This window comes from Streptomyces sp. NPDC056373, assembly GCF_042262425.1.
Taxonomy (GTDB): Bacteria; Actinomycetota; Actinomycetes; order Streptomycetales; family Streptomycetaceae; genus Streptomyces.
Map to the genome: position 1 here is coordinate 224,299 of NZ_JBHJPX010000005.1, position 55,198 is coordinate 279,496.

Annotated in this window: 53 protein-coding genes (2 of these 53 running past the window's edge); 27 read left to right on the forward strand and 26 right to left on the reverse strand. The window is 71.6% G+C overall.

Translation table 11 applies throughout. The annotated features are described in order from the left end of the window. Positions 1–1,366, reverse strand: partial view of an excinuclease ABC subunit UvrC gene (gene uvrC, locus ACFCXS_RS12490; RefSeq protein WP_376643217.1) — the 5' portion only. Its footprint begins 800 nt before the window's first position; the window shows 1,366 of its 2,166 coding nt (coding positions 1–1,366); its start codon is at positions 1,364–1,366; its stop codon lies beyond the left edge, outside the window. A 263-nt stretch (positions 1,367–1,629) separates the two neighbouring features. On the opposite strand from uvrC, the gene ACFCXS_RS12495 reads away from it, so the two are divergent. From ACFCXS_RS12495 to ACFCXS_RS12510, 4 genes are all read left to right on the forward strand, one after another. After that, positions 1,630–1,782, forward strand: a complete 153-nt coding sequence (locus tag ACFCXS_RS12495; protein ID WP_376643218.1) for a hypothetical protein — start codon at positions 1,630–1,632, stop codon at positions 1,780–1,782. A gap of 251 nt (positions 1,783–2,033) precedes the next feature. Further along, positions 2,034–2,981 carry a hypothetical protein gene (locus ACFCXS_RS12500; protein WP_376643219.1) on the forward strand — a complete coding sequence of 316 codons (948 nt, stop codon included), beginning with the start codon at positions 2,034–2,036 and terminating at the stop codon, positions 2,979–2,981. A 151-nt stretch (positions 2,982–3,132) separates the two neighbouring features. Next, positions 3,133–4,176, forward strand: coding sequence for a LacI family DNA-binding transcriptional regulator (locus ACFCXS_RS12505; RefSeq protein ID WP_376643220.1), 1,044 nt, complete (start codon positions 3,133–3,135; stop codon positions 4,174–4,176). Continuing rightward, positions 4,173–5,078, forward strand: a complete 906-nt coding sequence (locus ACFCXS_RS12510) for a carbohydrate kinase (protein ID WP_376643221.1) — start codon at positions 4,173–4,175, stop codon at positions 5,076–5,078. The genes ACFCXS_RS12505 and ACFCXS_RS12510 overlap by 4 nt, the downstream gene beginning before the upstream one ends. A gap of 489 nt (positions 5,079–5,567) precedes the next feature. Here the strand turns inward: ACFCXS_RS12510 and ACFCXS_RS12515 are convergent, their stop codons facing one another. Both ACFCXS_RS12515 and uvrA read right to left on the reverse strand, forming a co-directional pair. After that, the gene (locus ACFCXS_RS12515) at positions 5,568–5,939 is read right to left on the reverse strand and encodes a hypothetical protein (RefSeq protein ID WP_376643222.1); all 372 of its coding nucleotides are present in this window, start codon (positions 5,937–5,939) and stop codon (positions 5,568–5,570) included. A 392-nt stretch (positions 5,940–6,331) separates the two neighbouring features. Further along, entirely contained in the window at positions 6,332–9,376 is a 3,045-nt protein-coding gene (gene uvrA, locus ACFCXS_RS12520; protein WP_376643223.1) for an excinuclease ABC subunit UvrA, read from the reverse strand. A 222-nt stretch (positions 9,377–9,598) separates the two neighbouring features. Between uvrA and ACFCXS_RS12525 the strand changes: the two genes are divergently transcribed. The 5 genes from ACFCXS_RS12525 (at position 9,599) to ACFCXS_RS12545 (ending at position 13,880) form a co-directional block, all read left to right on the forward strand. After that, complete coding sequence (locus ACFCXS_RS12525; RefSeq protein ID WP_376643224.1) at positions 9,599–10,291, forward strand: maleylpyruvate isomerase family mycothiol-dependent enzyme; 693 nt, start codon at positions 9,599–9,601, stop codon at positions 10,289–10,291. A 10-nt stretch (positions 10,292–10,301) separates the two neighbouring features. Beyond that, positions 10,302–10,958, forward strand: a complete 657-nt coding sequence (locus tag ACFCXS_RS12530; RefSeq protein ID WP_376643225.1) for an MBL fold metallo-hydrolase — start codon at positions 10,302–10,304, stop codon at positions 10,956–10,958. Between the two features lie 404 nt (positions 10,959–11,362). Then, on the forward strand, positions 11,363–12,238 hold the full coding sequence (locus ACFCXS_RS12535; protein ID WP_376643226.1) for an ABC transporter substrate-binding protein: 876 nt from the start codon (positions 11,363–11,365) through the stop codon (positions 12,236–12,238). Further along, the gene (locus ACFCXS_RS12540) at positions 12,235–13,131 is read left to right on the forward strand and encodes an amino acid ABC transporter permease (protein ID WP_376643227.1); all 897 of its coding nucleotides are present in this window, start codon (positions 12,235–12,237) and stop codon (positions 13,129–13,131) included. The genes ACFCXS_RS12535 and ACFCXS_RS12540 overlap by 4 nt, the downstream gene beginning before the upstream one ends. Next, positions 13,128–13,880 (forward strand): amino acid ABC transporter ATP-binding protein, encoded by a 753-nt coding sequence (locus ACFCXS_RS12545; protein ID WP_376643228.1) that lies wholly within the window; start codon positions 13,128–13,130, stop codon positions 13,878–13,880. Before ACFCXS_RS12540 ends, ACFCXS_RS12545 begins: the two co-directional genes overlap by 4 nt. Before the next feature lie 93 nt (positions 13,881–13,973). Here ACFCXS_RS12545 and aroQ read toward each other — a convergent pair whose 3' ends face one another. Next, positions 13,974–14,447: a type II 3-dehydroquinate dehydratase gene (gene aroQ, locus ACFCXS_RS12550; RefSeq protein ID WP_376643229.1), complete on the reverse strand. Its 474-nt coding sequence runs from the start codon at positions 14,445–14,447 to the stop codon at positions 13,974–13,976. A 172-nt stretch (positions 14,448–14,619) separates the two neighbouring features. Between aroQ and ACFCXS_RS12555 the strand changes: the two genes are divergently transcribed. Continuing rightward, on the forward strand, positions 14,620–15,927 hold the full coding sequence (locus tag ACFCXS_RS12555) for an MFS transporter (protein ID WP_376643230.1): 1,308 nt from the start codon (positions 14,620–14,622) through the stop codon (positions 15,925–15,927). A gap of 118 nt (positions 15,928–16,045) precedes the next feature. On the opposite strand, the gene ACFCXS_RS12560 is transcribed toward ACFCXS_RS12555, so the two are convergent. From ACFCXS_RS12560 to ACFCXS_RS12590, 7 genes are all read right to left on the reverse strand, one after another. Further along, positions 16,046–17,146 carry a calcium:proton antiporter gene (locus ACFCXS_RS12560; protein WP_376643231.1) on the reverse strand — a complete coding sequence of 367 codons (1,101 nt, stop codon included), beginning with the start codon at positions 17,144–17,146 and terminating at the stop codon, positions 16,046–16,048. Positions 17,147–17,361: 215 nt separating this feature from the next. Next, entirely contained in the window at positions 17,362–17,520 is a 159-nt protein-coding gene (locus tag ACFCXS_RS12565) for a hypothetical protein (RefSeq protein ID WP_376643232.1), read from the reverse strand. Positions 17,521–17,649: 129 nt separating this feature from the next. Next, positions 17,650–18,651 carry a TerC/Alx family metal homeostasis membrane protein gene (locus ACFCXS_RS12570; RefSeq protein WP_376643233.1) on the reverse strand — a complete coding sequence of 334 codons (1,002 nt, stop codon included), beginning with the start codon at positions 18,649–18,651 and terminating at the stop codon, positions 17,650–17,652. Positions 18,652–18,873: 222 nt separating this feature from the next. Beyond that, entirely contained in the window at positions 18,874–20,892 is a 2,019-nt protein-coding gene (locus tag ACFCXS_RS12575) for a TerD family protein (protein WP_376643234.1), read from the reverse strand. Positions 20,893–20,969: 77 nt separating this feature from the next. After that, the gene (locus ACFCXS_RS12580) at positions 20,970–21,548 is read right to left on the reverse strand and encodes a TerD family protein (RefSeq protein WP_376643235.1); all 579 of its coding nucleotides are present in this window, start codon (positions 21,546–21,548) and stop codon (positions 20,970–20,972) included. A gap of 139 nt (positions 21,549–21,687) precedes the next feature. Beyond that, positions 21,688–23,832, reverse strand: a complete 2,145-nt coding sequence (gene uvrB, locus ACFCXS_RS12585; protein ID WP_376643236.1) for an excinuclease ABC subunit UvrB — start codon at positions 23,830–23,832, stop codon at positions 21,688–21,690. 40 nt (positions 23,833–23,872) lie between these two features. Next, a complete protein-coding gene (locus tag ACFCXS_RS12590; protein WP_376643237.1) occupies positions 23,873–24,739 on the reverse strand; it encodes an MHYT domain-containing protein in 867 nt (288 codons plus the stop codon). A 289-nt stretch (positions 24,740–25,028) separates the two neighbouring features. Here ACFCXS_RS12590 and ACFCXS_RS12595 point away from each other — a divergent pair, with 289 nt between their 5' ends. Together ACFCXS_RS12595 and ACFCXS_RS12600 are read left to right on the forward strand one after the other, a co-directional pair. After that, entirely contained in the window at positions 25,029–25,901 is an 873-nt protein-coding gene (locus tag ACFCXS_RS12595) for a glycerophosphodiester phosphodiesterase (protein ID WP_376643238.1), read from the forward strand. A 52-nt stretch (positions 25,902–25,953) separates the two neighbouring features. Further along, entirely contained in the window at positions 25,954–26,508 is a 555-nt protein-coding gene (locus tag ACFCXS_RS12600) for a methylated-DNA--[protein]-cysteine S-methyltransferase (RefSeq protein WP_376643239.1), read from the forward strand. A gap of 32 nt (positions 26,509–26,540) precedes the next feature. Here the strand turns inward: ACFCXS_RS12600 and ACFCXS_RS12605 are convergent, their stop codons facing one another. Continuing rightward, complete coding sequence (locus ACFCXS_RS12605) at positions 26,541–26,969, reverse strand: VOC family protein (RefSeq protein WP_376643240.1); 429 nt, start codon at positions 26,967–26,969, stop codon at positions 26,541–26,543. Between the two features lie 106 nt (positions 26,970–27,075). Between ACFCXS_RS12605 and ACFCXS_RS12610 the strand changes: the two genes are divergently transcribed. Together ACFCXS_RS12610 and ACFCXS_RS12615 are read left to right on the forward strand one after the other, a co-directional pair. Further along, a complete protein-coding gene (locus tag ACFCXS_RS12610) occupies positions 27,076–27,984 on the forward strand; it encodes a pseudouridine-5'-phosphate glycosidase (RefSeq protein ID WP_376643241.1) in 909 nt (302 codons plus the stop codon). Next, positions 27,981–28,946 carry a carbohydrate kinase family protein gene (locus ACFCXS_RS12615; RefSeq protein ID WP_376643242.1) on the forward strand — a complete coding sequence of 322 codons (966 nt, stop codon included), beginning with the start codon at positions 27,981–27,983 and terminating at the stop codon, positions 28,944–28,946. The genes ACFCXS_RS12610 and ACFCXS_RS12615 overlap by 4 nt, the downstream gene beginning before the upstream one ends. Before the next feature lie 12 nt (positions 28,947–28,958). On the opposite strand, the gene ACFCXS_RS12620 is transcribed toward ACFCXS_RS12615, so the two are convergent. Then, positions 28,959–29,756, reverse strand: coding sequence for a methyltransferase domain-containing protein (locus ACFCXS_RS12620; protein ID WP_376643243.1), 798 nt, complete (start codon positions 29,754–29,756; stop codon positions 28,959–28,961). A 356-nt stretch (positions 29,757–30,112) separates the two neighbouring features. On the opposite strand from ACFCXS_RS12620, the gene ACFCXS_RS12625 reads away from it, so the two are divergent. Beyond that, positions 30,113–31,240 (forward strand): magnesium and cobalt transport protein CorA, encoded by a 1,128-nt coding sequence (locus ACFCXS_RS12625; RefSeq protein ID WP_376643244.1) that lies wholly within the window; start codon positions 30,113–30,115, stop codon positions 31,238–31,240. 118 nt (positions 31,241–31,358) lie between these two features. On the opposite strand, the gene ACFCXS_RS12630 is transcribed toward ACFCXS_RS12625, so the two are convergent. Both ACFCXS_RS12630 and ACFCXS_RS12635 read right to left on the reverse strand, forming a co-directional pair. After that, on the reverse strand, positions 31,359–31,787 hold the full coding sequence (locus tag ACFCXS_RS12630) for a CBS domain-containing protein (protein ID WP_376643245.1): 429 nt from the start codon (positions 31,785–31,787) through the stop codon (positions 31,359–31,361). Between the two features lie 207 nt (positions 31,788–31,994). Beyond that, positions 31,995–32,636 (reverse strand): uridine kinase, encoded by a 642-nt coding sequence (locus ACFCXS_RS12635; protein ID WP_376643246.1) that lies wholly within the window; start codon positions 32,634–32,636, stop codon positions 31,995–31,997. Positions 32,637–32,759: 123 nt separating this feature from the next. Between ACFCXS_RS12635 and ACFCXS_RS12640 the strand changes: the two genes are divergently transcribed. The 3 genes from ACFCXS_RS12640 (at position 32,760) to ACFCXS_RS12650 (ending at position 35,873) form a co-directional block, all read left to right on the forward strand. Further along, positions 32,760–33,458 carry a DUF2293 domain-containing protein gene (locus ACFCXS_RS12640; protein WP_376643247.1) on the forward strand — a complete coding sequence of 233 codons (699 nt, stop codon included), beginning with the start codon at positions 32,760–32,762 and terminating at the stop codon, positions 33,456–33,458. Positions 33,459–33,676: 218 nt separating this feature from the next. Further along, positions 33,677–34,156: a DUF1772 domain-containing protein gene (locus tag ACFCXS_RS12645; RefSeq protein ID WP_376643248.1), complete on the forward strand. Its 480-nt coding sequence runs from the start codon at positions 33,677–33,679 to the stop codon at positions 34,154–34,156. Between the two features lie 226 nt (positions 34,157–34,382). Next, positions 34,383–35,873 (forward strand): glutamate synthase subunit beta, encoded by a 1,491-nt coding sequence (locus ACFCXS_RS12650; protein WP_376643249.1) that lies wholly within the window; start codon positions 34,383–34,385, stop codon positions 35,871–35,873. A gap of 34 nt (positions 35,874–35,907) precedes the next feature. On the opposite strand, the gene ACFCXS_RS12655 is transcribed toward ACFCXS_RS12650, so the two are convergent. Further along, complete coding sequence (locus ACFCXS_RS12655; RefSeq protein ID WP_376643250.1) at positions 35,908–36,393, reverse strand: carboxymuconolactone decarboxylase family protein; 486 nt, start codon at positions 36,391–36,393, stop codon at positions 35,908–35,910. Between the two features lie 47 nt (positions 36,394–36,440). On the opposite strand from ACFCXS_RS12655, the gene ACFCXS_RS12660 reads away from it, so the two are divergent. Then, positions 36,441–37,853, forward strand: a complete 1,413-nt coding sequence (locus ACFCXS_RS12660) for a PLP-dependent aminotransferase family protein (protein ID WP_376643251.1) — start codon at positions 36,441–36,443, stop codon at positions 37,851–37,853. A 140-nt stretch (positions 37,854–37,993) separates the two neighbouring features. On the opposite strand, the gene ACFCXS_RS12665 is transcribed toward ACFCXS_RS12660, so the two are convergent. The 3 genes from ACFCXS_RS12665 to ACFCXS_RS12675 all read right to left on the reverse strand — a co-directional run bounded on the left by ACFCXS_RS12665 (position 37,994) and on the right by ACFCXS_RS12675 (position 40,002). Beyond that, a complete protein-coding gene (locus ACFCXS_RS12665) occupies positions 37,994–38,806 on the reverse strand; it encodes an SAM-dependent methyltransferase (RefSeq protein WP_376643252.1) in 813 nt (270 codons plus the stop codon). 80 nt (positions 38,807–38,886) lie between these two features. Further along, positions 38,887–39,141: a DUF397 domain-containing protein gene (locus tag ACFCXS_RS12670; RefSeq protein WP_033310663.1), complete on the reverse strand. Its 255-nt coding sequence runs from the start codon at positions 39,139–39,141 to the stop codon at positions 38,887–38,889. Then, positions 39,142–40,002 (reverse strand): helix-turn-helix transcriptional regulator, encoded by an 861-nt coding sequence (locus ACFCXS_RS12675; RefSeq protein ID WP_376643253.1) that lies wholly within the window; start codon positions 40,000–40,002, stop codon positions 39,142–39,144. It abuts the gene before it with no gap. Positions 40,003–40,246: 244 nt separating this feature from the next. Here ACFCXS_RS12675 and ACFCXS_RS12680 point away from each other — a divergent pair, with 244 nt between their 5' ends. The 3 genes from ACFCXS_RS12680 (at position 40,247) to ACFCXS_RS12690 (ending at position 43,703) form a co-directional block, all read left to right on the forward strand. Continuing rightward, positions 40,247–40,909 (forward strand): ATP-binding protein, encoded by a 663-nt coding sequence (locus ACFCXS_RS12680; RefSeq protein WP_376643254.1) that lies wholly within the window; start codon positions 40,247–40,249, stop codon positions 40,907–40,909. Continuing rightward, a complete protein-coding gene (locus ACFCXS_RS12685; protein ID WP_376643255.1) occupies positions 40,906–41,340 on the forward strand; it encodes a hypothetical protein in 435 nt (144 codons plus the stop codon). The genes ACFCXS_RS12680 and ACFCXS_RS12685 overlap by 4 nt, the downstream gene beginning before the upstream one ends. A gap of 407 nt (positions 41,341–41,747) precedes the next feature. Then, a complete protein-coding gene (locus tag ACFCXS_RS12690; protein WP_376643256.1) occupies positions 41,748–43,703 on the forward strand; it encodes an ABC transporter ATP-binding protein in 1,956 nt (651 codons plus the stop codon). A 9-nt stretch (positions 43,704–43,712) separates the two neighbouring features. Here the strand turns inward: ACFCXS_RS12690 and ACFCXS_RS12695 are convergent, their stop codons facing one another. After that, positions 43,713–43,895, reverse strand: coding sequence for a hypothetical protein (locus ACFCXS_RS12695; protein ID WP_104779458.1), 183 nt, complete (start codon positions 43,893–43,895; stop codon positions 43,713–43,715). Positions 43,896–44,426: 531 nt separating this feature from the next. Here ACFCXS_RS12695 and ACFCXS_RS12700 point away from each other — a divergent pair. Beyond that, entirely contained in the window at positions 44,427–45,380 is a 954-nt protein-coding gene (locus tag ACFCXS_RS12700) for an endonuclease/exonuclease/phosphatase family protein (protein WP_376643257.1), read from the forward strand. 23 nt (positions 45,381–45,403) lie between these two features. Here the strand turns inward: ACFCXS_RS12700 and ACFCXS_RS12705 are convergent, their stop codons facing one another. Beyond that, on the reverse strand, positions 45,404–47,296 hold the full coding sequence (locus ACFCXS_RS12705) for an FUSC family protein (protein WP_376643258.1): 1,893 nt from the start codon (positions 47,294–47,296) through the stop codon (positions 45,404–45,406). A gap of 296 nt (positions 47,297–47,592) precedes the next feature. Between ACFCXS_RS12705 and ACFCXS_RS12710 the strand changes: the two genes are divergently transcribed. After that, positions 47,593–48,552 carry an expansin EXLX1 family cellulose-binding protein gene (locus tag ACFCXS_RS12710; protein ID WP_376643259.1) on the forward strand — a complete coding sequence of 320 codons (960 nt, stop codon included), beginning with the start codon at positions 47,593–47,595 and terminating at the stop codon, positions 48,550–48,552. Here ACFCXS_RS12710 and ACFCXS_RS12715 read toward each other — a convergent pair. After that, positions 48,539–49,318 carry a nucleotidyltransferase family protein gene (locus ACFCXS_RS12715; RefSeq protein ID WP_376643260.1) on the reverse strand — a complete coding sequence of 260 codons (780 nt, stop codon included), beginning with the start codon at positions 49,316–49,318 and terminating at the stop codon, positions 48,539–48,541. The two genes, ACFCXS_RS12710 and ACFCXS_RS12715, sit on opposite strands and share 14 nt — an antisense overlap. Before the next feature lie 233 nt (positions 49,319–49,551). On the opposite strand from ACFCXS_RS12715, the gene ACFCXS_RS12720 reads away from it, so the two are divergent. Next, complete coding sequence (locus tag ACFCXS_RS12720; RefSeq protein WP_376643261.1) at positions 49,552–49,977, forward strand: RidA family protein; 426 nt, start codon at positions 49,552–49,554, stop codon at positions 49,975–49,977. On the opposite strand, the gene ACFCXS_RS12725 is transcribed toward ACFCXS_RS12720, so the two are convergent. After that, positions 49,971–50,693 (reverse strand): aspartate/glutamate racemase family protein, encoded by a 723-nt coding sequence (locus ACFCXS_RS12725; protein WP_376643262.1) that lies wholly within the window; start codon positions 50,691–50,693, stop codon positions 49,971–49,973. The genes ACFCXS_RS12720 and ACFCXS_RS12725 overlap by 7 nt on opposite strands. Positions 50,694–50,698: 5 nt before the next feature. Further along, complete coding sequence (locus tag ACFCXS_RS12730) at positions 50,699–52,150, reverse strand: NCS1 family nucleobase:cation symporter-1 (RefSeq protein ID WP_376643263.1); 1,452 nt, start codon at positions 52,148–52,150, stop codon at positions 50,699–50,701. Positions 52,151–52,320: 170 nt separating this feature from the next. Here ACFCXS_RS12730 and ACFCXS_RS12735 point away from each other — a divergent pair, with 170 nt between their 5' ends. After that, on the forward strand, positions 52,321–53,004 hold the full coding sequence (locus ACFCXS_RS12735) for a GntR family transcriptional regulator (RefSeq protein ID WP_376643264.1): 684 nt from the start codon (positions 52,321–52,323) through the stop codon (positions 53,002–53,004). On the opposite strand, the gene ACFCXS_RS12740 is transcribed toward ACFCXS_RS12735, so the two are convergent. Then, on the reverse strand, positions 52,974–53,705 hold the full coding sequence (locus ACFCXS_RS12740) for a uracil-DNA glycosylase (protein WP_376643265.1): 732 nt from the start codon (positions 53,703–53,705) through the stop codon (positions 52,974–52,976). The two genes, ACFCXS_RS12735 and ACFCXS_RS12740, sit on opposite strands and share 31 nt — an antisense overlap. A gap of 300 nt (positions 53,706–54,005) precedes the next feature. Here ACFCXS_RS12740 and ACFCXS_RS12745 point away from each other — a divergent pair, with 300 nt between their 5' ends. Next, positions 54,006–54,611, forward strand: a complete 606-nt coding sequence (locus ACFCXS_RS12745) for an RNA-binding S4 domain-containing protein (protein WP_376643266.1) — start codon at positions 54,006–54,008, stop codon at positions 54,609–54,611. A gap of 147 nt (positions 54,612–54,758) precedes the next feature. Here the strand turns inward: ACFCXS_RS12745 and ACFCXS_RS12750 are convergent, their stop codons facing one another. After that, a protein-coding gene (locus ACFCXS_RS12750) for a DoxX family protein (RefSeq protein ID WP_376643267.1) crosses the window boundary here: on the reverse strand, positions 54,759–55,198 show its 3' portion. The gene runs 34 nt beyond the window's last position; 440 of the gene's 474 nt are visible here — the last part of the coding sequence; its start codon lies off the right edge, out of view; the stop codon is at positions 54,759–54,761.

Below are 55,198 nucleotides of genomic sequence, written 5' to 3' on the forward strand. Positions count from 1 at the left end.
TGATCACCTCGTGCATGGAGCGGACGTCGTCCTGCCCGGCGAAGCCCTTGATCTGGAAGCGGCGGTACTCGCTCTTGCGGGCCAGCCCGTCCTCGAAGACGACCATGGACGCCACGACGTCGTCTCCCTGGAGGTGGGAGATGTCGTAGCACTCGATCCTGAGCGGGGCGCTGTCCAGGTCGAGGGCGTCGGCGATCTCCTCCAGGGCACGCGAGCGCGTGGTCAGGTCGGACGCGCGCTTGGTCTTGTGCAGCACGAGCGCCTGCTGCGCGTTGCGCTGCACGGTCTCCATGAGGGCCTTCTTGTCGCCGCGCTGCGGGATGCGCAGGGACACGCCGGAGCCGCGCCGGCCGGTGAGCCACTCCTGGACCGGCTCGACGGGGTCGGGCAGGGCCGGGACCAGGACCTCCTTGGGGACGGCGTCGCCCGTCTCCTCGCCGTACAGCTGCTGCAGGGCGTGCTCGACGAGGGCGCCGGTGGTGATCTCCTCCACCTTGTCGGTGACCCAGCCGCGCTGGCCGCGCACGCGTCCGCCGCGCACGTGGAAGATCTGGACGGCCGCCTCCAGCTCGTCCTCGGCGACCGCGATCAGGTCGGCGTCGGTGGCGTCGGCGAGCACGACCGCACTCTTCTCCATGGCCTTGCGCAGGGCCCCGATGTCGTCGCGCAGCCGGGCGGCCCGCTCGTACTCCATCTCGTCGGCCGCTTCCGCCATCTGCTTCTCCAGCCGGCGGATGTACGTGTTCGTACGGCCGGTCATGAAGTCGCAGAACTCGTCGGCCAGTTCCCGGTGCTCCTCGGCGGAGACCCGGTCCACGCACGGAGCCGAGCACTTGCCGATGTAGCCGAGGAGACAGGGGCGGCCGGTGCGGGCGGCGTTCTTGAACACGCCCGCGGAGCAGGTGCGCACGGGGAAGACGCGCAGCAGCAGGTCGACGGTGTCGCGGATCGCCCACGCGTGCGCGTAGGGCCCGAAATAGCGGACGCCCTTCTTCTTGTGACCGCGCATCACCTGTACGCGCGGGTACTCCTCGTTCATCGTCACCGCGAGGTAGGGGTAGCTCTTGTCGTCGCGGTACTTGACGTTGAACCGGGGGTCGTACTCCTTGATCCACGAGTACTCCAGCTGGAGCGCCTCGACCTCCGTGGACACCACCGTCCACTCCACGGACGCGGCCGTGGTGACCATGGAGCGGGTGCGCGGGTGCAGGCCCGCCAGGTCCTGGAAGTAGTTCGCCAGGCGCTGGCGCAGGCTCTTCGCCTTTCCGACGTAGATCACCCGGCGGTGCTCGTCACGGAACCTGTAGACCCCCGGCGAGTCGGGGATCTCACCCGGTTTGGGGCGGTAGCTGGAGGGGTCGGCCATGTCTCACACCCTACTGGCGAGCACCGACAGTCAGACGCGGCGGAGGGGCAGGATCAGGGGCCCGGCGGCGGGCAGTTTCCAACGGCATGGGCCGCCCGGGGGTTACGGGCCACCGGTAGCGGGAATGTGGCTCACCCACGGCACACTGCGACGCCCGGTGGGCGGAGTCCGTGCCGGTGCAGGCACAGGTTGTCGGTGCGGACCGGCCGTTTCCGGTGGGGAGCGGGCGGGCCACGGGTCGGAGGGCTGCGCAGATGAAGCGGATGCGGATCGAGAAAACCCGGCGGACGGTCCGTGCCCGCCGGTACGCGGACGAGCCGTTCGCGCTGCCCGACGCCCTGGACCCGCGCGATCCCGACATCGTGCGGGCCAAGCGCCTGGCTCTGCGGGAGCAGGGTGGAAACGACCACTCCTAACAGCACACGTCCACCACGAACGCCCGGGGCGCACGCCCCGGGCGTTCGCGCGTCCGGAACCGGGCCGGCCGGCAGGACCTGAGTCACTGTCCGGCATCAGGTGTTGTCGGGACCGGGTCAACACGCTTCAATGCGGGGGAACTCGGGCCCTGAACGACGGCGTACGGATGTGAAGACCTGCCCGCGCCTACGGGAGGGCCTCGCGCGAGCGGTCTGACCAGCCGTTGCCGACTCAGAGAAGAGGCCCCTGCATGCCGCACGCCCCACAGCACGCGGACGTCGCCACCGCGGAACTGGACTCGGCCCTGCGGGGCGGCCCCTTCCATGTCGCCCTGCGGGCCGCGATCGCCGCCCGCGGTCTGCCCCTGCAGCGCGTGCAGCACCATCTGTCCCGCCACGGTGTGAAGGTCGGCGTCACAAGCCTGAGTTACTGGCAGCAGGGGGCCCGGCGTCCGCAGCGCCCCGAGTCGCTGCGGGCCGTGCGCGCGCTGGAGGAGATCCTGGAGCTTCCCGAGGAGTCGCTGATCCGGCTGCTCGCCGAGTCCGGGGAGAGCCCGTCGGGGCTGAGGTCCGCCGCCCGCTCCTACCGCTCCCTCGTCGAGGCGTCCGGCGTCCTGGACCAGTTGCTGGCGGAACTGGACTGCCCGCCGGACGGGGGACTGCACTCCCTCGGCCACCACGACCGGCTCCGGATCGGGGCGCGACGCGAGCTGGCCGAGCGCGAGTCGCACCACATCGTGCGCGCCCACCGGGACGGCATCGACCGTTTCGTGGCCGTCCACCACGGCGACCGGGGGGCCGCACCGGAGCGCATGCGGGTGCACGCCCTGGAGAACTGCCGCATCGGACGGGTTCGTTGGCACCGTGACACGGGAGTCCTCGCGGCCGAGCTGCTCTTCGACACCCGGCTGCGGGCCGGCGACACCTTCCTGTTCCGCTACGGCGTCGAGGACGGCACGGCGGGTCCGTCACGCGAGTACGTGCGCGGTTTCGACTGCCCCGGTGGGCAGTACGCCCTCCAGGTGCGCTTCGACGCGGCGGCCCTGCCGGTGCGGTGCCACCGCTTCGCCCAGCACTCGGCTGCGGCGCCCCGCAGCGCGTGCCAGGACCTGGCGCTGAGCGGTCGGCACCGGTCGGTGCACCTGGTCGAGCCCCGGGTACGGGCGGGGTTCCTGGGGATCGGCTGGGACTGGGAGTAGCCACGCGGGCCACGGGATCCGCTGGGGCGGCCGGGGTCCGGCCGCTGCCACGGGACGGATGGGGCGGCTGTGACGTAAACGCTTGCGCAAACGTTTACGCCGGCCGCCGAATGCGATACGTTCCCCGCCGGAAGCGGAGGAGGGAACGTTCATGGCGACCATGGCGGACGTCGCGCGGTGCGCCGGTGTCTCTGTGGCCACGGTCTCGCACGTCCTGAACGGCACCCGGCCGGTACTGCCGCAGACCCGCCAGGCGGTGCTGGACGCCGTGGAGGAGCTCGGCTACACCACGAACACGCTGGCCCGTTCCCTGGTGACGGCCCGCACCCGGTCCATCGGGCTGGCGGTGTCGGCGATCAGCAACCCGTACTTCACGGAGATCCTCCAAGGCGTCGAGGCCGCCGCGCTGGAGGCCGGGTACAGCCTGCTGATCGCCGATCCGCACGACGACCCGGAGCACGAGCGCAAGGTCGTCCGGCTGCTGCACGAGCGCCGGGTCGACGGCATGATCGTCGCGCCCTCCGCCGATCCGCGCGGGCTGCTCGACTACCTCGGGCGGCACGACGTACCGGCGGTGCTCCTGGACCGGCTGGTGGCCGCGCCCGGCAAGGAAACGGGTCCCCTGCTCGACCAGGTGTGCGCCGACAACGCCGAACCGATGTCCCGGCTGGTCACCCATCTCGCCGGGCTCGGTCACCGGCGGATCGCACTGGTGGCGGGACGGCCGGGGCTCAGCACGACGAGCGAGCGGATCACCGGCTACCGCAGCGGCCTGGCGTTCGCCGGGCTTGCGTACGACGAGCGGCTGCTGGTGCACGGGGACTCGGAGTCCACGGGTGCCACGCAGGCGACCGAGGCCCTGCTGTCGCTGGGGGCGCCGCCCACCGCGCTGGTCACCGGCAACAACGCCATGACCATCGGGGTGCTGCGTGCCCTGAGCGCGCACGGCCTGTCGGTCCCGGACGACATCGCCCTGTGCTGCTTCGACGACTTCCCCTGGGCGGATCTGTTCTCGCCCCGGCTCACCGCGATCGCCCAGCCCGGCAGGGACATCGGCGCCCGGGCCGTCCGCGTGCTCCTGGAGCGTCTCGCCGAGCCGGACCGGCCCGTCCGGACCGTTCGTCTGCCCTGCACCTTCGTCCACCGCACATCCTGCGGCTGCCCCAGCCCGTCCGAGGAAGGAACCCCGTCGTGATCGTCGTCGCCGGTGAGGCACTGATCGACCTGGTACCGCAGGGCACGGGTGCCCTGGCGGCGCTGCGGCCCGCGCTCGGCGGCGGCCCGTACAACACCGCCGTGGCGCTGGGCCGCCTCGGCTCCCCCACCGCCTTCTGTTCCCGGGTGTCCTCCGACGCCTTCGGACAGGCGCTGGTGGAGCGGCTGAGCGCGACCGGGGTCGACGTGTCCGCGGTGCAGCGGGGCACCGAACCGACGGCGCTCGCCGTCGCCACGGTCGGCGCGGACGGCTCCGCGGCGTACTCCTTCTACGTCGACGGGACGGCCGACCGGCTCTTCGAGGCACCCTCCACGCTGCCGTCCGGTACCCGGGCGGTGTCCTTCGGCACCTGCTCGCTGGTGCTGGAGCCGGGCGCGAGCGCGTACGAGGAGATGATGCGCCGGGCGGCGGGGCAGGGCGTGTTCACCGCGCTGGACCCCAACATAAGGGCCGGGCTGATCCCGGACGCGGACGCCTACCGGGCGCGGTTCAAGAGCTGGCTGCCCTCGGTGTCGCTGCTCAAGCTGTCCGTCGAGGACGCGGAGTGGCTCGGGGGCACGCCCCGCGAATGGCTGGCGTCCGGCCCGGCGGCGGTGGTGATCACCCGGGGTGGTGACGGGCTGACCGCCTTCACCGCCGACGGGGAGTACACGGTGCCGGGCGAACGCATCGAGGTCGTGGACACGATCGGCGCCGGCGACACGGTCAACGCGGCCCTCCTGCACGGGCTCGCGGTGCGCGACGCCCTCAGCACACGGGGCCTGGCCGGGCTGGGCCCCGACGGCTGGAGGGAACTGCTGGGCTTCGCGGCCCGCGCGGCGGCGATCACCTGCTCAAGGGCGGGGGCGGAACCGCCGTACGCGCACGAGCTGGAGGGCTGACACGGGCGGGACGCCCATGGTGCCCGGGTCCGACGGGCGCTTCAGCCGGTCTCCCCCACCGCCCGCGGCGCTCCGGGACGGCGGCCGTTGAGGCGGTCCAGGACAGTGGCCGTGGCGACGTCCGTGGGCAGGTGGAGGACGAGGTGCTGTCCCTCGTCGGGAAGCGCGAGCGCCTCGTGCGGCAGGCGCAGGAACCGGCCTCAGGGTGCACGATGTGCTGGGATCCCGGCCCTCGCGGTGTCGCGGCCAGGCCGCCGAACCGGTCGGTGAAGTCCGCACCGGCCGTCACCGCCGGCTCGTCGGCCAGGTCGCCGAGGCAGGGGTCCCGCAGGGGGACGCCGTGCCGGAGCCGGGCGACGAGGTCGTCGGCTTACACGGTCCACGTCACGGTAGGCGCCGCGTGCCCGCTGGGGTTTCCCGGTCGAGCGGTGTTGCGTGGGCGGCCGAGGCAGGCACCGTGGGCGGCGCCTGCCTCCTACGCGACCTTGCTCAGAACTTGAGCTCCGGTGTGCGGTAGACCTTGCCGTTGCTCATCTGCCACCCGGTGGCGTGGTCACGGAAGCCCTTCGGGCACGTGTACGACTTCGAGAAGGTGTCGTAGCCGGCGATCGTGCCGTCCTTGAGGACCTTCGCGTCCTGGCCGTCGGGGCCGGCGCACGTGACGCCGAACTGGCCCTTGGCGGACTGGGAGGTCGTGTTCGAGAACTTGACCGTGACCTTGGCGCCACTGTGGCTGATGCAGCGCTTGGTCAGTTTGCCGCTGCAGTACCACTTGGTGGCGGCGTCCGCGGACGGCGAGGCCAGCCCGACGAGCGAGACCGTGGTCAGCGCCGCGAGGGCGAGATGGGCGAGTTTCTTCATGCGCGCTACTCCTGGAGAGCTGGTCGGATGCATGCGCCAACTCGGAAGCGCAGAGTGTGCCATCCCCCGATCGGCCGGGTCAGCCCATCAAGGCGACCGACGGTCCGTCAAGATCGTTCGGTCCCGTATGGCCTCATTTGGAGCGCTCCCCCGATGGATCTCCCCGAATGCTCCACATAGGCGCCGGGTGCCTCTTGTCGGCGTGATGGCGATAGGTCATCGAGTGGTCGATGAGTATGGCGACGACGAGTTTGCGACAGTTGCCGGCTTCGCCCTGCCGAAGCTGTCAACGACAGGGCGCAGGCGACAGCTTCCGACCCATCGGGAGCTGTCGCCTTCGCCTGCCCTCGCCTGCCCTCGCCTGCCCTCGCCTGCCCTCGCCTGCGGGGAACTCAGCCCTTGCTGGACCGGGTCGTCTTCTTCGCGGCCGTCTTGGTGGTCTTGGCCGCCGTCTTCTTGGCGGCGGCCGTGCCGGTGGCCGTCTTGCCGGTGACAGACTTGGTGGCGGTCTTGCGTGCCGATGCGGTCTTGGCCGCGACCGTCTTGCGGGCCGTCGTCCTGCGCGGCGCCTTCACCGAGGAAGCGTCGCTGACGCGGTCCGCGCCGAGGACCTCCCGCAGGAACTTGCCGGTGTGGCTGGCCGGGACGCCGGCCACCTGCTCGGGCGTGCCCTCGGCGACGACCAGACCGCCGCCGGCGCCGCCCTCGGGGCCCATGTCGACGATCCAGTCGGCGGTCTTGATCACGTCGAGGTTGTGCTCGATGACGATGACCGTGTTGCCCTTGTCGACGAGTCCGGACAGGACCGTCAGCAGCTTGCTGATGTCCTCGAAGTGCAGACCGGTGGTCGGCTCGTCCAGGACGTAGACCGTGCGGCCGGTGGAGCGCTTCTGCAGCTCGCTGGCGAGCTTCACGCGCTGCGCCTCACCACCGGACAGGGTGGTCGCGGCCTGGCCGAGGCGGACGTAGCCGAGGCCGACGTCCTTCAGTGTGTTGAGGTGCCGGGCGATCGCCGGGACCGCCTCGAAGAAGGAGGTGGCCTCCTCGATCGGCATGTTCAGCACCTCGGCGATGGACTTGCCCTTGTAGTGGACCTCCAGGGTCTCCCGGTTGTACCGGGCTCCGTGGCAGACCTCGCACGGGACGTAGACGTCCGGGAGGAAGTTCATCTCGATCTTGATCGTGCCGTCGCCCGCGCAGTTCTCGCAGCGGCCGCCCTTGACGTTGAAGGAGAAGCGGCCGGGCAGGTAGCCGCGGACCTTCGCCTCGGTGGTCTCGGCGAAGAGCTTGCGGATGTGGTCGAAGACGCCGGTGTACGTGGCCGGGTTGGAGCGGGGGGTGCGGCCGATGGGCGACTGGTCCACGTGGACGACCTTGTCGACGAGGTCGTCGCCGTCCACGCGCGTGTGCCGCCCGGGCACGCTCCGCGCGCCGTTCAGCTCGCGGGCCAGGTGCGTGTAGAGGATGTCGTTGACCAGCGTCGACTTGCCGGAACCGGATACACCGGTGACGGCCGTGAACACGCCCAGGGGGAACGAGACGTCGATGTCCTGGAGGTTGTTCTCCCGGGCGCCGTGCACCGTGAGCTGCCGGGAGGGGTCCAGCGGGCGGCGGATGTCGGGCAGCGGGATGGCTTTCCTGCCGGACAGGTACTGACCGGTCTGCGACTCGGCGTTGGCGAGGAGCTCCTTCAGGGAGCCGCTGTGGACGACCTTGCCGCCGTGCTCACCGGCACCGGGGCCGATGTCGACGATCCAGTCGGCGGTCTTGATGGTGTCCTCGTCGTGCTCGACGACGATGAGGGTGTTGCCCATGTCGCGCAGCCGGACCAGGGTCTCGATCAGCCGGTGGTTGTCACGCTGATGCAGGCCGATGGACGGCTCGTCGAGGACGTACAGGACGCCGACGAGGCCGGAGCCGATCTGGGTGGCCAGGCGGATGCGCTGGGCTTCGCCGCCGGAGAGGGTGCCGGCCGCGCGGTTCAGCGAGAGGTAGTCCAGGCCGACGTCGACCAGGAACCGCAGCCGCTCGTTGACCTCCTTCAGCACCCGCTCGGCGATCTTCTTGTCGCGGGCGGTGAGCTTCAGTTCGCCCAGGAAGTCCGCGCAGTCGCTGATCGACATCGCGGAGACCTCGGCGATGGACTTGTCCATGATCGTGACCGCGAGGACGATCGGCTTCAGGCGCGTGCCCTCACAGGTCGGGCAGGGCACCTCGCGCATGTAGCCCTCGAAGCGCTCGCGGCTGGAGTCGCTCTCGGCCTCGCTGTGCCGGCGCTTGACGAAGGGGACGGCGCCCTCGAAGGCCGTGGTGTACCGGCGCTCGCGGCCGTAGCGGTTGCGGTAGCGGACCTCGACCTGGGTCTTGTGGCCGTGGAGGAGGGCCTTCTTGGCACGCTGCGGCAGGCCTGCGAAGGGGATGTCCGTGCGGAAGCCCAGCGCGTCGGCGAGGGCGCCGATCAGGCGGCCGAAGTAGTCCTTGGTGTGTCCGTGCGACCAGGGGTGGATGGCGCCTTCGTCGAGGCTCTTGTCCGGGTCCGGGACGATCAGCTCCGGGTCGACCTCCATGCGCGTGCCGATGCCGGTGCAGTCGGGGCAGGCGCCGAAGGGCGAGTTGAAGGAGAAGGAGCGGGGCTCCAGCTCCTCGAAGGACAGGTCGTCGTACGGGCAGTACAGGTGCTCCGAGAACATGCGCTCGCGCTCGGGGTCGTCCTCGGGGAGGTCGACGAAATCGAGCACGACCATGCCGCCGGACAGGCCGAGGGCGGTCTCCACGGAGTCGGTGAGGCGGCGCTTGGCGCCGTCCTTGACCGTGAGGCGGTCGACGACCACCTCGATGGTGTGCTTCTCCTGCTTCTTCAGCGTGGGCGGGCTCGACAGCTGGATCGTCTCGCCGTCCACCCGCGCGCGGGAGTAGCCCTTGGTCTGGAGGTCGGCGAAGAGGTCGACGAACTCGCCCTTGCGTTCGCGCACCAGCGGCGAGAGCACCTGGAAGCGGCTGCCCTCCGGGAGCTCCAGGACCCTGTCGACGATGGCCTGGGGCGACTGGCGCGAGATCGGGCGGGCGCACTCGGGGCAGTGCGGCTTGCCGATGCGCGCGAAGAGCAGACGCAGGTAGTCGTAGACCTCGGTGATGGTGCCGACCGTGGAGCGCGGGTTGCGCGAGGTCGACTTCTGGTCGATGGAGACCGCCGGGGACAGGCCCTCGATGAAGTCGACGTCCGGCTTGTCCATCTGGCCGAGGAACTGCCGGGCGTACGAGGAGAGGGACTCCACGTAGCGCCGCTGGCCCTCCGCGAAGATGGTGTCGAAGGCCAGCGAGGACTTGCCCGACCCCGACAGGCCCGTGAAGACGATGAGCGAGTCGCGCGGGAGGTCGAGCGAGACGTTCTTGAGGTTGTGCTCGCGCGCTCCACGAACGATGAGACGGTCGGCCACGCCGGTCCGCACCTTTCTTGAGAGAAGTGACAGGGGCGGGGCCCCCGTCTTTCCCAGACTAGGGGGAGCCACTGACAACGCCGGTCGGGTTCACGGGTTGCCAACAAACCCCGGCTCTCCAGCATGCCCGACGCCACGTCCGACCATATAGCACGTGCTTTCGATTTACGGCACTGCTTCACCACCTTCACCCGAAGGAGTGGCGCGGTTAAGGTCAGCACCATGATTGATCACGCTCATGACCTGGCGTCTGTACGTGACGCGACGGAGCGGCTGCTGACCGCAGTCGGCAAACTGGACAACGCCTCTGTGACGGAGCCGTCACGGCTGCCCGGCTGGAGCCGCGGTCATGTCCTGGCCCACCTCGCCCGGAACGCGGACGCCCTGGTGAACGTGCTCGAGGGGCGCCCCATGTACGTGTCCGGCGACGCCCGGGACGCCGACATCGAGCGGGACGCACCGCGTGCCCTCGATGTCCAGCTCGCCGACCTGCGCGAGAGCGCCGCCCGCTTCCAGGGGACCGGGGACGCCCCGGCGGACTGGTCGCGCACGGTGGAGCTGCGCAACGGGGTCACGGACTCCGCTTCCCGGGTGCCGTTCCGGCGGTGGGTGGAGGTGGAGCTGCACCATGTGGACCTGGGCATCGGATACGAGCTGGAGGATCTTCCGGAGGACTTCACCGAGCGGGAGATCGGCTTCCTGGCCGACCGGTTCGCCGGGCACCCCGACGTCCCCGCCACTCACCTCACGGACGGCACGCGCGCGTGGAGCACCGGGCGCAAGCCCGGCGGGCAGGGGCCCGAGGTGACCGTCACGGGCCGCCCGGCCGACCTGCTGGGCTGGCTCGCGGGCCGCCGCGACGGCTCCGCGACGGCCTCGACCGGCGGCCCGCTTCCGGCGCTGCCGCCGCTATAGGCTGGCGGACATGACGTACAGCGGAGAGGTGACGGTCGGCGGACCGGCCGATGTGCACGAGCTCAAGGACCTGATGATCACCAAGATCGCCGTGGGTCCGATGAACAACAACGCCTATCTGCTGCGCTGCAGGGCCACGGACGAGCAGCTGCTGATCGACGCCGCGAACGAGGCGGAGACGCTGCTCGGCATGATCGGTGGCGACGGCATCGCGTCCGTCGTCACCACCCACCGGCACGGCGACCACTGGCAGGCGCTCGCCGAGGTCGTGGCAGCCACCGGCGCCCGCACCTACGCGGGCCGGGAGGACGCCGACGGCATCCCCGTGCCCACCGACGTGCCGGTCGACGACGGCGACACCGTCCGGGTGGGGCGCGTGGAACTCACCGCGCGCCACCTGGTCGGGCACACCCCCGGTTCGATCGCCCTCGTCTACGACGATCCGCACGGGCACCCCCATGTGTTCACCGGGGACTGCCTGTTCCCCGGCGGTGTGGGCAACACCCACCAGGACCCCGAGGCGTTCGCGAGCCTCATCCATGACGTCGAGACCAAGATCTTCGACGCCCTCCCGGACGAGACGTGGGTGTATCCGGGACACGGCGACGACACGTCCCTGGGCGCGGAGCGCCCGCATCTGCCGGAGTGGCACGCGCGCGGGTGGTGAGAGGCCGCGCGGGGCGCCTTCGCGATGAGTGAAGCCCTCGACGGTCCGAGCCTTTCGCCTTCGCGGTGAGCGGGGCGCCTCGGCATTCCGGATCGGGCGCTCGCGATGAGTGGCGCGCGCCGCGCACGCGCCCCGTGTGAATCGTTCGCACGCACCGGTGTCGTATGCGCGCTCCCCCCGTACGTAGTTGCGCAGTCAACTGGTCTCAGCCCCGCGCAGGATGACGGCTCCTGAGCGGATGGGCCGCCGGCCTGTCGATCCCCGCCCTCGGCCGGCGGCCCCGGCGCCTGCCGACACGACGGCGGGCGGGGCCCGTTCACACCGCCGCAACACCCGTTCCCACTATCCGGACAAGTGTTGCCGTGACCTCGACAAACGGGACCCTCGGCTGCCAATCTCCCGCCATGCAACCCGCCCCGCGTGCTCTGCGCCGCGCAGCCGTCGCCGTCGTCCTCCTCACCGCCGCCGCCGTGGGCTGCGCTCCGCAGCCGGAGGAAGCGGGCAAGCCGTCGTCGTCCGCCGGGAACGCCTGCGAGAAGGGCAAGTTGGCCACCCGGACCACGGGCAAGCTGACGATCGCCACCGACGAGCCCGCCTACGAGCCCTGGTTCAAGGACGACAAGCCTGCCAACGGCAAGGGCTACGAGTCGGCGGTCGCCTACGCCGTCGCCGAACGGCTCGGCTACGGCAAGGACAAGGTCGCCTGGCAGACCGTCCCCTTCAACAAGGCCTTCGCGCCCGGCGAGAAGACCTTCGACTTCGACATCAACCAGGTGTCCGTCAGCCAGGAGCGCAAGAAGGCCGTGGACTTCTCCTCCGGCTACTACGACGTACGCCAGGCCGTCGTCGCGCTGAAGGGCTCCAAGGCCGCGCAGGCGAAGAGCATCGCGGACCTGAGGGGTGTGAAGCTGGGCGCGCAGGTCGGCACCACCAGCCTCGACTACATCGACGACGTGGTGAAGCCCGAGCAGGCCGCTGCCGTCTACGGCAAGAACGACCAGGCCAAGTCCGCCCTGAAGAACGGCCAGGTCGACGCCATCGTCGTCGATCTGCCCACCGCCTTCTACATCACCGGCGCCGAGATCACCGGCGCGACGATCGTCGGACAGTTCGAGCACCAGGGCGGCACCCCGGAGCAGTTCGGACTCGTGCTCGACAAGGGCAGCGCGCTCACCTCCTGTGTCTCACGGGCGGTGGACGGTCTGCGCGAAGACGGCACGCTCGCGAAGATCGAGCAGCGGTGGCTGTCGGACGCGGTCGACGCGCCGGTGCTCAAGTGACGGTGCACAAGGAGGAGCTGGGCTCCGGCGAGCACGACACGGCGGACGGCTACGTCCCGTCACAGCGGCGCCTGGACAGGGAGCGCCACAAGCGCGCTCGCGCCCGGCGCGCGACGGCGATCGGCGCGCTCTCGACCTTCGTCACCGCGGTCGTCCTCTATCTGGTGGTCGTGGGCGCCCCGGGGTGGCCCCGCACCAAGGAGACCTTCTTCGACGGCGGGTACGCGCGCGAGGCGTTCCCGAAGGTCCTCGAAGGCCTGTGGCTGAACGTCCGGCTGCTGCTGATCTGCGGGGCCGCGGTGCTCGTCCTCGGCATGCTGATCGCCGTGGCCCGCACGCTGCGCGGGCCGGTGTTCTTCCCGCTGCGCTTCCTGGCCGCCGCGTACACGGACTTCTTCCGGGGGCTGCCGCTCATCATCAACCTGATGATCGTGGTCCTGGGTGTCCCCGCGCTGCGGCTCCAAGGGGTGACCGTCGACCCGGTGCTGCTCGGCGGCACCGCGCTCACCCTGACGTACTCGGCGTACGTCGCCGAGGTGTTCCGCGCCGGCATCGAGTCCGTGCACCCCTCGCAGCGCGCCGCGGCCCGCTCGCTGGGTCTGAGCAACCGCCAGGCGCTGCGGTACGTGGTGCTGCCCCAGGCGGTGCGCCGCCAGGTGCCGCCGCTGCTGAACGACCTGGTGTCGCTGCAGAAGGACACCGGGCTGGTCTCGATCGGCGGCGCCGTGGACGCCGTACGGGCCGCCGACATCATCGTGGGCCGCAGCCTCAACTACACGCCCTACATCGTCGCCGGGCTGGTCTTCGTGGCGCTGACCATCCCCATGACCCGCTTCACGGACTGGGTGACGGCACGGATGGACCGCCGCCGGGCCCAGGGAGGAACCGCATGAGCGAGACGCCCGTGCTGCGCATGGAGTCCGTCCGCAAGACCTTCGGCGGCTCGGTCGTCCTGCGGGACGTCGACCTGGAGGTCGCCCCGCACACGGTGACCGCGTTGATCGGCGCCTCCGGCTCCGGCAAGTCCACCCTGCTGCGGTGCGCGAACCTGCTGGAGGAGATCGACGACGGGGCGATCTGGCTCGACGACGAGGAGATCACCGACCCGCGCGCCGACCAGGACGCCGTGCGCCGCCGCGTCGGCGTGGTCTTCCAGGCGTACAACCTGTTCCCGCACATGACGGTCCTGGACAACATCACGCTCGCCCCGCGCCGCGTGCACGGTCTGCCCCGGGCCGAGGCCGAGGCACGCGCGCGTGAGCTGCTGGAGCGGCTGGGGCTCGGTGGGAAGGCCGGAGAGTACCCGGACCGGCTGAGCGGCGGCCAGCAGCAGCGCGTCGCGATCGTCCGCACCCTGGCCGTACGTCCGCGGTTGCTGCTGCTCGACGAGATCACCGCCGCCCTCGACCCCGAGCTGGTGGGTGAGGTCCTCACCGTGGTCCGAGGGCTGAAGGACGAGGGCATGACCATGGTGCTGGCCACGCACGAGATGGGCTTCGCACGGGAGGTCGCCGACCAGGTGTGCTTCCTGGACGGCGGCGTGGTGCTCGAGCGCGGCACCGCCGAGCAGGTCTTCGGGGAGCCGCGGCAGGAGCGCACCCGGCGCTTCCTGCGGCGGATCGTGGAGGCCGGGCGACTGTAGGAACCGGTTGTAAGGGGCGCTGGCTTAGGTCGGCGGGTCTTACCGGCGGGCTCACGCGTCCGCCCTGGCCGTGCGCGGCCTACGGGCGACGGCTCACGCCTCCGCCTTGCCCGCCCCGGCCAGCGCCGCGACGCGCTCCACGCCGAACACGTACCCCTGCACCCCGCAGCCCGCGATGACCCCGTCGGCGCGCAGCGAGACGTAGGAGTGGTGCCGGAACGACTCACGCTGGTGGATGTTGGAGATGTGGACCTCCAGCACCGGCAGGCCGTCGCAGGTGTTGAGGGCGTCCAGGATCGCGACCGAGGTGTGCGAGTAGGCACCCGGGTTGATCACGATCCCGCAGTGGTTCAGCCGCGCCTCGTGAATCCAGTCGACCAGCTCGCCCTCGTGGTTGGACTGGCGGAAGTCGATCGTGCCGCCGTGCGCTGACGCGGCCTTGGCGCACAGGGCCTCGACGTCGGCGAGGGTGTCGGAGCCGTAGATCTCCGGCTGGCGCCGGCCGAGCAGGTTCAGATTCGGGCCGTTGAGGATCATGATCGGGGCGTGGGCCAGGGTGCGGGGCACGGTTCCTCCGGTCCGTCGAGGGTTGCGCGGCCCGGTACGGACCGCTGTTCAAGCCGGTCTATCACGGGGCGCGTACCGGTCTCGCCCCCGGCGCATCACGGTCGCTTGCCGAGGGCCCCGGGCCCTCCACGCGCCCCCGTAACCGGAGATCACGGTGGGTAGTTGACGCGGCATGCACGACGTACGCACCGTCAAGGCACCTTCCATGCCGCGCCTCGCGGCCGCCTCGCTCGCCGGCACGGCCATCGAGTTCTACGACTTCTTCGTCTACGGCACCGCGGCGGCCCTGATCCTGGGGCCGTTGTTCTTCCCGACCTTCTCCCCGATGGCCGGGACACTGGCCGCCTTTGCCACCTTCGGTGTCGGCTTCGTGGCCCGGCCGCTGGGATCGATCCTGTTCGGGCACATCGGCGACCGGCGCGGGCGACGGCCGGTCCTCGTCGCCTCCCTGCTGCTGACCGGGGCCTCCACGGTCGCCGTCGGCTGCGTGCCGACGTACGAATCGATCGGCGTGGTCGCTCCCCTGCTGCTTCTGGCCCTGCGTTTCCTCCAGGGGCTGGGGCTCGGTGGGGAGTGGGGTGGAGCGGTGCTGCTGGCCGTGGAGCATGCGCCGGCTCGGCGGCGAGTGCTGTGGTCGAGCTTCCCGCAAGTCGGGCCCGCGCTGGGGTTCCTGCTCGCCAACGGTGTGGTGCTGGGGCTGTCCGCGACGCTGACGGAGGCGCAGTTCGCCGCCTGGGGGTGGCGGGTGCCGTTCTGGGCCGCGGGGGTGCTGGCCGTCGCCGGGCTGTGGCTGCGGTCGTCTCTCGCCGAGAGCCCGAGCTTCCTCGAGATCGACGACCACGCGCGCATGCCGCTCGCCGAGGTCGTCCGCCACCACTGGCGGCTCCTCCTGCTGACCGGCGGCGGCCTCGCGATCGGCTACGCGATCTTCTACGCCGTGACGACCTGGTCCCTCGCCTACGGCACGGAGCGGCTCGGGGTGAGCCGCAGCGTCATGCTGACCTGCATCATGGGCGCGGTGCTCGTGAAGGGTGCTCTCACGCCGCTGGTGGCGCTGCTCGGTGACCGCTACGGCAGGCGCCCGCTGTGCCTGGCCGGGTGTGCGGCCGCGGCCCTGTGGATGTTCCCGATGGTCGCGCTCCTCGCCACCGGGGCACCGCTGCCGATGTTCCTCGGTTTCCTCGGGGCGATGCTCGCGTTCATCACGATGTTCGCTGTGATCGCTGCCTATCTGCCTGAGCTGTACGAGCCGCGGGTGCGCTGCACCGGCGCCGCGGTCGGCTACAACCTCGGCGGGGTTATCGGAGGAGCCCTCACACCGATCGTGGCGACGGCGCTCGCCGAGCAGGGCGGGCGGGTGCCGTGGGGTGTGGCCGCGTATCTGACGGTGATCGCGCTGTTCAGCCTGGGGTGTTTCGCGTTGCTGCCGGAGACACGCCCGGTGCGGGTGGGCACGGCCGCGGAGGCCGCTGTCGGGTGACTCGGCAGTACTGTCGCCCGGCGACGGCCTCGGGCACCGCTGCCGGATGACGCTCGGGTGCCGTCGCTCCTTCGCCGTACCCGGTCGGACGCACGTGTGTCTGACCGGGTACGCGTACTCACGGGTTGATCGCCAGCTCCAGGTAGGCCGCGAACAGCACCAGATGGACTCCGCCCTGGAGCGGCGTGGCCCGGCCCGGCACCACGGTCAGCGAGGCCACCACCACGGTCAGGGCCAGCAGCACCATGTGCGTGGCGCCGAGGCCGAGGACGAGCGGGCCGGAGAGCCACAACGACGCGAGTGCCACGGCGGGGATGGTCAGGCCGATGCTGGCCATGGCCGAACCGAGGGCGAGGTTCAGGCTGGTCTGCACGCGGTCGCGGCGGGCGGAACGCAGGGCGGCGATGGTCTCCGGGAGGAGGACCAGCAGGGCGATGATCACACCGACTACGGCGTGGTGGAGCCCGGCGGCCTCCACTCCCGACTCGATGGTGGGCGAGACGCCCTTGGCCAGGCCGACCACGCCCACCAGGGCCAGGCCGAGCAGAGCCAGGCTGATCCGGGCGGTGAGGGCGGTCGGCGCCTCGGCGTGCTCCTCGGCGGTGATGACCTCGCCGTGCCGCGTGATCGGCAGGAAGTAGTCCCGGTGCCGCACGGTCTGTGTGGTGACGAACAGGCCGTACAGGACGAGCGAGGACAGCGCCGCGAAGGTCAGCTGGACGGTGGAGAACTCCGGTCCCGGCTTGCTCGTGGTGAACGTGGGCAGGACCAGGCTGAGCGTGGCCAGGGTCGCGACGGTGGCGAGTGCGGCGCCGGTGCCCTCCGGGTTGAAGACGGCCGTGCCGTGCCGCAGCGAGGCGACGAGCAGGCACAGGCCGACGATGCCGTTGCAGGTGATCATCACGGCCGCGAAGACCGTGTCCCGGGCCAGGGTCGAGCTCTTGTCCCCGCCGTCGGCCATGAGGGTGACGATGAGCGCGACCTCGATGATCGTGACGGCGACGGCGAGCACGAGGGAACCGAACGGTTCACCGACCCGATGAGCCACCACTTCGGCGTGGTGCACAGCGGCCAGGACGGCTCCCGCGAGGACCAGGGTCACCAGGGCGACCACCGCGACCGGCAGATCCCGTCCCCAGGTCAGGACCAGCAGCACGACCGCCAGCAGGGGCACCAGGGTCGTCCACTGTGTCACGAACCGCCTGAGCCGAGCGATCATGACGCGATCGTCGCAGAAGGGCAGGGGCCCTGCACCCCGGTCGGGCCGGGCTCCCGCGAGCATCCTGAGGAGCTACTTGAGGTCACGCGCGTCCAGGAGGTCGCAGTTGGTGAACACCCGCTCGCCCGTGCTGAGCGCGTCCAGCCGCTGCGCCGTCGCGCTGGTGTCGGGGTCGTCATTGTTGCGCATGGCCTCCTCGTACGAGTCGAACTCGATCAGCGCCAGATAGCGGCTGGGCTTGTCCCGGTCCTTGAGCAGCAGCTGTGGGTCGGGCCGTTCCTGCGGTCGGCGTCGCGCCGGCCCGCCTCTTCGAGCACCTGCTGCATCTCTTCCAGACGCTCGGTCTCGAACTCGATGATCTGCACGAACTTCATGGCACCTCCAGCCGGCCACGGCGCCCCTGGGCCGGGGAACACGCTCAGGAAACAAGCAAGCACCGGGACCGGCGGTCGGCAATTCGCAGAGACCGGTCCCGGTGCTGGCTGTTCCTGTGCCCGACGCCGTCAGACGTCGACGCTGTCCTTCGGAGCGCTTCCGCTGTCGCCCTGCGCAGCCTCGGCCGCCGCCTGCTTCTTGGACGCCCGCAGGCTGGTGATCGTGGTGACGATCAGGACGGAGCAGATCACGCCGAGCGAGACCGGAATGCTGATCTCGGGGACGTGTACCCCGGACTCGTGCAGCGCGTGCAGCACCAGCTTCACGCCGATGAAGCCCAGGATGATCGACAGGCCGTAGCTGAGGTGGACCAGCTTCTTGAGCAGGCCGCCGATCAGGAAGTACAGCTGGCGCAGACCCATCAGGGCGAACGCGTTGGCCGTGAAGACGATGTACGGGTCCTGGGTCAGGCCGAAGATCGCGGGGATGGAGTCGAGGGCGAAGAGCACATCGGTGGTGCCGATGGCCAGCATCACGACCAGCATCGGGGTCATGACCCGCTTGCCGTTCTCCTCGATCCACAGCTTGGTGCCGTGGTACCGGTCCGCCACACCGAAGCGGCGCTCGGCGGCCTTGAGGAGCTTGTTCTCCTCGAACTCCTCGTCCTCCTCGTCGGCACGGGCCTCCTGGATGAGCTTCCAGGCGGTGTAGATGAGGAACGCGCCGAAGATGTAGAACACCCAGGCGAAGCTGGCGAGGATCGCCGCACCGGCTGCGATGAAGATCGCTCGCAGGACCAGGGCGATGAGAACACCGATCAGCAGCACGCGCTGCTGGTACTGCGAGGGCACTGCGAACTTCGCCATGATCAGGACGAAGACGAAGAGGTTGTCGACGCTGAGCGACTTCTCGGTGATGAAGCCGGCGAAGAACTCACCGGCGGGCTGGCCGCCCGCGAACAGGAGCAGGCCGAACCCGAAGAGCGCGGCCAGCACGATCCAGACGACCGTCCAGATCCCGGCTTCCTTGATAGACACGTCGTGCGGCTTGCGGCCGATGAAGAAGTCGACCGCGATGAGGGCGGCAAGGCCCACGATCGTCAGGACCCATAGGGTCACGGAAACATCCACTGCGCCTCCGGCAGTCGTAACGGCAAATGTCAGCGTCGTCGCTGCCGGAGGTCTCTTCCACCCAAGGATGGGCCGACGCCCCGGGATCTGGCCTGATCCGTATTGACGGGTACGCCGCAGCAGACAGGGAGTACTCCCCTCCGTGCCGTCAACAGTACCCAATCACCAAGAGAAGGTAAAGCGCTTGGCAAAAGAAAGGCCAAAATCCCTGATCAGAGGGCTTTACATGAACTTGGTGCGGGCGGCGGCCACCTGACTGAGCACCTGCTGGAGGACCTGACTGCCGGGCGGAACGAGCGCCGGCTCATACGTCCACGCATGACCGACCCACGGGTCGGCGAGGTGATCGTCGACCACCGGCGTCAGTCGCAGCAGCGAACGCCACAGGGGGTCGAGCAAAGGCCCGTAGCCGGAGGACTCCTCCCGGTCGGCCACCATCATCAGGTGGACGCCGAAGGCCGGGCCCTCGTCGGCGAGGTAGCGGAGCTGGTTCACGGCCCGGTCGTCGAAGCCGTGCGGGAAGTCGTTGACGATCAGGAGCTGCTGGGAGGTGTCGAAGCCGGGCGGCAGGGAGTCGGCGGCGCCGCCCCGGACCGCCATCTGCACCAGGTCGACCCGCTGGGTGAGCCGGCCCAGCACGTCCGCCACGCCTGCGGCTCCGCGCGCCGGCGGGGCCGCGAGCACGCCCGACTGCACAAGGGGCGCCAGTGGCTGCGCTCCGGAGCCCGCCGCGTCGATGACGTGGACGGTGAACTCGCCCGCCGGATAGACGGCGAGCAGCCGGGCCGCGTGCGCGACCGCCGTCTCCATGGCGAGACGGCTCATGGTGTGGGAATCGGTGAACGAGCCGTCGGACGATCCGGCCGCTCCGCTGTCGATCCACAGGCCCCGCTCCAGCGGCAGCCGGACCAGCATCGGGATGCGGATCCGGTCGGCCTCGGGAAGGTGGAGGTCGCCCAGGCGCAGGGCCATGGGGATCTCCATCGGCACCCGGTAGGCGTGCCACACCGGGTTGTCCCAGCGGGCGTACGCCGACGGCAGGGCCGGTTCCACGACGTCGGCCTCGGCGGCGAGCTGCGTCAGATCCCGGTCGAGGGCCTCCCGGGCCTGGGCGACGAGCTCGGCGTGCCGGGTCCGGGCCGCCTCGCGGGCGGCGTCGCCCTGCCCGCCGATCCGGCTGCGCGGGTCGGACAGGGCCTGCTCCAGCTCCTTGTCCATCCGCGACTCGGCGAAGTCGACGGCGCTGCGGTAGGCGGCGGTGGTGCGGGCCAGGTCCTCGAACATGCCCCACACCTGGTTGTAGAGCCGTTCCTCCATGGACCAGCCGGTGGCGTCGCCCGCCACGGGCTGGGCCGGCTGCCCGGGGGCGGCCGGGGGCGCAGTCGGCGGGGGCGGCGGCGGAGCGGCGTTCTGGCGGCGCGGGTGGCTGTAGTCGATCGGGTTGCCGGCCGTGGGCGCCGAGGGCTGGGTGACGGCGTTGGGGTCCGGGGCGGCGCCGGGGTACGACGGCTGTTGAGGGCCGGGCTGCCCGGGACCGCCGGATGTCTGACCGCCGTACGGGGACATCTGAGGGACGGGACCTGGCTGAGGCGCGGTGCCGCCCTGGTCCGGGCCGAGGGCGGGAGCCGCTGTCTGCCGGGAGCGGTCGCCGTCAGCCGTGCGGGGCGGAGGCGCCTGTACCGAGCGGGCCAGCCCTTGGGCCACCGCGTCGTCGATGCTGCCGGCGAGTTGCCGGGCCTGCGGCAGGCCCTGGTCGGTGAGGAGTTCGACGAGGCCGCCCGCGTAACCCTGGCCGACGGCACGCACCTTCCAGGCGCCCTGCCGACGGTAGAGCTCCAGGGCGACAACGGCCGACTCGGCCTCCAGCCCGGTGAGCGTGTAGCTGGCGACCTCCCCGCCGTCGAGACCGGTGACGGCGACGAAGGGGGCCGCCACGGCGCCGAACCGGACCGGTCCCGGCCCGCCGACGGGCAGGGCGAGCAGCACGCTCACGCGGTGGACGGCCTCCGGCACGGCGTCGAGATCCACCGCGAGACGGTGGTCGGCGGCGGCCTGCCGGGGGACCTCGAGACCCGGCTGGGTGGGTGCGCCCGGGTGGGCCACCCACTCCACGCCGTGGATCCGGCCGTTCTCGTCGCCGAGTGCGGCCACGGCCACGATCGGCGTACCGGCCGAGATCCGGATCTCGAGACGGGCCTGGGAGAGCGGGTGGTTCTGCCCCCGCACCAGCTCGGCCGTCATCGCCTTGGTCCCCCTGTGTCGTTGTGTGGAGTCGGGTGCTGCTCGCCGGGCCCCGCGACTCCGGGGCCCGGGTGCGCTCAGAGCACCGGCAGGATCGTCGGCATCAGGTCCTGGAACGTGCGGCCGTTGGCCGGGTTGCCCAGGGCCGTCATCGTCCAGCCCTGGCCGGAGCGGTGGACCTTGGCCATGATCTGGGCCGTGTACTGACCGCCGCCGGCGAGCGTGTAGCGGGCGAGCTCCTGGCCGTTGGTCTCGTCGACCAGACGGCAGAACGCGTTCTGCACTTCCTGGAAGGTCTGGCCCGTGAAGGAGTTCACGGTGAAGACGATCTGGTCGATGTGGACCGGGACCCGCGCGAGGTCGACGAGGATCGCCTCGTCGTCGCCGCCCTGGCCGACACCGCCCACGAGGTTGTCGCCGGTGTGGCGAACCGAGCCGTCGTCGCTCACCAGGTGGCGGAAGAAGACGACGTCGACCGGCTGCTTGTCCGCGAACAGGACGGCGGAGGCGTCGAGGTCGATCTCCCGCGTGCGCGAACCGAACAGGCCGCGCCGGGGAGCCGCCTGCCAGCCGAGACCCATGCGCACCGCGGTCAGACTGCCACCGTCGTTCTTCTGCAGACTGATGGCCTGACCCTTGGTCATGTTGACGGTCACGCGCTGATTCCCCTCTCGAACGTCCCCTGTTGCCGCGTGGTCGCGGTTGACCAGAACCCTACGCAGGGGCACTGACGGTGACGTACCCCGGTCCGCACTTTGTGTCGGTCTTGCAACACTGCGCGTACGCGGCACGCTGTCAGGCCAGACCCGCCTCCTTCATCTGGCGCAGTTCCTTCTTCATCTCGGAGACCTCGTCGCGCAGCCGGGCCGCGATCTCGAACTGAAGCTCCGCGGCGGCGGCCCGCATCCGCGCGGTCAGCTCCTCGATCTGCCCGGCCAGTTCGGCCGCGGGACGGTCGGTCGGCACGGTCTCCGCGGCCTTGCCCTTGCCCTTGGCGGACTTGGCGTTCCCGGCGGCCTTGCCGAGAGACGGCACGGGCGCCTTGGTGCCCCCTCCGTCCTTCTTGGCCTTGCGGTAACCCGAGCCGAGCAGCTGCTCGGTGTCGATGTCCTCGCGGGCGATCTGGGCGACGATGTCGTTGATCTTCTTGCGCAGCGGCTGGGGGTCGATGCCCCGCTCCGTGTTGTAGGCGATCTGCTTCTCGCGGCGCCGGTTGGTCTCCTCGATGGCCTTCTCCATCGCCGGGGTGATCTTGTCGGCGTACATGTGGACCTGACCGGAGACGTTGCGCGCGGCGCGGCCGATGGTCTGGATGAGGGACGTGCCGGAGCGCAGGAAGCCCTCCTTGTCCGCGTCCAGGATCGCCACCAGGGACACCTCGGGCAGGTCGAGGCCCTCACGCAGGAGGTTGATGCCGACCAGCACGTCGTACTCGCCGGCGCGCAGTTCACGCAGCAGTTCGACGCGGCGCAGGGTGTCGACGTCGCTGTGCAGATAGCGGACCTGGATGCCCAGCTCCAGGAAGTACTCCGTGAGGTCCTCGGCCATCTTCTTGGTGAGCGTGGTGACCAGGACGCGCTCGTCCTTCTCCGTGCGCAGCCGGATCTCGTGCACCAGGTCGTCGATCTGACCCTCGGTGGGCTTGACGACGACCTCGGGGTCGACGAGGCCGGTGGGGCGGATGATCTGCTCGACGAAGCCGTCCGAGCGGGACATCTCGTAGGTGCCCGGGGTGGCCGACAGGTAGACCGTCTGGCCGATGCGCTCCTGGAACTCCTCCCACTTCAGGGGGCGGTTGTCCAGGGCGGAGGGCAGCCGGAAGCCGTGGTCGACGAGGGTGCGCTTGCGGGAGGCGTCGCCCTCGTACATGGCGCCGATCTGCGGGACGGTGACGTGGGACTCGTCGATGACGAGGAGGAAGTCGTCCGGGAAGTAGTCCAGCAGGGTGTTGGGCGGGGAGCCGGGTGAGCGGCCGTCGAAGTGCATCGAGTAGTTCTCCACGCCGGAGCAGCTGCCGATCTGGCGCAGCATCTCGATGTCGTAGGTGGTCCGCATGCGCAGGCGCTGGGCCTCCAGCAGCTTGCCCTGCTTCTCCAGCTCCGTCAGGCGCTCCCCCAGCTCCTTCTCGATGTCGTTGACGGCCCGCTCCAGGCGCTCGGGACCCGCGACGTAGTGGGAGGCCGGGAAGACGTAGAGGTGCTCGTCGTCGCTGATGATCTCGCCGGTGAGCGGGTGCAGGGTGGACAGCGCCTCGATCTCGTCGCCGAACATCTCGATGCGGACGGCCAGCTCCTCGTAGACCGGGAAGATCTCGATGGTGTCGCCGCGCACGCGGAAGGTGCCGCGGGTGAAGGCCATGTCGTTGCGCGTGTACTGGATGTCCACGAAACGGCGCAGCAGCTCGTCGCGGTCGATCTCCTCGCCGACCTTGAGGGGGACCATGCGGTCCACGTACTCCTGCGGGGTGCCGAGGCCGTAGATGCAGGAGACCGAGGCGACCACGACGACGTCACGGCGGGTGAGCAGCGAGTTCGTCGCGGAGTGGCGCAGACGCTCGACCTCCTCGTTGATCGAGGAGTCCTTCTCGATGTAGGTGTCCGACTGCGGGACGTAGGCCTCGGGCTGGTAGTAGTCGTAGTACGAGACGAAGTACTCGACGGCGTTGTTCGGGAGCAGCTCGCGGAACTCGTTCGCCAGCTGGGCGGCCAGCGTCTTGTTCGGCGCCATGACGAGCGTGGGGCGCTGGAGCTTCTCGATCATCCACGCGGTGGTGGCGGACTTGCCGGTGCCGGTCGCGCCGAGCAGCACGACGTCCTTCTCGCCCGCCTCGACACGCCGGGCGAGGTCGGCGATGGCTGTCGGCTGGTCGCCGTTCGGCTGGTAGGGGCTGACGACCTCGAAGGGCGCCACCGTGCGTTCGATCTTTGAAACGGGCCGCATGGGTTCCACCGTACGACCCCCCACTGACAACGGGCTCTGATCAGCGATTCTGTGGGGTGCGGGCCCCCCGGTGCTCCACGGTGCGGCGGGGGCGGAACCGCAGGCGCTGGGCGGAGTGGCGGACGTGGGTGTGGGCGGGGATGCCGGGCTTGTGCTCGGCGGGGACGACCGTGGGCCTGCCCATGACCATCAGCGGGTCGAACATCACCACCACCCCCGCGAGAAGCAGGAAGGCGAGCGGGCCGATCAGCATGGGCGCGGGCAGTGTCGCGGGCGAGTTCCCCGTGGTGGGTTCGGCCGTGCCGTGCAGGTGGACGCTCAGGGCGGCCATGCCCGTGTAGTGCATGCCGCTGACTGCGAGCCCCATGACGAGGCTGGCGCCCACGCTCCACAGGAAGCCCCTGATTTGACCGGCGGCCCACAGGGCGGCGGTGGCGGCGCCCATGGCGATGGCGACGGATATGCCCACGGTGACGGTGTTGTACTCCAACTGTCCGTCCAGGCTCATGCTGGCCATGCCCAGGTAGTGCATCGACGCGATGCCCAGGCCGGTGATGGTGCCGCCGGTGAACAGGGCCGTACCACGCGCGCCCTTGTAGCCGACGATGAAGATCCCGATGCCCACCATGATGATCGCGACGGCCAGGCTGGCGAAGGTCATCGCCTTGTCGTAGTGGATCGGGGTGCCGCGCACGGTGAACCCCATCATGGCGACGAAGTGCATGGTCCATATGCCGGAGCCGATGGCGGCGGAACCGAGGGCGAGCCAGCCGGGGCGCCAGGACTGGGCGACGAGCATGGATCTCGTGGTGCACCGCAGGCCCAGTGCGCCGCCGAGGCAGGCCATGAAGTAGGCCACCAGGGGTGTGACCAGGCCGTAGCTGAATCCGTCGACCGTGCCCTGCATGCGCGGCTGTCCTTCCCGCCCTCGTACGTCCCGGAATTCCTGATGTGCGCCCCCTCCCAGGACCGCACGAGCGGTCAGGGTTGACGCAGAGAGTATGACCCCCACCGGAATGGTCGAACGACTTTCCGGCAAAGAAACACGGGCTTGCCGCAGTTGTGCGGTACCAGTGAGCGGAGTTGGGCGATCTCCGTTCAACGTGTGGCCATCCTGCACCCCTCTCGTGTTGACCCTCTGCTGTCACAGTTGTGCTGTCTGTGATGTCGCCGTTCGCTCGTCGCGAGGAGTACGCATGCACGCGCGCGCTGTTGCCGCCTCGACCACCGCACTCCTGGGGACCGCCGCTCTCCTGTTCCCCGTCTCCCCCGCGCACGCCGCGGATGAGGGCACGCCCCCGCTGGTCATCGGGCACCGGGGGGCCTCGGCGTACGCGCCCGAGAACACCCTGGCCTCCCTCGACCGAGCCGCGGAGCTGGGCATCCGCTGGGTGGAGAACGACGTGCAGCGGACGAGAGACGGAGAGCTGGTCGTCATCCACGACGACAACCTCCGGCGCACCACCGACGCCGAGGAGGTGTTTCCCGAGCGGGCCCCCTGGAAGGTGGAGGACTTCACCGCCGCGGAGATCGCCCGTCTGGACGCGGGCAGCTGGTTCGGTCCCGCGTACGCGGGCGTGCGCGTGCCCACCCTGGAGCAGTTCGTGGACCGCCTGGAGCGCAATCGTCAGAAGTTGCTCCTGGAGATCAAGAATCCGGAGCTGTACCCGGGCATCGAGCGGCAGACGCTGAAGGTCCTCGCCAACGAGGGCTGGCTCGACCGGTCGCACCTGACGGGCCGGCTGATCGTGCAGAGCTTCAGCGCGGACAGCGTACGGACGGTGCACGAGCTGAAGCCCGGCGTGAAGACGGGCCTCTTGGGGACGCCACGGGTGCCGGACCTGCTCGACTGCGCCGAGTTCGTCGATCAGATCAACCCTTCCTACAGCTCGCTCACCCCTGCATACGTGTCCTCCGTCCAGGCGTTCGACGGGCCGCACGGCAAGCCGATGAAGGTCTTCGCCTGGACGGTCGACGACGCGAAGACGGCCCGCCGGGTCGCCGGCTACGGGGTCGACGGCATCATCACGAACAGGCCGGACGTGGTGCGCAGGGCCGTGGGCGGCTGATCCGGCGTTCCGCCCCGGCGGCGTTGTCAGTGGCGGGTCCTACTGTGGTCGCATGGAGAGCCGGGAGCAGGTCGAGCCGCACGTCGTGTGGGCGGTCGTCGACAGCGGGATCGGGCCGTTGCTGTTGGCCGCGAGCCGGGGCGGGCTGGTCAACGTGGTGTTTCACGCCACGGCCGCGGTCCGGGACCGGGCCGTGGAGCGGCTGGCATCGCGGCTGGGCACCGAGCCCGTCGAGGCACCCGGCTCCCCGCTGCTGGCCGAGGCGATACGTCAGTTCGGGGCGTACTTCGCGGGTGAGCGGCGCTATTTCGACCTGCCTCTGGACTGGTCGCTGATCTCCGGCTTCAACCGGGCGGTCCTGCGCGAACTGGCGTCGGGCGTGCCGTACGGCCAGGTCGTCGGATACGGCGACCTGGCCGGGCGCGTCGGTCAGCCGGGCGCCGCCCAGGCCGTGGGGATGGCGATGGGCGCCAATCCGCTGCCGGTGGTGGTGCCCTGTCACCGGGTGGTGGAGAGCGACGGTGGCATCGGCGGTTTCGGGGGTGGCCTGGAGACCAAGCGGAAGTTGCTCGCCTTGGAAGGGGTGCTTCCCGAGCCGCTCTTCTGAAGCCACCGTGCAAGCCCAGTTCCGCGGCTCGGTCAGTCGTAGTGCCGGGCCTCGAAGACGTTGCCGTCCGGGTCCCGGAAGTAGAAGCTGCGCGTGGCCTTGCCCTGGGCGCCGAAGGAGCCGTGCGCGAGGTCCGACATCGGCACGGAGCGTTCTTCGAGACGGCTGAGGAGGGCGTCGAAGTCGCCGCGGGGCAACGACAGGCAGACGTGGTTGACCGGGTGCCCCGCACTGTCGGCGGAGCCGGGCAGCATCGTCATGCGTTCCGCGTAGCTCAGTGGCATGAGGTCGAGGATGGTCGCGTCGTTGACGCGCACGGAGGGGAACGGCGTCTCGCCCGCCGCGAATTCCGCGAGCCGGACCGCCTCCAGTCCGACGGCCTTCTCGTAGAAGTCGGCGGCGGCGAGCGGGTCGCGCACCCAGAGGACGACATGGTCGAGGCGTGGTGTGTGGTCGGTCATGCACCCCAGGCTCGTGACGACTCCGGCAGCCCGCAAGGGTTTGGCCCGGCCCGCCGGTCGCCAGAGATGAGGGAAGACGACTGACCGACTGACAGGAGGCAGGCGCGTGGTGCTGGTGGTGTCCGAGGAAGTGCGGGAGGCGATCGACGCGGGCCGGCCCGTCGTCGCCCTGGAGTCCACGATCATCGCGCACGGGCTGCCCCGGCCGCGCAACCTCCAGGTCGCGCTGGAGCTGGAGACGGCCGTACGACACGAGGGCGCGGTCCCGGCCACGATCGCCGTGCTGGACGGGCGCCCTCACGTCGGCCTGGACAAGGAGCAGCTGGAACGGGTCGCGAACGAGGACGGGATCCGCAAGCTCGGCCACCGTGACCTGCCGCTCGCGGTGGCGTCCGGGGCGAGCGGGGCGACCACGGTGTCGGCGACGGCGCTGCTGGCGGCGCTGGCGGGCGTACGGGTCTTCGCGACGGGTGGGCTCGGGGGGGTGCACCGGGAGTGGACGGCGACGCAGGACGAGTCGGCCGACCTGGGGCTGCTGGCGCGCACCCGCATCACGGTGGTGTGCGCCGGGGTGAAGTCGATCCTGGACGTGCCGGCGACCCTGCAGCGGCTGGAGACACTGGGGGTCGCCGTGGCCGGTTACGGCACCGGCCGGTTCCCCGGCTTCTACCTGTCGGACTCCGGGCATCCGGTGGACTGGACGCTGGAGACGCCGGGGCAGGTGGCGGACGTCATGCGGGCCCAGGACGCGCTCGACGGGCCGGAGTCGGCGCTGATCGTCGCCAACCCCGTGCCCGAGGACGAGCAGCTGGACCCGGACCTGCACGCGCAGGTGCTCGCGGAGGCGCTGCACGCGTGCGCGCAGGAGGGTGTCACCGGCCAGGCCGTCACTCCCTTCCTGCTCGACCACCTGGTGCGGCACACGGACGGCGCCTCCCTGAGCGCCAACCTGGCGGCGGTCCGGGGGAACGTACGCCTGGCGGCACGGATCGCGGCGGCCTGGGCCCGGGGATGACGGCGTCCGCCGGTGCGGGGCCGGGAGGCCGAACGGGCTCCGGGAGCACAGGTACCGAGGTGGGCCGGGGGCTGCTCGTCGTCGGGGACGTCATCACGGATGTCGTCGCGCGGCACCGGGGCCCGCTCGCGGCCGGCACGGACACGGCCGCCTCGATCCGGACGGTGGCCGGCGGGGCGGGCGCCAACGTGGCGTGCTGGGCGGCCCACCGGGGAGCGGCGGACGTACGGCTGCTCGGACGCGTCGGCGCGGATGCGGCGGCCTGGCACGAGCGGGAACTGGTCGCCCAGGGCGTGCGTCCGCACCTCGTCGTCGACCCGCTGGCGCCGACCGGCACGGTGATCTGCGTGGTCGACGCGGGCGCTGCAGCGGAACGGACGTTCCTCACCGACAGCGGCGCGTCGTCGCGACTCGGACCCGCCGACTGGTCGGACGCGCTGCTCGACGGCGTGGCCCGGCTGCACCTCTCGGGCTATCTGCTGTTCTCCGACACGAGCCGGGCCCTGGTCACGGTGGCCCTCGGAGCCGCACGCGCGCGGGGCGTGCCGGTGAGCCTGGACCCGGCTTCGGCCGGCTTCCTGGCGGAGCTGGGCGCCGAGCGGTTCCTCGAGCTCGTCGAGGGCGTGGACGTGCTGCTTCCCAGCCGGGACGAGGCGTGTCTGCTGACGGGGCTGGCGGACGCGGCCGTGGCGGCGGCCGAGCTGAGCCTGCGTGTGCCGCTGGTCGTCGCCAAGCAGGGCCATGAGGGGGCGCTCGTGGCCCGTTCGGGGAAGGTGAGCGCCCACGTCCCGGCCGTGCCCGCGACCGCACGGGACACCACGGGGGCGGGTGACGCCTTCACCGGGGCGTTCCTCGCCGCCCTGCTCGCGGGTGCCGGACCAAAGGACGCGGCCGCGGAGGGTTGCCGGGCGGGTGCGCGAGCGGTGGAGCAGGTGGGCGGCAGACCGCCCGTGCCGGGCTGACGAGCCCACCGGCTACTGCTCCTGCTTTCGCCCCCACGCCGAGATCATCGGTGCCGTCGTCAGATCGAGCACACCGGACGTGACGTTCACCAAGTGCCGGTCGATGTCCTGGTCCGTGGCGAGGCCGGCGCTGACGAGCTGGTCACGGATCTGGCGGATCGTGACGGACTCCAGGGCCGCGCAGGCCGGCGAGGCGAGAGGGAAGTAGGCATCGGCGTGGACCCGGGTCAGTCCGGCGTCGCGGAGCAGCCGCGGCAGGGTGCGGCCGCAGGGCAGGTCGGTCCCGCGGTCGGCGAGCAGTCGGCGGAAGCCCTGCCGCAGCCGGTTCGCCAGCTGCTGCTCGGGGCCGTGTTCGTCAGGGCAGAGAAGGGGCTGCAGCGCGGGGTCGGCGTCCTCGACGAGGAGGCGCCCGCCGGGACGCAGCGCCTTGGCCATGGACCGCAGCGCCCCTTCCCGGTCGGTCACGTGGACGAGGGCGAGGCGGGCGTGAACGAGGTCGAAGCCCTCCCCCGGCGGCTCCTGCGCGCCGAGGTCGTGGAGCCGCACCTCGACCGGCGGCCGGGCGGCGAGGGCGGGCCGAGAGGTGTCGGTGTGGGTCGCGACGACGCGTCCCGTCGGGCCGACCTTCTTGGCCAGCCAGGACACCACGGAGGTGCCGGCGCCGACCTCCCAGCACCGCCAGCCGGATCCGATGCCGAGCGCTTCGAGGTGCCGGAACGTCGTGGGGTCGAAGAGGGCGGCGAAGGCACTGAAGTGCTCGGCCGAATCGGTCTGCCGGTTGGCCAGGAGGTACCCGTCGGTTCGCGTCATGCGGCGATCATCCCATTTGTCCGACTTACCCTCGCTCGTCGACGCTCCGACGGGGAGCACCGCGTCGAATGCTTTCGTGGCGGAGAACCCTCGCTTGCGTGGCGGAGAACCATCGAGACCTCCGCACCAGAAGCCCAGCCGGACACGCGTCCGAACAGCTGCTTCCGCACGAGAACCGCCCGGTCCGGACGCGCGTCCATACGGCAGGGCCGCGGCGCCTTTCGTCCTTCGTCCACAGGCGGGAACCAAGCGGAACCAACCTTGTCCACAGGCTTACCCGCAGCTCACGCGGGCCTGGCAGACTGGCGGGCCAAGGCGCAGGAACGGCGCGAGAAGTTCCACGCAAGGAGAGCCGGATGTCCATGGCAGGCAATCTGCGGAAGGTCACGAGCCTCGGCGGGGTCGGTGGCCTTCGCAAGGTGGCTCGGCTGGCCCGGCGACGTCCGCGCGTCGATCTGAGTCACCCGGCCCGGTCCCCGCTGGGCTCCTCGGTGGTGAACTGTGTGACGTACCGGGACGGTGTCCGCACCTCCGCGCGCGGCGATCTGGTGGACACCGTGGAGCGGGTGCGCAAGAGCCGGGAGGGCTTCGTCTGGCTCGGTCTGCACGAGCCCACGGACCAGGAGTTCGCGGGCATCGCCGAGCTCTTCGACCTGCATCCGCTGGCCGTCGAGGACGCGATCGAGGCCCACCAGCGGCCCAAGCTGGAGCGCTACGGCGAGACGCTCTTCGCGGTGTTCAAGACGGTCTGCTACGTCGAGCACGAGGAGCTGACGGCCACCAGCGAGGTGGTGAACACCGGCGAGATCATGGTGTTCGTCGGCGCCGACTTCGTGATCACGGTGCGGCACGGCCGGCACGGCTCGCTGGGCCCGCTGCGCGAGGAGCTGGAGTCCGACCCAGGCCAGCTCGCCAAGGGCCCGTCGGCGGTGCTGCACGCCCTCGCGGACCATGTGGTGGACGACTACCTGACGGTCACGGACTCGGTGCAGGCGGACATCGACCAGGTCGAGACGGACGTGTTCTCGGAGGCCGGTGCGCGGGCCGATCCGGGGCGCATCTACCAGCTCAAGCGTGAACTGCTGGAGCTGAAGCGGGCGGTGGTGCCGCTCAGCCGGCCGCTGGAGGATCTCGCCACCCGGCCGATCCGGGCGGTCGATCCGGAGATACAGGCGTACTTCCGCGACGTCTCGGACCATCTGCTGCGGGCGAAGGAGCAGATCGCCGCCTTCGACGAACTGCTCAACTCCATCCTCCAGGCGCACCTCGCGCAGGTCACGGTCGCGCAGAACGAGGACATGCGGAAGATCACGGCGTGGGCCGCGATCGTCGCGGTGCCGACGATGGTCTGCGGCGTCTACGGCATGAACTTCGACCACATGCCGGAGCTGCACTGGCGGTACGGCTACGGCATGGTCATCGGCGTGATATCCGTCGCGTGCCTCGCCCTGTACCGGGGGTTCCGGCGCAGCGGCTGGCTCTGACACGGGCCGTGGCCTGCGAGGGCCCGAAAGGGCGTGTGCGGGGCCTGCCGGGTGATCCAGGCGGTCGGAGCATGACCGCCAGTGAATGCGGTCAGTGCGTGACCGTCAGTGAATGGGGTCAGTGCATGGCGGTCGTGGCGTAGACGCTCTCCGCCCAGGAGGCGATCTGGTCCTTCGCGAGATGCCGGGCCAGGTCGGCTTCGCTGATCATGCCGACCAGGCGCTTGTCCCGGATCACGGGCAGCCGGCGGATCTGGTGCTCCTGCATCTCGTGCAGCACCTCGCCGACATCGGCATCCGCGTCGATCCAGCGGGGCGTGCCCTTGGCCATCTCGCCCGCGGTGATCCTTGCGGGGTCGTGGCCCACGGCCACGCAGCCGACGACGATGTCGCGGTCGGTGAGGATGCCGCAGAGCCGCTCGTTCTCGTCACTGATGGGCAGGGCGCCGACATTGAGTTCGCGCATGAGCTGGGCTGCGCGGTCCAGTGTTTCGTGAGCGGGGATCCACTGGGCGCCACTGTGCATGATCTCTCCGGCGGTGGTCATGGAGTGCCTCCCGGGGCCGGACGGCCGGCGCGGAGCGGGACGCACCGCGAGTCCCGGCGTCCTTCATTCTCGCCGCGCCGCCGGACGCCCGCACACGGAAGCCGACGGCCCACGAGCCCGCGCCGCACAGCGGTCGGCACCCGACCCGGGGCACGACGGAACACCGGTCGGAACCGAACGCAGGTCGGGCCGGACCTCGGCCGCGCCTCAGCCGTTCCACGCCGGATGACGCGGGTCGTCGGCCCTGACCAGGACGTCCGCCGTCTCCACCGGGTCGGTCTCGTGCTCGTAGCGCTCGAAAGCGGGGAGGGTCCAGTGCTCGCCCTCGGGGGTGCGGCGGCGCAGGGCGCCCCGGGAGAGGAGGACGTGGACGCTCAGATCGAAGGGGAACCAGTGCCGAAGGAGGAAGGGCCCGTGCAGCAACAGGACCCCGCCGGGCGGGAGTTGGACGCAAGGGCTACGAGTCGCGCGGTCGGTGGCCGGATCCCACAGGTCGGGCAGGACGCGACCGCCGCCGTCGGGTTCGAGCGGGCCGAACACCTCGCGCCACAGGGCGCCCGTGTCGTACCAGCCGCTGTAGTAGGCCTCGACGTCCTGGTGGCCGTACTCCAGCCGTACGGAAGCGGGGCGCAGGAAGCCCTCGGTGCCGACGACGAGCGAGGAGCGGCCGCGCACACGCAGCGCCTCCGAGACACGGTGGGCGAGGTCTCCGGGACGGGCGGCCGGGGCGCCGTCGAAGGCGATGCGCGGCCAGGGACTGCCGTCTTCGGGCTTCAGGTCGAGCAGCCGCTCGGCGAGCAGGTCGCCGAGCCGTTCCCAGGTGATCGCTTCGAGTCGCACACGGCCCATGATGCGTCAGCCCCGGACAGGAGGCGTCCTGCCGGCCGGCGCCTCGGCGGAGCAGCGACCGGATCGCCTGGGTCCGTCCTGAAGTGCGCAGTTCGGGCTGCCGTCACGGGGAATGCATCAGGTATGGTCCCCCGCGCCTCGCTCCCGCCCCGCACCGGACTGCTCGTCTTCCAGCCGCTCAAGCGGCGGTACTGCGCCGAGTGCCGACGGGGGCCACTGCCGCTGCTGGTCCTGGAGGACGGTGCCCCGCGCTGCCTGGACTGCGTCGACCTCGCGCATCTGGTGTTCCTGCCGAGCGGCGACACCGCGCTGACGCGCAGAGCGCGGGAGGAGAGCGCGCTGTCAGCGGTGGTCGTGCGGTTCAACCGGCGCAAGAGCCGGTACGAGCGGCAGGGTGTTCTGGTCGAGGGGGCGGCGCTGGCGCGGGCCGAGCTGCGGTGCCTCGCGGACGCCGAGGCGAGACGACGACGCCGGGTGCGGGACGCGCGGCGACGGGCGGCCCAGGACGTCCTGTTCGCCCAGGCGTTCGCGACGGAGATACTCCGCGTCTTTCCCGGGTGCCCGACCGATCGGGCACGGGCCATCGCCCTGCACGCCTCGGAGCGGGGCAGCGGACGGGTGGGCCGCAGCCCGGCGGGGCGTGCGCTCACCGAGGGCGCGGTGACCTCGGCGGTCGTGGCGTCCGTGCGGCACCTCGACACGCCGTACGACCGGCTGCTGATGAGCGGCGTGCCGCGACACGAGGCGCGACGGCGGATCGCGGCGGCGGTGGCGACGGTGCTGGAGGGATGGGCCGGGACGGGACTCGGTTCGACGGGGTGAGGTGAAGCTCCCGGCACGCGGAGCCGCCGCGCGGCCGCCCCTGTCATTGCGCCGGCCGGGGGGCGAGGGCCGTGAGTCGGGCAGGGCCGTCCGGTGGACTGTGGACGTGTGCTCATGGCCCCGAGCCGCCCGGCCATGGTCACTGTGCTCGTACGGGATTTCACTTGCGGTGAGGAAGGGTGCCGGGCAGGATCCGGCTCGACGGGCGGGAGAGGGACATGATCGACGGACCGTACTTCGTGCTGACGGTGCTGGGGGTGCTCGGGACCGGCCTGGTGGCCGGGGTGTTCTGCGGCTTCTCGACCTTCGTGATGCGGGGCCTCGGCATGCTGCCGCCCGCCCAGGGGGTCGCCGCGATGAACGCGATCAACGTGGCCGCGGTGACTCCGCCGTTCATGATCGTGTTCCTGGGGTCGGCCGTGCTGTGCGCGGTGATCGCCATGGTGACGTTCGTGCTGTGGCCGGACGAGGGAACGGTGGAACTGCTGGTGGGCAGCGCCCTGTACCTGTTCGGGTCGTTCGGGCTGACCATGGTCGCGAACGTGCCGCGCAACGACGCGCTGGCCGGGCTGGAGCCGGACACACCGGAGGCGGCGGCGTACTGGCCGGTGTATCTGCGGGAGTGGACGCGGTGGAACCACGTCCGCACCGCCGCCTCGGCCGGGGCCGCGGTGGCCTACGTGCTGGCGCTCACCTGACGCCGACGGCCCACCGGAATCCGGCGCCACGCGGCGACAGGCACCGGCCGGGAGGCGGACGTATCGTGGCGAAAAGAGTCCCGCACGACGCGAACGCACGAACGCACAACGAACGCACGACGCACGACGCACGACGCACGACGCACGACGCACGACGCACGACGCACGAGGAGAGTGCGGCCCGACGACGTACGGCCCGGCACACGCGCACGCAAGGAAGACGGCCATGGCCGATCCCAAGGGTTTCATGACCACGCCCCGCAAGGACTGGCCGCGCAGGCCGGTCGAGGAACGGGCGCGCGACTGGGACGAGGTCTATGTCCCCGGGGCGCTGCTGCCGATCATCAGCGAGCAGGCCGACCGTTGCATGGACTGCGGTATCCCCTTCTGCCACGAGGCGTGTCCGCTGGGCAATCTGATCCCCGAGTGGAACGACCTGGTCTCCCGGGAGGACTGGCGGGCGGCCTCCGACCGGCTGCACGCGACGAACAACTTCCCGGAGTTCACCGGCCGGTTGTGCCCGGCTCCGTGTGAGGCGGGGTGTGTGCTGGCGATCAACCAGCCGGCCGTCACGATCAAGAACGTCGAGTGTGCCATCGCGGACCGGGCCCAGGAGGAGGGGTTCACCCCGCCGAGGCCGCCGGAGCGGCTGTCCGGCAAGGCGGTCGCGGTGATCGGCTCGGGCCCGACCGGGCTGGCCGCGGCCCAGCAGCTGACGCGGGCCGGGCACACGGTCGCCGTGTACGAGCGGGACGACCGGCTCGGCGGACTGATGCGGTACGGCATCCCGGAGTTCAAGATGGAGAAGCACCATCTGGAGCGGCGGCTGGAGCAAATGCGGGCCGAGGGGACGAAGTTCCGGACGTCGACGGCGGTCGGGCGGGACATCGGGGCCGAGGAGTTGCGCACCCGCTACGACGCCGTCGTGCTCGCCACCGGGGCGACCGCCTGGCGTGAACTCCAGGTGCCCGGGCGGGAGCTGACCGGGATCCACCAGGCGATGGAGTACCTGCCGCTGTCCAACCGGGTGCGCGAGGGTGATCTGCAGACGTCTCCGCTGTCGGCCGCGGGGAAGCACGTGGTCATCGTCGGTGGTGGCGACACCGGGGCGGACTGTCTGGGCACGGCGGTCCGGGAGGGCGCGGCGTCCGTGACCCAGCTGGACATCTACGCGCTGCCGGACGCGGAGCGCGACGAGGACACCGAGCCCTGGCCGACGTACCCGATGCGGGTCTACCGGCTGTCCGCCGCTCATGAAGAGGCCCGTGACCTGCGGACCGCTCCCGTCGCGAACGCGGACGCGCGGCTGTTCGCGGCGTCCACGCTGCGCTTCGACGGGGACGCGCGGGGGCATGTGCGGTCGCTGCACCTGGTCGAGGTGGACGCGCGGCGCCGCGCGGTGGACGGCACGGGGCGGACGCTCCCCGCCGATCTCGTGCTCCTCGCCCTCGGCTTCTCCGGACCCGACCGGGGGGACGGGCTCGTCGACCAGCTGGGGCTGGAGATGGAGCCCCGCGGGACGATCGCGCGGGACTCCGGGTTCGCCACGAACGTGCCCGGGGTGTTCGCCGCGGGCGACGCGGCGCGGGGCCAGTCGCTCATCGTGTGGGCGATCGCCGAGGGACGGGCGGTGGCGGCCGCCGTCGACCGCCATCTGACGGGCAGTTCGAGGCTGCCGGCGCCGATCGGGCCGTACGACCGGCCCATGGCGGTGTAGTCCGCCGGACGATCAGCGCCCACCCGGCGCGGGATCACCGTTCGTCCGTCCCCGCGACCTTCCCCGTCGACAGCGCCACCCGGTTCCACGTGTTGATCGTGCAGATCAGGGCGATGACTTGGGCCAGTTCCCGTTCGTCGAACCGCGCGGCCGCCTCCGCGTAGACGTCGTCCGGGACGCCGGCGTCGGCGACGAGCGTCAGCGCGTCCGTGAGGGCGAGGGCCGCCTGTTCCTGCTCGGAGAAGAAGTGACGGGCCTCGCGCCACACGGCGACCATGTGGAGCCGGTCCTCGCTCTCTCCGGCCTTGCGGGCGTCGCCGGTGTGCATGTGGAGGCAGTACGCGCAGTGGTTGAGGTGCGAGGAGCGGATCTGGATCAGCTCCACCAGGGCCGGGTCGAGGCCCGCGCGAGCGGCGGCGTCGAAGGCGATGAGGGCCCGGAAGGCCTTCGGGGCGGACGCGCCGAAGTTCAGCCGGTTCGCCGTCCCGTGGGTGCTCTTCGTGCTCGTGTTCGTCGTCATGTCCTTCAACCTACGAGCCGGAAAGACCCGCTGTAGAGTTCATTTCCATGGGGGATTCATGGGTCAATTCGGCACAGCGGATCGGGTCCGACCTGCATCTGGAACTCACCGGGCCGGGCGGCCGCCGGGCGGCGCTGATCCGGGCTCTGCGTGAGGCCGTGCGCGGCGGGCGGCTCGCTCCGGGCACGCGGCTTCCGCCGTACCGCTCGCTCGCGGCGGACCTCGGGGTAGCCCGCAACACGGTGGCGGACGCGTACGCGGAACTCGTCGCGGAGGGCTGGCTCACCGCACGGCAGGGCTCCGGCACCCGGGTCGCCGAGCGCGCCGAGCCGCTGCGTCCCGCCGCTCGCGTGCCCAGGAAAGCACCCACCCGGGCGCGTGGTCCCCGGCACGACCTGACGCAAGGCACGCCGGACGCCTCGGCCTTCCCACGCACCGCCTGGCTGGCCTCCTACCGGCGGGCCCTGCAGCAGGCGCCCAACGACGTGTTCGGGCCGGGCGACCCCGCAGGGCGGCCGGAACTGCGGGAGGCGCTCACCGAGTACCTGGCACGCGCCCGGGGCGTACGCACCGCGCCGGGGCGGATCGTGGTCTGCTCCGGTTTCGCGCACGCCCTGCGGCTGCTGTTCGGCGGCGGCGTCCTGCGCGGGCCCTTGGCGGTGGAGGCCTACGGGCTCGGGTTCCACCGGGACATCCTGCACGCGGCCGGGGTGCGGACCGTGCCGCTCCCCCTCGACGAGAACGGCGCACAGGTCGACCGGCTGGCCCGCGAGCGGGCCGTCCTGCTCACGCCGGCGCACCAGTTCCCGACCGGCGGCCCGCTGCACCCCGAGCGCCGGGCCGCCGTGATCGACTGGGCACGCGCGCGTGACGGACTGGTCCTGGAGGACGACTACGACGGGGAGTTCCGCTACGACCGCAAGCCGGTCGGCGCGGTCCAGGGGCTCGACCCCGAGCACGTGATCCACATCGGCTCGGTGAGCAAGAGCCTGTCGCCGGCGGTGCGGCTGGGCTGGATGGTGCTCCCGGAGCGGTACGTCGGCGCCGTGCTGGATGCCAAGGGCGAGCGCGAGGCGTGGGCGAGCGTCCTCGACCAGTTGAGCCTGGCCGACTTCATCGCCTCGGGGGCGTACGACCGGCACGTGCGGCGGATGCGGCAGCGCTACCGCGGCCGCCGGGACCGGCTCGTCGCGGCGCTCGCCGAGCACGCCCCGCACATCGAGGCGACCGGCATCGCGGCCGGGCTGCACGCGGTGCTGCGGCTGCCGCCCGGCACCGAGGCGTCCGCGGTCAAGGCCGCCGCCTGGCAGGGCGTCGCCCTCGACGGTCTCGCGGCGTTCCGGCACCCGGAGACCGGCATGCCGGTGAGCGACGGACTCGTCGTCGGGTACGCGACTCCCTCCGAGCACGCCTACGGGCCGGCCCTGGAGGCGCTGTGCGGAGCGCTGCCTCCTGCGTGACCGGCCCGAAATCGCCGTCCCGCAGGCCTCTCCTAGCTGCGCGCCACGACCACGGCACTCGGTACTCGGCACTCGGTACTCGGCACTCGGCACTCGGCACTCGGCACGCCGCAAACGGAACCCGGCGGGCCCGGGAACACCTAAGCCTTGCGGCCGATCGCCCCGTAGCCCGGAATCACCCCGTCGTCCTGCCCGGGCACGGGCTCGCCCAGCTCGGGGTGCCAGAGGTGGGGCACCTCGACTCCGGGCTCGACGAGGTCGAGGCCGTCGAAGAATCGGGCGAACTCCTCGCGGGAACGCAGGGCCAGGGTGACGCCGGCGGCGCGCAGCTTCTCGGTGGCCGCCTTCGACTCCTCCGGGGTGAAGTCGGCGGTGGCGTGGGTCATCACCAGGTAGCTGCCGGAGGGCAGTTCGGCGAGCAGCCGGCGGACCAGCTCGTGGGCGCCGTCCTCGTCGGAGACGAAGTGCAGCAGCGCGACGAGCGACAGCGCGACGGGCCGGCTGAAGTCCAGGACCTTCCTCGCGCCCTCCAGGATGGCGTCCGGGTCCCGCACGTCGGCCTGGAGGTACTCGGTCGCGCCCTCGTCCGTGCCGCGCAGGAGGGCCGCCGCGTGGGCCAGGACGATGGGGTCGTTGTCGCAGTACACGACCCGGGCGCCGGGCGCCGTCTCCTGGGCGACCTGGTGCAGGTTGGGCTCGGTCGGGATGCCGGTGCCGATGTCCAGGAACTGCCGTACGCCGTGGCCGGCCAGCCAGCGTGTGGCGCGGTGCATGAAGGCGCGGTTGACCCGGGCCATCACCGGCACCCTGGGGTCGAGGGTGAGCATCTGCCGGCCCATCTCCTCGTCGACCGGGTAGTTGTCCTTGCCGCCGAGGTACCAGTCGTACATCCGCGCGGGATGGGGTCTGGTCGTGTCGATCTGGACGGCCGACGTGGGGTCCTGCCCGGTCATGAGGCACTCCGTAAGGCGCAATGGGCGGTCAATTCAGCACCAGCGTAGAAAAGTTGAGGGCAGAATGCGGCACGTACGCATCAGGACAGCAGGAAGTCCGCCTCGCCCGACTTGGCACCCTCGATGAAGGCCGTCATCTCGTCGGTGGTGTAGATCAGCGCCGGCCCGTCCGGGTCGGTGGACTGACGGAGGGCGATCCGGCCGTCGGCGAGTTTCATCGCCTCCAGGCAGTTGCCTCCGTTCCCGCCGCTCCACGGCTTGTGCCAGCCTTCGCTGCCCAAGTCGCGCGCGGGCATGCCGTTGTAGACGTGTTTGCGCGGCTTGATGCGATCCATTCACAGCTCCTTGCGGAGATCCCGGAGGATCTCCTTCGTGCGATGTGCCGTAGCGGCTTGCGCCGCCATGCGGTCCATGACCTCGAGGTGGGTCGCCACCTCGGTGCGCGCGTCGAGATAGACGGCGCCGGTCAGGTACTCGCTGTAGACCATGTCCGGCAGTTCGGGCATGGCGAATCGGAACAGCACGAACGGCCCGTACGTGCCCGGGTGCGGCCCATTGGCGAACGGGGCGATCTGCAGCGTCACGTTGGGCAGGTTCGTGGCGTCGAGCAGCTTGTCGATCTGGGCCCGCATGACCTCCGGGCCGCCGGCCCAGCGCCGCAGCGCGGTCTCGTCCATGACGACCCACAGTCGCGGCGCGTCCTCGCGGGTGAGCAGGTCCTGGCGCTGCATGCGCAGCGCGACATGGCGCTCGATGTCATCCGGCCGGGTCTGGCCGATGGCGCCCGACCGGAGCACCCCGCGCGCGTAGTCCTCGGTCTGCAGCAGCCCGGGGACGAAATGGGGCTCGTAACTGCGGATGACACTGGCCGCGCCTTCGAGGCTCACGTACATCGAGAACCAGCCGGGCAGGATGTCGTGGAAACGCTGCCACCAGCCGGGCCTGTTGGCGTCCTCGGCCAGTTGGACGAAGGCCTCGGCCTCCTCGTCGGAGATTCCGTAGGCCTTGAGGAGCAGTTGCAGGTAGGGGATCTTGAGCGCGACCTCGGCCATTTCCATACGGCGGACCGTGGCGGGGGCGACGCGGAGGATGCGCGCGGCCTCCTCGCGCTTCATCCCGGCGCGTTCCCTCAGGTCCAACAGGCGTCGGCCGAGGACGACCTGACCGACCGTCGGCGCGGACCGCGGTTCACTCACGCTCCACCTCCAGGAAAGAGTTCTGACGAGCCGGTCACCAAAGAACGCTGACAGCCCGGCGGCGCCATTCGAGGACCCTTTCGAAGAACTGATTCGAACAAAGGTTTCGAACGAATCTTCGACGATCTCAACTGGCGCCGCGCGGGGTGCTGTTGCGAGCAGTGTGCCACGGCCTTCCAGACCGCTACACAGCACTCTGCAATTTTCAGAGTGACACTTGCCAAGTGTTCACGGCGCGGCGATAGTGGCAAGCGTGATTCCGTCCGCGCCCTTAGGAACAGACGCCGCCGCAGGCCCTCTCGGGCCTGACGCCGCCACGGAAGAGGTCCCCCTCGGGGCCGCTGCCGAGCGCCGGTTCCGTTTCGAGCTGGCCGCACATCCGGGTTCTCCCGCGCAGGCCAGACGCCTGACCCGAGCCCGGCTGACGGGCTGGTCGGTGTGCGAGGACACGTGCGACAGCGCGGCCCTGGTGGTTTCCGAACTGGTCACCAACGCCATCGTGCACACGGCGAGCACCCACATAGTGTGCGAGCTGCACGACGGTGACGACCTGGTGCGGATAGCCGTGCGCGACGAGGGCTGCGCCCCTGGCCAGCCCCACGCCGCCAGCCGGACACGGCCCGAGGAGGAGCACGGGAGGGGACTGCTCCTCGTCGACGCCCTCTGCCATTCCTGGGGAGCCCATGAGAACGGCCCCGGGCTGCTGGTCTGGGCCGAGCTGCGCCGCGCGGCGGACCTGTCGAACGATCAGGCCGAGCCCTGTGCCGACCTGGGCTGGGGCGCCCGACCGAAGCGTGGCCCGTCCGATGACTCGGACGAGGAAGACGGAACCCGCCGAGCCCGCCACACGCGCGGAGCCCCGGAGGTTCCCCCGCAGCAGCGCCGCCGAGAACGGGGGCACGCATGAGTCCCGGGCCGGGAGGCCGTGTGCTGAACCTGGACACGCTGCTGCGCGTCCGCCGCGGCCTGCGGACACCCGGTCCGGCCCTGCGGCTGCCCGTGCCCGACGGCATGACAGCCCCGCTGGGCTGTGACGCGGTCGCCGTGCCCGCCGCCCTCGGGCCACAGGTCATGCCGCGGCTGCCCCGCGTGGGCTGCGTCTACGCCGACGAGACGCACTGGTGGTGGCTGGTGCCGTCCGACTCCGACCACGCCCTGGAGTGGCCCGCCCCGGCGCGCTACGTCACCGGCGCGGCCGTCCCGGACCTGCCGGGGATCCCCGACCTGATCCACCGCCCGGACGGCACCCTTCCGTACACCCCGCCGATACCCCTGTATCTGGCCCTGTGCCGCGCGACGGGAACGGCACCGTCCTGGTCCCGTCCGGTCAGCGCGTAGACGGACCCCGCCCACACCCGCACGCCCGGCCTCCGCCCCGCCTTCTGTACACCTGGCCCCGCGCCCGGCCGCCGCCCACACGCCTTCTGCACACCCACCCCCACACACGTGTGGCCCCGCACGCCGGGCCGTCACTCACTCCCCTGCGCACACCTGGCTTCGCACGACCGGCCTCCGCACCGGCGGCGCGCGCCTCCCTCGGGGTTCCGGCCGCTCCCCTCGACCCCAGCGCATGCCCCCGTCCTCCCACCACCCCACACCCCCGCGCCGCCCCGCACCTCTCTCGGCCGGGTCGTGCGCCCGCGCGCATCCGGCGCCCCGGGTTACGCCCTGCCCTGGGTGGTGTCCGCCCCGCGATAGTGGCCGTTCGTTCAGGAACGGGCCCGAGCGGGGGAGGTCGGTCGACCGTGGCGAAGAAGCGGACCGCGCCGGAGGTGTCCGAGTCGGAGCGGCTGCTCTTCGGTGGGCCGCTGCGCTACGACATGGGCTGGAACAGTCACGCGGACGCGTTCCTGGAGCTGAACTTCCGCGCCATGATCACCCGGTTGCCGTCCCTGCTCGCGGCCAGCCTCCGGCTCGCCCGGCAGGCCGACCGGGGCGCCGCGCGGATCGTACTGGCCGCGGAGGCGGGCCGGGGCGTGGCGCAGGCGGTGAGCCTGCTGGCGGTGAACAGCGTGCTGGCCCGGCTGATGGGCGGCGGCCCGATCGACGACCGGCTGCGCGGAGCCGTCCCCGCCCTGGTCACGGTGGCCGTCGTGATGTTCCTCGCAGCCCTGCTGCGGGCCGCGAGCACCTACGCCACCGGCCGGCTGGAGCCCAAGGTGGAGCGGGTGGCGACCGAGCAGTACCTGGAGCGGGCCGCGGCCGTGGAGCTGGCCGCGATCGAGGACCACGCCTTCCACAAGCTGCTGGACACCGCGCAGTACGGCGCCGCCTCCGCTCGCCGGATGATCTCCTACGGGACGCGGGTGATCAACGCGATGATCTCGCTGGTCGCGGCGGCGGGCGTGCTGACCGTGCTGCACCCCGCCCTGCTGCCGCTGCTGGTCACGATGACCCTCCCGAGCGCCTGGAGCGCGCTGACCGTCGCCCGGCGCCGCTACGAGTCCTTCCACGCCTGGGTGCAGCACGCCCGCGCGGGCCGGCTGCTCGGCAGCCTGCTGATCGAGCCCGAGGCGGCCCCCGAGATCCGGGTGCACGGGGTGGGCTCCTTCCTGCTGCGGCACTTCCGCGCGATGTCGGAGACGGCCGAGGCCGAGCAGGCCCGCCTGGCGAGGCTCGCCGCCCGCACCGGCCTGATCGCGGCGGCGTGGACGGGCCTGGCGACCGTGGCGACGTACGCGACACTGGGCGGGCTGCTGCTGGCGGGCGCGATGGCCCTGTCGGTGGCGGGTACGGCCGTGATCGCGATCCGGACCGGCTCGCAGAGCCTGGACACCCTGGTGGTGGAGGTCAACGCGCTGCACGAGGAGGCGCTCTTCGTCGGCGATCTGCACCGGCTGTACACCGAGGCGGACCAGTGGGCGATTCCGGCCGGCGGCACACAACTGCCGGAGGATCCGCGCGAGATCCGCTTCGAGAACGTCACCTTTCGCTACCCGGGCGAGTCGGCCCGCCCCGCCCTGGACGACGTGACCCTCACCCTGCCGCTGGGCCGGATCGTGGCCCTCGTCGGGGAGAACGGCTCCGGCAAGACCACCCTGGTCAAGCTGCTCGCCGGGCTCTACACGCCGGAGCGGGGGCGGATCCTGTGGGACGGCGTGGACGCGGCGACCGCGGACCGGCACCTGCTGGCCGAACGGATCGCGATGGTGGCGCAGGACTTCAAGCGGTGGCCGTTCACGGCCCGGGTGAACGTCGCCCTCGGACGTACGTCGGTGCCCGTGAGCGAGGACCGGCTGGCCGCGTCGATCGCCGAGGCCGGGGCGGAGCCGGTGGTCGCGGACCTGCCGCGCGGCCTGGACACGCTGCTCGCCCGCAACTTCAGCGGCGGGCACGAACTGTCGGGCGGCCAGTGGCAGCGGCTCGGTATCGCCCGGGCGGCCTATCGCAGGGGCCGCATCCTGATCGTGGACGAGCCGACGGCGGCCCTGGACGCCCGGGCCGAGCTGGAGGTCTTCGAGCGGATCCGCGCCCTGGCCGACAGCGGCCAGACGGTCGTACTGATCACGCACCGGCTGGCGTCCGTACGGCACGCGGATCTGGTGCACGTCCTGGACCAGGGCCGGCTCGTGGAGTCGGGGACGCCGGACGAACTGCTGGCGACCGGCGGGCTCTACGCCGAGCTGTACGCGCTCCAGGCGGAGCAGTTCGCCTCGTCACCCGCGCCGGTCAGGAAGGTGCCGGCCCCGAAGGCGGGCTGACGGCACATGTCAGGCCGTGACGTCGGCCGCGTCCCCGCTGCGCACGATCACCAGGAACATGTCCGTGGCGAGGTCCATGACGACCTCGGCGGGCAGGCCCTCGCTGCGCCGCGCCTGCGCGAATTCCTCCGCAGGCCAGGAGCCACGCGGCCCACCGGCGGGAAAGCGCTCGAGCACCGTTCGCCCGTTCACCCTGCACCTCCATCTAGCGCTGTACTCGTAGAGTTAAACGCCAACCATGGGGTGAACGGCTCGCGAAGTGACGGTTCTGAGACGTACTTGACACGCGTTCACCGCCAAGTGTGACCAACCTCTCAGCCTCTTGGCGCATGTGTTCACTTTCCGTATCAGTCGTCGCACGTGTCGTGATACCGAAGGTGCTCACGTCCCCCAGGCGCATCACAGCCGACGCGCGCCTCTCGGGTGCTCCGTGTGCCGTCGGGTGTCGTAGCGCTGGACGCGAGATGCGGCCTTGCTCGGGCGATCGCGGTGTCCTCCGCGATCCGATCCGCTCATGATCGTCGTGCGCCAGGACGGTGCATGCGCTGATGATGAGCTCGGCGGGACCGTTCGAGGCGGAAGGCGTCACCACGCCGACGTACGACGACGTCGTAGGGCGCTATGAGCCGAACCGCACATCCCGTCACGGCTCTGTCGTGGGGCGGGCCGGGCGCGCACCCTGGCCTCACCACCCCGACTGTCGGCTTCTGAAAGGAGCCCGGCATGCTCCTCGGCACCTGGAACCTGGAGAATCTCTACCGGCCCGGCGGCCCGTACGGCCCGCAGGACGAGGCCGGGTACGCGGCGAAACTCGCGGCGCTCGCCGCCGTGATCACGGAGCTCGATCCGGCCCTGCTCGGTGTGCAGGAGGTCGGGGACCCGGAGGCTCTGAAGGATCTGGCCGGGATGCTCGACGACGACTGGCATGTCGCCGTGTCCGAGCACGCGGACATCCGGGGCATACGCGTCGGGTTCCTGAGCCGTACGGCCATGACGGTGGTCGCCGACACGCGGGCGCTCCCGGCGGAACTGCGTCCCGTGCAGGCCGACGACTCGGGACTGACGGCGGGGGAGGCGGGGCGGGGCGTCCTGGCGGTCGAGACCGAGGGCGGGGACGGGCCGCTGCGGGTGGCCGTATGCCATCTGAAGTCCAAGCTGCTGTCCTACCCGAACGGCCGTTTCCAGCCCCGCGACGAGGGCGAACGTGCCCGTTACGGCGCCTACGCCCTGTACCGGCGGACCGCCGAGGCGACAGCCCTGCGCGCCCTCGCCGACCAACTGCTCGCCGGGGACGGGCAGGGGCGGGACGTGGCGGTCCTGGGCGACCTGAACGACGAGGTGCAGGCGGCGACCACACAGATCCTGCTCGGCCCGCCCGGCTCGGAGCTCGGCACGGCGGGCCACGACCGGCCCGACCGGGGCGATGCGACGCGGCTGTGGGACGTGGCCCCGCTCATCCCGCCCGGGCAGCGCTGGTCCCGGGTGAACTCCGGGCGGCGCGAGCTGATCGACCACGTCCTGCTGAGCCACCGACTGGTGCGCCGGGCGACGGCGGCGGGCACGGGTCTGCCGGGCGAGGGCCCGCCCGGTCTGCCGTCGGTCGGCCCGGACCCGGCCGAGCGGCGGGGCGAGCCGGGATCGGACCACGCTCCGGTGTGGGTGCGGGTCGGCGGCTGAGCACGGTGACCGTACCGGGTGTACTAGCCGGCCAGGGGTGTCCGGGGCGGCCGGAGGCCCACCCGCTCCGCTCGTCCGGCGAGTTCGGCGAGGACGGTCGCGAGGCGCTCCTGGTGGCGGGGCCCGATCCGGCCCGTGTCGTCGAGGTGCACCGCGCAGGCGGTCGTGGTGTCGACGAGGCGTTCGAGGAGGTCGGCCACCTCGTCCGCGCCTTCCGTGTGCCGGGCCAGGGCGGGCAGTTCGTGGGCGGCTCGGGAGATGGCCGACCGGGCCTCGGCCAGGGTGCGGTACGCCTCGCGGCGCAGGGTCCAGCGGGTGGCGCGGTGGTCGGAGGGCGTGCCGGAGTTCCCGATGCGCGGGGCGTCGGCCTCGTCGAGCACGTGCGTGAGGTAGGCGTTCGCGGCCTCGTTCGCGGCCGCGAGCCGGGCGCGCACTCCCCCGCCGCGCTGACCCGGCATCGGCAGGTGCCCGACGATCAGCACGATCGCGCAGGCCAGCAGCGTCTCGCCGATCCGGCCGGCGGAGGCCTGGGGCTCGCCGCCGACCATGACGAGCGCGAGGACCAGGACGGTGACGACGGCGGTCTGGGCGGCGAAGTGACGGGTGGCCACGGGTATCAGCGCTCCGCTGAGGGCGACGAGCGCGATGAGCCCTGCGGGGTGGGGCAGGACGGCGGCGAGCCCGGCGAACAGCAGCGCCCCGAGGACGGTCCCGGCGGCCCGGTTCAGTACGCGTGAGGCCAGCGGCCCGAGGTCGGGCTTGACCAGGAAGACGGTCGTGGCGGGCAGCCAGTACCAGTGCTCGTGCTGCCCGTACCACTGGCCTCGGTGCAGCGCCTGGGCGACGGCGGAGCCGGCGCCGAAGCAGAGGGCGACGCGCAGCCCGTACTCGCGCCCGGCGCTGCCGAAGACGGCGCCCAGCCGGTCCCGGGCGCTGCGGGACCGGGTGTGCAGGTCGCCGCCCCGCCCCTGGTCGAACGCCTCGGCGGCCTGCAGGAGGGCGTCGTCGAGGGCACGCAGGGCGGGCGCCGAACGGGAGGGTGCGGGCAGCGGCCCGGTGTGGGTGTTGCCGCGTACGGCGGCGGCGAGCCGCCGGGGGCCTTCGGAGGCCCGCTCGGCGACGGGCTCCTCGGCCCAGGCGAGGGCGGTGGCGGCCTCCGCGAGGGGCAGGGCCGCGGCGTACTGCGCGTGCAGCCGCCGCTCGGCGGACGAGGACGCGTACCTCCGCAGCCGGGGCCCGGCGAGGGCGTCCTGGGCATGGTCGAGGGCGGCGGTGAGCGCGGCGCGGCGACGGAGGGCGTCCGGCCCGCCGACGGCGTCGAGCAGATCGGCGACGGCAGCGTAGACAGCCGCCACGGCCTGCCGCTCCCCGTCGAAACGGAAGTCACCCGCGAGGGAACCGGGCGTGGGCAGGACGAGCCGCAGCACGAGCAGCCATCCCGCGCCGGCGAGGAAGGCCAGTGCCCGCTCCCACCCCGGCTCCGGCAGGGGCATCCCGGCGCCGATCGCGGCGCCGACCAGCACCTGCGTTCCGGCGGCGGACGCGACGGGCCCGACGGCACTCATCCCTCCGGCGACGAGCCCGACGACGGTGAGCACCACGGTGAGGACGGCCGCCCCGGTCTCCTGCCCGGTGTACGTCCCGATCACGAGGCCCGTCGCACCGCCGAGTGCGGGCACTCCGATCCGCTTGACCGACAGGCGCCGGCTCCCGGGCCGGTCGTTGATCCCGGCGAGCATGGCGGCGACGGCGGCGACGACTCCGAGGGAGGTGAGACCCGTCTGCACGGCCACGAGCAGGACGGGCCCGGCGGACAGGGCCCCCCGCGTGACCGCGTTCCAGGGCACCGGTCCCCGCTGGGCACGCAGGGCGTGCGCGAGCCAGGGCGGAAGCTTCGGGGCGATGCGGCGGGACACGGAGCTCCTGTCGTCTCGGCGAGGGCAGGGGTGAGCCTTCGGGCGACGGCGGCCGGGCGGGGTGTGGCTGCCCACGGTAGGCGGGCTTTCCGGAGGGCAGGTTTCCGGAACGTGTCGGACGGCCCGGAACCGGTGTTCTTTATGTACGCAATCAGGAGGTGCGCGATCTGGAGCTGCGCGATCCGGAGGTACGCGATCCGGAGACGAGCCGCGGCAACCTTTTCCGGCCCGGCGGCCACTGACGAGTCGTGAGCGCGCGTTCTCCCGAACCACGCAAGGACCCGAAGGACTCATCCGTGGCATCACCGTCCCACCGCCGTCCCGCCCGCAAGCGGCGCACAGCCCTCGTCCTCGCCGTCGCCGCGGCAGCCGTGGGTCTCCTCGTCTCGCTCGTGATCGCCCTGCGCCCCGGCGGAGAGGCGGACACGGTGCGCACCGCGGCCCAGGACACCACCGGCGCCCGGCCGGCCGCCTCGCCGACGCCCCACGAGGCCACACCCGCGCCGAAGGCCTCCAAGACCCCCAGGACCGCCAGGACCTCCCGGGCCCCGAAGCCCGCCGCGACCGCCCCTTCGGCGCGGCCCCCGGCCACCGCCACCCGGACCCCCGCACCGCGTCCGGTGTCCGGCACGGCACCCCTGGCGGGGAGGATCAAGCCCGGCACCACCTACAACGGCGTCGCCACCCACTACGACGCCAAGGACGGCGACGGGGCCTGCCTTTACGGCCCGAGCCCCGACCTCATGGTCGCGGCGATGAACCACACCGACTACGAGACGTCCCAGGCGTGCGGGGCGTACATCCTGGTCCGCGCGGCGAACGGAGCCTCCGTCACCGTCCGGATCACCAACGAGTGCCCCCTGCCCTGCGCTCCCGGGCAGATCGACCTCAGCAAGGAGGCGTTCGCGAAGCTGGCCGGACTCTCCGCGGGCCGGATACCGATCACCTGGAGCCTGCAGAGCCCCGCCACGTCCCCGACCCTGTCGATCCGCTACAAGACCGGCTCCAGCATCCACTGGTGCGGCATCCAGGCACTGGGCCACCGCAATCCGCTGGCCCGGCTGGAGGTCAGGACCGGCAGCGGCTGGACCCGGCTGACCCGAACCGGGTACAACTACTTCCTCTCCCCGAGCGGCACCGGCTGCGGCGGTCCGCTCAGGCTCACCGACATCTACGGCGAACAGCTCACCGTCGACGGCATCGCGATCCGCCCCGACACGGTCCAGCCGACCCGCGTCCAGTTCACCCGGCGGTGACGGCCTGCACGGCCCGGGCGAGGAGGGTCTCCGTGTCGGTGACGGCCCGGGTGAGTGCGGCCGGATCGTCCGTCAGGTCGCCGATCACCGCGTCCACCTGGCGCAACCCCGCCCGCGTGAGCAGGCCCTTGTCGTTGGTGACCCACTCCCCGCGCGCGGCGAGCACCGCGTGCGCGGTCTGGGTGGCGGCGAGGGCGATCGCGCCCGCGACCTGAGTGAGCGCGCCCTTCGGGGCGTGACCGCCCTTGGCGTAGGCGAGGGTGGCCGCGGCCGTGCCGTGCCAGTACGCGGGGGCGCTCGCACGCAGGGCCGGCGGATAGGTGCCCGGGCGGGGCAGTTCGCCACGCAGCACCCGGTTGACCGCGAGTTCGGCGACGAGCAGGTAGGTCGGGATGCCCGCCAGATGGAACATGAGGGGCTCGACACGGAAGCGGCCGGCATCCGCTTCCGCCGCCTCGTGCGCGACCACGTCCAGATCGCGGTAGTGGACGTCCACGGAACGGCCCTCGATCGTCAGCCATGCGCCCGAGTTGAAGACGCCGCCGCCCCAGGCACCGAGCTCGAAGACCTCCCCCGCCCAGCCGACCGCGCGGAGATCGGCCGGGTCGAAGGCGCCGCGGTAGTAGACCGCCAGGTCCCAGTCGCTGTCGGGCCGTTCGGTGCCCTGGGCCCGGGAGCCGCCGAGGGTGACGGCCTCCACGCCGGGCAGGGCGGCCAGGCGGTCGGCGGTGGACTCGAGGAAGTCGTGGTCCGGAAGGAGGGGCACGGCAACTCCTGGGCGAGCGGGACGTGTTCGGGTGGGGCCTGGGGGACGGGTCCTGGGCGGACAGAACCCGGACAGGCGGGACTCGGACAGCCGCAGCCGGGACGTGGCAGGCGGGACCTCGGCAGCGTAGAGGGCCGCACGGTCGCCCGGTACCGAAATACGGGTGCGCGCACGCGCCGACGCCCGCATGATCAGTGGTCGTCGTGCCGCCGCCCGCAGATCGGAGCCCTCACGTGATCCGCCGCGTCACCGTCCCGAGCCTCTTCCCGCCGCCCACCTACTCCCACGTGTCCGTCGTGGAGGCCGGCACACGGCTGGCGTTCCTCGCCGGGGCCGTACCGCTGGGCCCGGACGGCACGCTCGTGGGGCCCGGCGATCCCGTACGGCAGGCGGAACAGGTCATCGACAACCTGCGCGAGCAACTGGCCGCCGTCGGCAGCGACCTGGGGCACGTCGTGGCGACCGACGTGTACGTGGTGAGTGGCGAGCCCGCTGTGCTGTCCGCCGTCTGGAGTGTGGTCGAGGCATCCGGCCTCAGTGCGGGTCCGCACTCGTCTACGCTGATCGGCGTGGCGTGTCTCGGGTACACCGGGCAGTTGGTGGAGATCACGGCGACAGCCATCGTTCCCGAGCAGGTGAGGACAGGCATGAGCTACTGACCCGCGGGCCTCCCCCACACCCTCCGTTTCGGCAGCGGCCCGGCGTAGCTCCCCACCCGGCTCGTCGTCAGGCCCATCGCCACCAGCGCCTCCGCCAGTCTGACCGCCGCGGCGACCCCGTCGACGACCGGCAGGCCCAGCTTCTGACCGACGACCCGCTGCAGCCCCGTCATGCCGGCGCATCCCAGGACGAGCACCTCCGCCCCGGCCGCGCAGGCCCGTTCGGCCGCTGCCAGGAACGCCGTCTCGGTCCGCTCCTCGTCCCCGAGGTCGAGCACGTTCAGGCCCGTGCCGACGATCGCCGCGCAGTTGCGCGCCACTCCGGCCGTCTCCAGGCTGTCCTCGATCTGGCCGCGCGACCGCTCCAGCGTGGTGACGACGCCGTAGCGGCGACCGAGCAGACAGGCCAGGTGGGCGGCGGCCTCGGTGATGTCGACGACTGGTACGTCGACCAGTTCCCGCACTCCTTCCCTCCCGTGCTCCCCGAATCCGGCCATGACCACGGCGTCGTACCGCGGTCCGCCGTAGGTCCGCACGGTGTCCAGGACTGCGGCGGCGGACAGGTAGCTGTCGAGCCAGCCCTCCGCGGACTCCGGCCCCCAGGCGGGGGTCAGTCCCGTCACGGTGGTGCCCGGACCTGCGGCGGCCCGGGCACCTCGCACGATCTCCTCGGTCATCTCCTGCGTGGTGTTGCAGTTGGTGACGACGATCCGCACGTCTCTCAGACCTCCGCGGTGGCGCGCTCGGGGCGGCACAGGGCCGCGTACAGCCCGGCGGCGAGCGCCGTGCCGATGAACCAGGAGTACGGGGCGACGTCGCTGAAGGTCTTCACCAGCGCGAGGATCGCCGCCACACCGGCCGCGGGCAGGAACGCCCACAGGGCCTTGGGGTTGAAGCCCTTGCGGTAGTGGTAGCGGGCGCCGGGAGAGGCGTCGAACAGCTCGTCGACGTTCACGCGGCCGCGCTTGACCCAGTAGTAGTCGACCATGATCACGCCGAACAGCGGCCCGAGGAAGGCGCCGAGGCCGCCGAGGAAGTAGTTCACGACGGTGGGGTTGGAGAAGAGGTTCCAGGGGGTGACGAGCAGCGCCGCGACGGTGCTGATCATGCCGCCGACCTTGAAGGTGATCTTCTGCGGCCACACGTTGGCCAGGTCGTACGCCGGTGAGACGAAGTTGGCGACGATGTTGACGCCCATGGTGGCGATGGCGAAGGTCAGCGCGCCCACCACCAGCACCCAGGTGTTGCCGATCTCGGCGACCAGGTAGGCGGGGTCGGTGATCTCCTTGCCGAAGACCTCGAACGCCCCGGCGGTGACGATGACCGACACGATCACGAAGGCCGTGGAGTTGATGGGCAGACCCCAGAAGTTGCCGCGCTTGACGGACTTGTAGTCAGGGGCGAAGCGGGAGAAGTCGCAGAAGTTGAGCATCAGGGTGCCGTACGTGGCGAGGACCAGGCCGATCGCGCCGAACCACTGGCGCCACTGTTCGCCGACGGAGACCGGGTGCGGGGTGGAGGTGAGGGAGATCGTCCAGCCGGCCTTGTAGAGGATCCACACGGCCAGCGCGATCATCACGAGCCAGATCGCGGGGCCGCAGAAGTCCTGGAACTTGCGGACCGACTCCATGCCCCGGCTGATGATCGCCGCCTGGACCAGCCACAGGGCGACGAAGGAGACCCAGCCGAGCGCGTCCAGGCCCAGGAAGGAGTTGTGCGTCCACGACTCCAGGCCGGGCCAGGCCGCCAGCAGCATCACGTTCACGGCGACGGAGGCGAGGTAGGTCTGGATGCCGTACCACATGATGGCGATCACGGCCCTGATCAGCGCCGGGATGTTGGCGCCCCAGATGCCGAAGGCGATGCGGCTGACCACCGGGAAGGGCACGCCGTGGCGCTGGCCGATCTTCCCCATCCAGTTCATGCCGATGTAGATGATCACGAACCCGACGAGCAGGGACGTGAAGATCTGCCACACGTTCATGCCCAGGAAGAGCAGCCCGGCGGCGAAGGTGTAGTTGCCGAGGTTGTGGACGTCGGACATCCACATGGCGAAGAGGTCGAAGACCTTCCAGTTGCGCTTCTCGGCGGGCGCGAGGTCTTCGTTGGTGAGCCGGGGATCGGGGACGAACGCGGGTGTATCGGTGGTTGCGGCACGATCGGCGAGGGACACGGGGCCTCCAGAGCAAGGGGACGACGGAGGGCTGCGCGCTGCGGGGGCTGCACGGCGAGCGTGTTTGGTATACCAAACTGCCGCCATGGTCTCGCCGTCAACAGTTCTGACAGATATCGCTCCCGTTAACGCTCCGTAAAAGACCCCTCGCGTCGGCGAGGATGGGCTGCATGACGAAGATCGAACCCCTGGGAGCGGTGCGCGAACGCGTCACGTCCGAGCTGCGGCAGCAGATCATCGCGGGCAGCCTGCTTCCCGGTGACCGCCTGGTCGAGCGCGAGCTTGCGGAACGCTTCGGCGTCTCGCGCGTGCCGGTCCGCGAGGCGATCCGGGCCCTGGTGGCCGAGGGCTTCGTCCACTTCGAGACGCCCCGCCGCACAGTAGTACGCCGTCTCACCCCGACCGACGTCAAGGAACTGTTCGAACTGCGAGAAGCCCTGGAGGTCTACGCCGCCGGACTCGCCGCGTCCCGCGCGACCCCGCAGGACCTGGCCGCGGTCCAGGAGCTGATCGACCGTGCGGCCGCCGCCACCGAGGCCGGGGACGCCGAGGCGATCACCGACATCAACAGCCGGCTGCACGACCGCATCATGGCGATGGCCGGAAACAGCCTGCTGACCGAGGCCCTGGAACCGGTCGCCGGGCGACTGCGCTGGATGACCCGGCGCAACGAGGAGTGGCCCCAGCTCCTCGTGGAGCACCGCGAGCTGTACGAGGCCATCGCCTCGGGCGACCCGGACCGGGCCCGCGCGCACGCGCTGACGCATGTGCGGACCAACTACCGCTCCACCGTCCGCCACCTGTTCGGCGAGGAAGCCGCTCCTCAGTCGCCCGGGGAGGAGTCCGCTCCCTGACCGCCCCGGGTCGGCAGCTCCGCCGCCCGCCCGGCCGTCCGCAGGACGTCGCGGAGCATGGTGGGGGTGAGCCGGCCGGTGAAGGTGTTGCGCTGGCTGACGTGGAAGCAGCCGAAGAGGTCCAGGCCGTCCAGGTGGAACCGGGCGCCGTGGGAGAAGGCGGGACGTGGCCGGGGCACGGACCAGCCGGCCTCGGCGAACGCGGGCAGTGCGGCCTGCCAGCCGAAGGCGCCCAGTACGACCACGGCCCGCAGCGTCGGGCGCAGCAGCCGCAGTTCCTGCACGAGCCAGGGGCGGCAGGTGTCCCGCTCCTCGGGGGTCGGTTTGTTGGCGGGCGGGGCGCAGTGCACGGGCGAGGTGACGCGCACGCCGTGCAGCTCCAGGCCGTCATGGGCGTGCACGGCGGTCGGCTGGGAAGCGAGGCCCACGTCGTACAGCGCCTCGTAGAGCACGTCACCGGAGCGGTCGCCGGTGAACATCCGGCCGGTGCGGTTGCCGCCGTGCGCGGCCGGGGCGAGTCCGACGATCAGGAGCCGGGCGTCCGCCGGCCCGAAACCGGGCACCGGCCGGCCCCAGTACGTCCAGTCCGCGAAGGCGGCCCGTTTGGTCCGGGCCACCTCCTCGCGCCAGGAGACCAGCCGCGGGCAGGCCCTGCAGTCCGCGATGCGCCGGTCGAGGAGGGGAAGGCCACTGGCGTCCATCACTCCACGGTAGGGGCGGCGGGGACCACGTCCCTCACCGGGTCGGAACGCTCAGGACAGGCCGGAACGCGAGCCCGAGGCGATGGCCGTACCCGGCGCGGACCGTACGCCGCCGCGACGCAGCCAGAGCAGGGCACCGGACAGCAGCAATGTGGCTCTCTCGGCGACCGGGGCGCGGGGAGCCACCCCGCGGGGGCGATTCGGAGACGCTCTCGGAAGGGCTGACGGCGCACTCGCAGGGCTCACGGGGGCATGTGGAGGGCCTCCGCGGAGGGCTCTCGGAGGACTAAGGTCGGGGGCATGGCTTCTCAGGGTGCGCAGCAGGACAGGACGGGCGGGACGGAGGACTCGGCGCCCGGATCGCCCACGCCCGTCGGCGCCTCCGAGGGGGGCGGCGCCCAGTCGCTGGACCCGAAGGTCGCCGCGGCGATCACCGCTGCCGAGGCCGCGGGCCCACAGGCGGGTACCACCGTCCGCGTCGACAGCTGGATCTGGTCCGTCCGCCTCGTCAAGAGCCGCTCCATGGGAGCCACCGCCTGCCGGGGTGGCCACGTGCGCGTCAACGGCGAGCGTGTGAAGCCCGCGCACGCCGTGCGCGTGGGTGACGAGGTGCGCCTGCGGCACGAAGGCCGCGAACGGGTCGTCATCGTCACGCGACTGATCCGCAAGCGGGTCGGCGCCCCCGCGGCCACCCAGTGCTACATCGACAACTCCCCGCCGCCCCCGCCCCGCGAGGCGGTCGCCCCAGCCGGCATCCGCGACCGCGGCGCAGGCCGCCCGACCAAGCGGGACCGCCGCGAGATGGAACGCCTCCGCGGCTCGACGGGCCCCGGCAGCGTGTCCGGCCCCGGGCCTGTTCCCGGCACCGGAGCCTTCGGCAGCGGCTCGGGCAACCCGAGGCCCTGAGGGCGGCACGGGCGCGCCCACCGGTGGGGCCGTGGGGAGGCCGGCGGGGCGGCACGGGCGAGCCGACCCCCGGGGCAGGACCACAGGGAGGGCGCCATGGCCCTGCCCATGGGGAGGGCACCATCGGCGAGCCGGGACGCGGCCGGGTCATTTCCGACGCAGCAGCCGGAGCAGATCCGCGTTGTGCCGCCGCCGCGCCCACGCTATGAGGGTGAGCGGCACGAGCAGGATCACCGGCGTCGCCGCGTACTGCCCGTCGAAGACGGTTGTCTGCACGATGAACGCGCCCACCATCAACGCGCCCAGCGCCATCGCCGCCACAGACTGGAGCACCGGGATCAACAGCGCGATGGCCCCGGCCAGTTCGAGCGCGCCGATGGTGTACATCCCCGCACTGCCCCAGCCGAGCCGCTCGAACGACTCGGCGGCCGACTCGTGTCCGATCAGCTTGGGCAGGGCGCTCGCGATCGCGTAGAAGAGGGCGAGCAGCACCTGCACGGCACGCAGGGCGATGCGCGCGCGCCGCCCGCGAGCGGTCGCGGACTCGGCGATGACGACGCCGGCTGGTGTGGAGCCGCCCGGGGTGG

What these genes read in the sequence shown, in the direction of transcription:
- ACFCXS_RS12495 (WP_376643218.1), top strand. Translation starts at nt 1,630, where the DNA reads ATGCGGATCGAGAAAACCCGGCGGACGGTCCGTGCCCGCCGGTACGCG.
- ACFCXS_RS12500 (WP_376643219.1), top strand. Translation starts at nt 2,034, where the DNA reads ATGCCGCACGCCCCACAGCACGCGGACGTCGCCACCGCGGAACTGGAC.
- ACFCXS_RS12505 (WP_376643220.1), top strand. Translation starts at nt 3,133, where the DNA reads ATGGCGACCATGGCGGACGTCGCGCGGTGCGCCGGTGTCTCTGTGGCC.
- ACFCXS_RS12515 (WP_376643222.1), bottom strand. Translation starts at nt 5,939, where the DNA reads ATGAAGAAACTCGCCCATCTCGCCCTCGCGGCGCTGACCACGGTCTCG.
- ACFCXS_RS12525 (WP_376643224.1), top strand. Translation starts at nt 9,599, where the DNA reads ATGATTGATCACGCTCATGACCTGGCGTCTGTACGTGACGCGACGGAG.
- ACFCXS_RS12530 (WP_376643225.1), top strand. Translation starts at nt 10,302, where the DNA reads ATGACGTACAGCGGAGAGGTGACGGTCGGCGGACCGGCCGATGTGCAC.
- ACFCXS_RS12535 (WP_376643226.1), top strand. Translation starts at nt 11,363, where the DNA reads ATGCAACCCGCCCCGCGTGCTCTGCGCCGCGCAGCCGTCGCCGTCGTC.
- ACFCXS_RS12545 (WP_376643228.1), top strand. Translation starts at nt 13,128, where the DNA reads ATGAGCGAGACGCCCGTGCTGCGCATGGAGTCCGTCCGCAAGACCTTC.
- ACFCXS_RS12555 (WP_376643230.1), top strand. Translation starts at nt 14,620, where the DNA reads ATGCACGACGTACGCACCGTCAAGGCACCTTCCATGCCGCGCCTCGCG.
- ACFCXS_RS12560 (WP_376643231.1), bottom strand. Translation starts at nt 17,146, where the DNA reads ATGATCGCTCGGCTCAGGCGGTTCGTGACACAGTGGACGACCCTGGTG.
- ACFCXS_RS12565 (WP_376643232.1), bottom strand. Translation starts at nt 17,520, where the DNA reads ATGAAGTTCGTGCAGATCATCGAGTTCGAGACCGAGCGTCTGGAAGAG.
- ACFCXS_RS12575 (WP_376643234.1), bottom strand. Translation starts at nt 20,892, where the DNA reads ATGACGGCCGAGCTGGTGCGGGGGCAGAACCACCCGCTCTCCCAGGCC.
- uvrB (WP_376643236.1), bottom strand. Translation starts at nt 23,832, where the DNA reads ATGCGGCCCGTTTCAAAGATCGAACGCACGGTGGCGCCCTTCGAGGTC.
- ACFCXS_RS12590 (WP_376643237.1), bottom strand. Translation starts at nt 24,739, where the DNA reads ATGCAGGGCACGGTCGACGGATTCAGCTACGGCCTGGTCACACCCCTG.
- ACFCXS_RS12595 (WP_376643238.1), top strand. Translation starts at nt 25,029, where the DNA reads ATGCACGCGCGCGCTGTTGCCGCCTCGACCACCGCACTCCTGGGGACC.
- ACFCXS_RS12600 (WP_376643239.1), top strand. Translation starts at nt 25,954, where the DNA reads ATGGAGAGCCGGGAGCAGGTCGAGCCGCACGTCGTGTGGGCGGTCGTC.
- ACFCXS_RS12605 (WP_376643240.1), bottom strand. Translation starts at nt 26,969, where the DNA reads ATGACCGACCACACACCACGCCTCGACCATGTCGTCCTCTGGGTGCGC.
- ACFCXS_RS12615 (WP_376643242.1), top strand. Translation starts at nt 27,981, where the DNA reads ATGACGGCGTCCGCCGGTGCGGGGCCGGGAGGCCGAACGGGCTCCGGG.
- ACFCXS_RS12620 (WP_376643243.1), bottom strand. Translation starts at nt 29,756, where the DNA reads ATGACGCGAACCGACGGGTACCTCCTGGCCAACCGGCAGACCGATTCG.
- ACFCXS_RS12625 (WP_376643244.1), top strand. Translation starts at nt 30,113, where the DNA reads ATGTCCATGGCAGGCAATCTGCGGAAGGTCACGAGCCTCGGCGGGGTC.
- ACFCXS_RS12630 (WP_376643245.1), bottom strand. Translation starts at nt 31,787, where the DNA reads ATGACCACCGCCGGAGAGATCATGCACAGTGGCGCCCAGTGGATCCCC.
- ACFCXS_RS12635 (WP_376643246.1), bottom strand. Translation starts at nt 32,636, where the DNA reads ATGGGCCGTGTGCGACTCGAAGCGATCACCTGGGAACGGCTCGGCGAC.
- ACFCXS_RS12640 (WP_376643247.1), top strand. Translation starts at nt 32,760, where the DNA reads ATGGTCCCCCGCGCCTCGCTCCCGCCCCGCACCGGACTGCTCGTCTTC.
- ACFCXS_RS12645 (WP_376643248.1), top strand. Translation starts at nt 33,677, where the DNA reads ATGATCGACGGACCGTACTTCGTGCTGACGGTGCTGGGGGTGCTCGGG.
- ACFCXS_RS12650 (WP_376643249.1), top strand. Translation starts at nt 34,383, where the DNA reads ATGGCCGATCCCAAGGGTTTCATGACCACGCCCCGCAAGGACTGGCCG.
- ACFCXS_RS12655 (WP_376643250.1), bottom strand. Translation starts at nt 36,393, where the DNA reads ATGACGACGAACACGAGCACGAAGAGCACCCACGGGACGGCGAACCGG.
- ACFCXS_RS12660 (WP_376643251.1), top strand. Translation starts at nt 36,441, where the DNA reads ATGGGGGATTCATGGGTCAATTCGGCACAGCGGATCGGGTCCGACCTG.
- ACFCXS_RS12665 (WP_376643252.1), bottom strand. Translation starts at nt 38,806, where the DNA reads ATGACCGGGCAGGACCCCACGTCGGCCGTCCAGATCGACACGACCAGA.
- ACFCXS_RS12670 (WP_033310663.1), bottom strand. Translation starts at nt 39,141, where the DNA reads ATGGATCGCATCAAGCCGCGCAAACACGTCTACAACGGCATGCCCGCG.
- ACFCXS_RS12685 (WP_376643255.1), top strand. Translation starts at nt 40,906, where the DNA reads ATGAGTCCCGGGCCGGGAGGCCGTGTGCTGAACCTGGACACGCTGCTG.
- ACFCXS_RS12700 (WP_376643257.1), top strand. Translation starts at nt 44,427, where the DNA reads ATGCTCCTCGGCACCTGGAACCTGGAGAATCTCTACCGGCCCGGCGGC.
- ACFCXS_RS12735 (WP_376643264.1), top strand. Translation starts at nt 52,321, where the DNA reads ATGACGAAGATCGAACCCCTGGGAGCGGTGCGCGAACGCGTCACGTCC.
- ACFCXS_RS12740 (WP_376643265.1), bottom strand. Translation starts at nt 53,705, where the DNA reads ATGGACGCCAGTGGCCTTCCCCTCCTCGACCGGCGCATCGCGGACTGC.
- ACFCXS_RS12745 (WP_376643266.1), top strand. Translation starts at nt 54,006, where the DNA reads ATGGCTTCTCAGGGTGCGCAGCAGGACAGGACGGGCGGGACGGAGGAC.